40 protein-coding genes (1 of these 40 only partly in view) are annotated in these 57,671 nt (G+C 46.2%); 12 read left to right on the top strand and 28 right to left on the bottom strand.

Annotation, left to right across the window (positions count from 1 at the left end):
* Window positions 1–283: 283 nt before the first annotated feature.
* The 11 genes from AC59GT_RS00670 to AC59GT_RS00620 all read right to left on the bottom strand — a co-directional run bounded on the left by AC59GT_RS00670 (window position 284) and on the right by AC59GT_RS00620 (window position 18,863).
* Window positions 284–934 (bottom strand): response regulator, encoded by a 651-nt coding sequence (locus AC59GT_RS00670; protein ID WP_497235849.1) that lies wholly within the window; start codon window positions 932–934, stop codon window positions 284–286.
* A 70-nt stretch (window positions 935–1,004) separates the two neighbouring features.
* On the bottom strand, window positions 1,005–2,015 hold the full coding sequence (locus AC59GT_RS00665) for a chemotaxis protein CheB (protein ID WP_497235848.1): 1,011 nt from the start codon (window positions 2,013–2,015) through the stop codon (window positions 1,005–1,007).
* A 25-nt stretch (window positions 2,016–2,040) separates the two neighbouring features.
* The gene (locus AC59GT_RS00660) at window positions 2,041–3,645 is read right to left on the bottom strand and encodes a PAS domain-containing sensor histidine kinase (protein ID WP_497235847.1); all 1,605 of its coding nucleotides are present in this window, start codon (window positions 3,643–3,645) and stop codon (window positions 2,041–2,043) included.
* Entirely contained in the window at window positions 3,642–6,602 is a 2,961-nt protein-coding gene (locus AC59GT_RS00655; protein WP_497235846.1) for a CheR family methyltransferase, read from the bottom strand. The genes AC59GT_RS00660 and AC59GT_RS00655 overlap by 4 nt, the downstream gene beginning before the upstream one ends.
* Before the next feature lie 217 nt (window positions 6,603–6,819).
* Window positions 6,820–8,688, bottom strand: coding sequence for a RagB/SusD family nutrient uptake outer membrane protein (locus AC59GT_RS00650; protein ID WP_497235845.1), 1,869 nt, complete (start codon window positions 8,686–8,688; stop codon window positions 6,820–6,822).
* Window positions 8,689–8,706: 18 nt separating this feature from the next.
* Window positions 8,707–11,859, bottom strand: a complete 3,153-nt coding sequence (locus AC59GT_RS00645) for a SusC/RagA family TonB-linked outer membrane protein (RefSeq protein WP_497235844.1) — start codon at window positions 11,857–11,859, stop codon at window positions 8,707–8,709.
* A 938-nt stretch (window positions 11,860–12,797) separates the two neighbouring features.
* A complete protein-coding gene (locus AC59GT_RS00640) occupies window positions 12,798–15,446 on the bottom strand; it encodes a glycoside hydrolase family 2 TIM barrel-domain containing protein (protein WP_497235843.1) in 2,649 nt (882 codons plus the stop codon).
* A gap of 7 nt (window positions 15,447–15,453) precedes the next feature.
* Window positions 15,454–16,641: a mannonate dehydratase gene (gene uxuA / locus AC59GT_RS00635; RefSeq protein ID WP_497235842.1), complete on the bottom strand. Its 1,188-nt coding sequence runs from the start codon at window positions 16,639–16,641 to the stop codon at window positions 15,454–15,456.
* A gap of 11 nt (window positions 16,642–16,652) precedes the next feature.
* Window positions 16,653–17,015 carry a cupin domain-containing protein gene (locus tag AC59GT_RS00630; protein WP_497235841.1) on the bottom strand — a complete coding sequence of 121 codons (363 nt, stop codon included), beginning with the start codon at window positions 17,013–17,015 and terminating at the stop codon, window positions 16,653–16,655.
* A 1-nt stretch (window position 17,016) separates the two neighbouring features.
* Window positions 17,017–18,240, bottom strand: coding sequence for a glycoside hydrolase family 88 protein (locus AC59GT_RS00625; RefSeq protein WP_497235840.1), 1,224 nt, complete (start codon window positions 18,238–18,240; stop codon window positions 17,017–17,019).
* A complete protein-coding gene (locus AC59GT_RS00620; RefSeq protein ID WP_497235839.1) occupies window positions 18,240–18,863 on the bottom strand; it encodes a NanQ anomerase/TabA/YiaL family protein in 624 nt (207 codons plus the stop codon). Before AC59GT_RS00620 ends, AC59GT_RS00625 begins: the two co-directional genes overlap by 1 nt.
* Before the next feature lie 249 nt (window positions 18,864–19,112).
* Here AC59GT_RS00620 and kduI point away from each other — a divergent pair, with 249 nt between their 5' ends.
* The 6 genes from kduI to AC59GT_RS00590 all read left to right on the top strand — a co-directional run bounded on the left by kduI (window position 19,113) and on the right by AC59GT_RS00590 (window position 26,919).
* A complete protein-coding gene (gene kduI, locus AC59GT_RS00615) occupies window positions 19,113–19,943 on the top strand; it encodes a 5-dehydro-4-deoxy-D-glucuronate isomerase (RefSeq protein ID WP_497235838.1) in 831 nt (276 codons plus the stop codon).
* A 93-nt stretch (window positions 19,944–20,036) separates the two neighbouring features.
* A complete protein-coding gene (locus tag AC59GT_RS00610; RefSeq protein ID WP_497235837.1) occupies window positions 20,037–21,074 on the top strand; it encodes a LacI family DNA-binding transcriptional regulator in 1,038 nt (345 codons plus the stop codon).
* A gap of 143 nt (window positions 21,075–21,217) precedes the next feature.
* Window positions 21,218–21,997, top strand: coding sequence for a DUF4350 domain-containing protein (locus tag AC59GT_RS00605; RefSeq protein ID WP_497235836.1), 780 nt, complete (start codon window positions 21,218–21,220; stop codon window positions 21,995–21,997).
* A gap of 10 nt (window positions 21,998–22,007) precedes the next feature.
* Entirely contained in the window at window positions 22,008–23,273 is a 1,266-nt protein-coding gene (locus tag AC59GT_RS00600) for an alginate lyase family protein (RefSeq protein WP_497235835.1), read from the top strand.
* Window positions 23,274–23,284: 11 nt separating this feature from the next.
* Window positions 23,285–25,756 carry a glycoside hydrolase family 2 TIM barrel-domain containing protein gene (locus tag AC59GT_RS00595; RefSeq protein ID WP_497235834.1) on the top strand — a complete coding sequence of 824 codons (2,472 nt, stop codon included), beginning with the start codon at window positions 23,285–23,287 and terminating at the stop codon, window positions 25,754–25,756.
* 2 nt (window positions 25,757–25,758) lie between these two features.
* A complete protein-coding gene (locus AC59GT_RS00590; RefSeq protein WP_497235833.1) occupies window positions 25,759–26,919 on the top strand; it encodes an alginate lyase family protein in 1,161 nt (386 codons plus the stop codon).
* Here the strand turns inward: AC59GT_RS00590 and AC59GT_RS00585 are convergent, their stop codons facing one another.
* On the bottom strand, window positions 26,920–28,815 hold the full coding sequence (locus AC59GT_RS00585; RefSeq protein WP_497235832.1) for a 7TM diverse intracellular signaling domain-containing protein: 1,896 nt from the start codon (window positions 28,813–28,815) through the stop codon (window positions 26,920–26,922). It abuts the gene before it with no gap.
* Window positions 28,816–29,170: 355 nt separating this feature from the next.
* Between AC59GT_RS00585 and AC59GT_RS00580 the strand changes: the two genes are divergently transcribed.
* Window positions 29,171–30,181: an SDR family oxidoreductase gene (locus tag AC59GT_RS00580; RefSeq protein WP_497235831.1), complete on the top strand. Its 1,011-nt coding sequence runs from the start codon at window positions 29,171–29,173 to the stop codon at window positions 30,179–30,181.
* 54 nt (window positions 30,182–30,235) lie between these two features.
* Here the strand turns inward: AC59GT_RS00580 and AC59GT_RS00575 are convergent, their stop codons facing one another.
* The 6 genes from AC59GT_RS00575 to AC59GT_RS00550 all read right to left on the bottom strand — a co-directional run bounded on the left by AC59GT_RS00575 (window position 30,236) and on the right by AC59GT_RS00550 (window position 36,643).
* A complete protein-coding gene (locus tag AC59GT_RS00575) occupies window positions 30,236–30,919 on the bottom strand; it encodes a GNAT family N-acetyltransferase (RefSeq protein WP_497235830.1) in 684 nt (227 codons plus the stop codon).
* 66 nt (window positions 30,920–30,985) lie between these two features.
* Window positions 30,986–31,234 (bottom strand): hypothetical protein, encoded by a 249-nt coding sequence (locus AC59GT_RS00570; RefSeq protein WP_497235829.1) that lies wholly within the window; start codon window positions 31,232–31,234, stop codon window positions 30,986–30,988.
* A gap of 69 nt (window positions 31,235–31,303) precedes the next feature.
* Window positions 31,304–32,080 carry an exodeoxyribonuclease III gene (gene xth, locus AC59GT_RS00565; protein ID WP_497235828.1) on the bottom strand — a complete coding sequence of 259 codons (777 nt, stop codon included), beginning with the start codon at window positions 32,078–32,080 and terminating at the stop codon, window positions 31,304–31,306.
* Window positions 32,081–32,104: 24 nt separating this feature from the next.
* Window positions 32,105–32,827, bottom strand: a complete 723-nt coding sequence (locus tag AC59GT_RS00560; protein WP_497235827.1) for a GDSL-type esterase/lipase family protein — start codon at window positions 32,825–32,827, stop codon at window positions 32,105–32,107.
* Window positions 32,828–32,893: 66 nt separating this feature from the next.
* Window positions 32,894–34,498 carry a Na+/H+ antiporter gene (locus AC59GT_RS00555; RefSeq protein WP_497235826.1) on the bottom strand — a complete coding sequence of 535 codons (1,605 nt, stop codon included), beginning with the start codon at window positions 34,496–34,498 and terminating at the stop codon, window positions 32,894–32,896.
* Between the two features lie 75 nt (window positions 34,499–34,573).
* Window positions 34,574–36,643 carry a PAS domain-containing sensor histidine kinase gene (locus tag AC59GT_RS00550; protein ID WP_497235825.1) on the bottom strand — a complete coding sequence of 690 codons (2,070 nt, stop codon included), beginning with the start codon at window positions 36,641–36,643 and terminating at the stop codon, window positions 34,574–34,576.
* A gap of 171 nt (window positions 36,644–36,814) precedes the next feature.
* Between AC59GT_RS00550 and AC59GT_RS00545 the strand changes: the two genes are divergently transcribed.
* Window positions 36,815–39,673: a M16 family metallopeptidase gene (locus tag AC59GT_RS00545; RefSeq protein WP_497235824.1), complete on the top strand. Its 2,859-nt coding sequence runs from the start codon at window positions 36,815–36,817 to the stop codon at window positions 39,671–39,673.
* A gap of 62 nt (window positions 39,674–39,735) precedes the next feature.
* On the opposite strand, the gene AC59GT_RS00540 is transcribed toward AC59GT_RS00545, so the two are convergent.
* Window positions 39,736–40,326: a hypothetical protein gene (locus AC59GT_RS00540; RefSeq protein ID WP_497235823.1), complete on the bottom strand. Its 591-nt coding sequence runs from the start codon at window positions 40,324–40,326 to the stop codon at window positions 39,736–39,738.
* Window positions 40,327–40,390: 64 nt separating this feature from the next.
* On the opposite strand from AC59GT_RS00540, the gene AC59GT_RS00535 reads away from it, so the two are divergent.
* Both AC59GT_RS00535 and AC59GT_RS00530 read left to right on the top strand, forming a co-directional pair.
* Window positions 40,391–43,009 (top strand): ligase-associated DNA damage response DEXH box helicase, encoded by a 2,619-nt coding sequence (locus AC59GT_RS00535; RefSeq protein ID WP_497235822.1) that lies wholly within the window; start codon window positions 40,391–40,393, stop codon window positions 43,007–43,009.
* Between the two features lie 348 nt (window positions 43,010–43,357).
* On the top strand, window positions 43,358–44,287 hold the full coding sequence (locus tag AC59GT_RS00530; RefSeq protein WP_497235821.1) for a peptidoglycan DD-metalloendopeptidase family protein: 930 nt from the start codon (window positions 43,358–43,360) through the stop codon (window positions 44,285–44,287).
* A 101-nt stretch (window positions 44,288–44,388) separates the two neighbouring features.
* Here AC59GT_RS00530 and infB read toward each other — a convergent pair whose 3' ends face one another.
* From infB to AC59GT_RS00505, 5 genes are all read right to left on the bottom strand, one after another.
* Entirely contained in the window at window positions 44,389–47,385 is a 2,997-nt protein-coding gene (gene infB, locus AC59GT_RS00525; protein WP_497235820.1) for a translation initiation factor IF-2, read from the bottom strand.
* A gap of 59 nt (window positions 47,386–47,444) precedes the next feature.
* Window positions 47,445–48,680, bottom strand: a complete 1,236-nt coding sequence (gene nusA, locus AC59GT_RS00520) for a transcription termination factor NusA (protein WP_117384740.1) — start codon at window positions 48,678–48,680, stop codon at window positions 47,445–47,447.
* Between the two features lie 4 nt (window positions 48,681–48,684).
* On the bottom strand, window positions 48,685–49,149 hold the full coding sequence (gene rimP, locus AC59GT_RS00515) for a ribosome assembly cofactor RimP (protein WP_497235819.1): 465 nt from the start codon (window positions 49,147–49,149) through the stop codon (window positions 48,685–48,687).
* A 106-nt stretch (window positions 49,150–49,255) separates the two neighbouring features.
* A complete protein-coding gene (locus tag AC59GT_RS00510; RefSeq protein ID WP_497235818.1) occupies window positions 49,256–49,717 on the bottom strand; it encodes a hypothetical protein in 462 nt (153 codons plus the stop codon).
* Window positions 49,692–52,064 (bottom strand): S9 family peptidase, encoded by a 2,373-nt coding sequence (locus tag AC59GT_RS00505; RefSeq protein WP_497235817.1) that lies wholly within the window; start codon window positions 52,062–52,064, stop codon window positions 49,692–49,694. Before AC59GT_RS00505 ends, AC59GT_RS00510 begins: the two co-directional genes overlap by 26 nt.
* 74 nt (window positions 52,065–52,138) lie before the next feature.
* Here AC59GT_RS00505 and AC59GT_RS00500 point away from each other — a divergent pair, with 74 nt between their 5' ends.
* Window positions 52,139–52,660: a GNAT family N-acetyltransferase gene (locus AC59GT_RS00500; RefSeq protein ID WP_497235816.1), complete on the top strand. Its 522-nt coding sequence runs from the start codon at window positions 52,139–52,141 to the stop codon at window positions 52,658–52,660.
* On the opposite strand, the gene AC59GT_RS00495 is transcribed toward AC59GT_RS00500, so the two are convergent.
* Window positions 52,654–53,277, bottom strand: a complete 624-nt coding sequence (locus AC59GT_RS00495) for a thiamine phosphate synthase (protein WP_497235815.1) — start codon at window positions 53,275–53,277, stop codon at window positions 52,654–52,656. The two genes, AC59GT_RS00500 and AC59GT_RS00495, sit on opposite strands and share 7 nt — an antisense overlap.
* A 134-nt stretch (window positions 53,278–53,411) precedes the next feature.
* Between AC59GT_RS00495 and AC59GT_RS00490 the strand changes: the two genes are divergently transcribed.
* On the top strand, window positions 53,412–54,938 hold the full coding sequence (locus AC59GT_RS00490) for a serine hydrolase (protein ID WP_497235814.1): 1,527 nt from the start codon (window positions 53,412–53,414) through the stop codon (window positions 54,936–54,938).
* Window positions 54,939–55,029: 91 nt separating this feature from the next.
* Here the strand turns inward: AC59GT_RS00490 and AC59GT_RS00485 are convergent, their stop codons facing one another.
* The 3 genes from AC59GT_RS00485 to AC59GT_RS00475 all read right to left on the bottom strand — a co-directional run.
* Entirely contained in the window at window positions 55,030–56,220 is a 1,191-nt protein-coding gene (locus AC59GT_RS00485; protein WP_497235813.1) for a DUF4932 domain-containing protein, read from the bottom strand.
* A gap of 33 nt (window positions 56,221–56,253) precedes the next feature.
* Window positions 56,254–56,973: an AraC family transcriptional regulator gene (locus AC59GT_RS00480; protein WP_497235812.1), complete on the bottom strand. Its 720-nt coding sequence runs from the start codon at window positions 56,971–56,973 to the stop codon at window positions 56,254–56,256.
* An 83-nt stretch (window positions 56,974–57,056) separates the two neighbouring features.
* A protein-coding gene (locus AC59GT_RS00475) for an amidohydrolase (RefSeq protein WP_497235811.1) crosses the window boundary here: on the bottom strand, window positions 57,057–57,671 show its final stretch. 696 nt of this gene lie beyond the right edge of the window; 615 of the gene's 1,311 nt are visible here — the last part of the coding sequence; the start codon falls outside the window, past its right edge; it ends in the stop codon at window positions 57,057–57,059.

The raw sequence follows: 57,671 nt of genomic DNA, 5'->3' as shown, positions 1-57,671 counted from the left end.
ATTTCAGGCTGCACACTGTTTTAAGGTGATTATCACCTTACAGCATGTACCTTTATTTTTACAAAGGGATGGATATAACAACGCAGATTGCAGGTAAGCAGCTACCGGGCTGTTTAACCGTTGGAACATAGAAGGCATTGGGGCTATTAACTATAAATTTATAGTACAAATTTACAGCAGAGGATTTTTACTAAGAGCGTATTTATACGTAAACACCCTAAATTTTACCACAAAAATTAATTATTAATATAAAATTATACCTAAATATTAATGTTTTTGAGAGCTAATTTACTATTCCATTAATTATTGCGTACCTCACGAGTGCGGCGGTATTGCGGGAACCGGTCTTATCTATCAGGGCTTGTCGCTGGCTTTCTATTGTCCGTTTACTTGCAAAAATCTTGTCGGCTATTTCCTGGTTGGTGTATCCTTCGGTAATCAGCCCAAGTATCTCAATTTCTTTAGGAGAAAGGTCTATATCATGCATGGGCTGCAACGATGCAGGGTCGGGTATGGTAAGCAGTCGTTTTAAAAACTTTGTAGACAGTTCTGAGCAAATGTACTGGTTGCCATCACACACGTGTTTTATAGAAAATATAAGTTCCGCAGCGCTTACATTTTTAAGCATATAACCACTGGCGCTTGCCTGGAAAGCCTTAATTACATATTTCTCATGATCCAGCGCGGTTAACATAATTACTTTAACTGCCGGGTAGTTCTTTTTTATGTGTTCCGTTAACTCAAGCCCTCCCATTTCGGGCATATTCATATCTGCGAGTATAACGTCTGCTTTTGTGCCATTGTTAAGCAAATCTATAACCTGCCGGCCGTTAACCGCCTCACCGGCAATGATAAGGTCCTGTTCTTTCTCCAATAGAGACTTTATGCCGTTTCTTACAATATTATGGTCTTCTGCAAGTATAATGTTGATCATTTTAATACTCTGAAATTCGTTCTACAACAATTAAGAGGGCCGGCTACTAATATTATTTAATTGTCAGTGACTATAAATGCCCCTCGTCATCCGATTCGGTCCTGGTCATAGATATAAGCAGGCCTTTTAGGCGTTCTATATGTATGCTCAACTCTTCGGCCCTAACTTTGTAATCAGCATATTGCTTGCCGGTATTCTCGTTTTCTTCCCGCCAGACGATGCCCAGCAGCAGGTTACGCCGCTCCTCCAGCATCCGTATAGATACCCATATAGATTCCTCCATGTTTTCGGCCTGCCTTTGCATAAGCGCCGCCTCGGTATATACGTGGCCGGTGTGGCACCTGTACCTGGGGAAGTTATCGTTCTTTATCCGCCATAGGCCACCGCCGCAATCAGGGCAGGTGAAGTTGCTATGGGTGCCAATCTTTTCCATGTCGGTAATTTTGCTTGCCATACGCTCAGTTATATTGGCTTCAATTTTCACGTCCTCTGGTATTGGCAAATCTTTAACCGGCTTGGCCACCATATCGGCCACTATGTAGCCCATATCTTCTAACAACACCTGGTTGTCTACCTCCACATTGCTTATGGCACTTACCGGCATATCATCATACTCGGCCTCAGCTGGCTCCTGCACAATGCCTATACCGCCACTGCGCTTTATAGCCCCCAGGCCCGAGGTACCGTCATCCAGCAAGCCAGTTAATATAATGCCGATAGTGCGGCCGGCGTAGGCAACTGCCGCCGAGCGGAAAAGCACATCAATAGAGGGGCGCCAGCGGTTTTCATGCGGCCCCAGCACTAACCTCACTTCGCCCTGTTTTACCAGCATGTGCACATCTGCCGGGCTTATATATAAATGGCCGGCTTGTATCTGCTCGCCATCTGTAGGTACCCGGCAGGTATATGCAGTGCTTTTTTGCAACTGTTCTTTTATTACATGGGCCTGCGAATGTTTAGACATGTGTATCACCACAAATATCGCAACCGGCAAATCGGCCGGGAATTTCTCCATCAACTGGTTCACTGCCTTAATACCACCGGCAGATGTCCCTATAACAACTATTCTTTCTGGTTCCATTTATCTATGGTCTCTCCCGGGTAGCTTAAAAATTAAGGGTGATATTTACAGCGGTACCTTTGCCCGGGGCCGACTGTACCTCCAGCTTACCATTGTACAGGTTTACCCGGTTCTTGATACTGCTTAACCCCGACCCGGATACCGCTCTCTCATTCTCTTTATACCTAAAGCCTACTCCGTTGTCTTTTACGTCTATTTTTATTTGTTTATTTTTCTTTATTTCTATTTTAACCTGGCTGGCGCCCGAGTGTTTCATGCAGTTGTTTAGCAATTCCTGTATAATACGGAAGATGCTGGTCTCCAGTACAATGTCAGGCCGCTGATGAAAACCGGTAGCCCGGGTTTGAATATGCATTTTGGATGATGACAGGCGCTTGGCCAGCTCCTCTATAGTGGCCGGCAACCCAAAGTCTGTTAAAATAGATGGCGCAAGCTCAAATGAAATGTTTCTGGTTTCTGCAATTGCCTGGTCTATCAGCAAATTTATGTCCTGCTGCTCGTTACTAAGCGGCCGCCCTGCATTTAGCAAGCCAAGCTTTATCTTTATTCCGTACAACAGCTGGCTTACACTGTCGTGCAGCGAATCGCTGATGCGCCTGCGCTCGTTCTCCTCGGCGGCAAGGGTGGCCAGGCTTATGGCATTTTGCTGGTCATGCTTTAGTTTAACGGTCTCCTCTTCTATCCTGCGTTTTTCGGTTATATCTATAATGATACCGGCCAGCCGTTTAGCGTCTCCAAAATTATGTATGACATGGCCCCGTATACTGGCGTAAGATAACCTCCCCTCATTATTTATAATGCGGGTTACTACATCAATCTCCTTATCAAAATTAATTGAGTTGCGGAAGCAGTTGTCAACCATTTTCCTGTCGTCGGGGTGCAATATGTTGATGAATGTTTTGTATCCCCGATCAAAGCCGTTACCGTACATTCCGCTTAAAATGTTACGGTTAAACTCGTCCAGGTAAAACTCCATAGTTTCCAGGTCGAGCTCCCAGGTACCCGCCGCTGATGCCTCCAGCGAAAGCTGCAACCTATCCCTTGTTTCGGCAAGGTTCTGCCTGGCTTCTACACTTTCGTTTATATCAATAACAGCTACGTAGTACTGTGCCTGTTCGCCCAAGGCCGGCTTTATAGCGATACCCTCCAGCTGCGCATGAAATTCACGCCCAGTTTGCGAGCGCATGGTAAGCTGGCAGCTTTCACGCGTCTGGCTTACAAACATATTATGGTAAAAGCGATAAAAAATGTCTGTATGCGCTGGTACAACAAATTGTATCAGCCGCTTAGAGGTAAGCCACATTTTGCCGGTTTCCAGCAATGTTATACCCGCATTATTAACATCGGTAACTATGCCCGAGCTGTTAAGGATAAAGTACCCTATAGGCGCAAGGTTGTAAATGCTGGAGAACCTTAGCTGCTGCAATTCCAACTCTTCGTTGGCCAGCTTCAGCTCGTCGTTTTGCATTTCCAGCTCTATCTGGTGTACCTGCAGCTCCTGCAGTATAGCCTGCACATCATGTACCGCCTCTTCCGTGTTATTTGCGTCAAGGCTGTTCAGCGCCTGCTCAGCCATATCTCTCAGCCGACCGGGTAACATGTTATTTGATATGCCTGATTTGGGCTTCAATCCTGTTCTTTAGTTATTGTTAATAATGTAAGCGACGGTGCGTCCGTTTTCAAATCGCGCAGGGGAACGGCTGTGAACTTGTATTTCCCGTTAACGCTGCCCTGTAAGGTAACCTGAGCAGTTTCGGGTGTCTGTGTCTTTTGGCTTTTACTTAACATTTTCACCACCTTGTCTGTTTTAGTGTAGGCAGATAATATTGCAATAAAGTCGTGGCCTTTTACATCTTGCGCCGCCATAGAAAAGGTGTCCAGAAATGCTTTATTCACTACTTTTACGTTATAGTCGCCGTCTAACTGTATTACAGCATCAGTGACTACATTAACAACGTCATCAGCATAGCGGCTAAGGGTTTTCAGTTTATACTCCAGCTGTTTATAATTGGTAATGAGCGTGAAGGTTAGCACCGCGCCGGATATAAAGTTGTCCAGCGTACGGTAAGGCATTATACGTACCCGGTACCATTCATCAGTTTTGGTTTTTACCTCTATCTCTTTGTTGGTAAGCTTTTCTATCACTTCTTTAATATCATTCTCCAGCGTAACGTTATCAAAGTTTGATACAACGTGTACTATTGGCCGGCCAACATCTGTAGGGATAAGGTTAAACAGCTTGCGTACCTGCGGGGTGTACCTCAAAATATCCAGGTTGTTATCCAGGAAGATGGTACCGATCTCGGTAGAGTCCAGCAGGTTCTTCATGTCGTTGTTCATGCGGGTAAGCTCCTCTGCCTTGGCCTGGTACTGCATGTTTATGGTCATCAGCTCCTCGTTAAGGGACTGCATTTCCTCTTTTGTAGTGAGCGATTCTTCGTTAGTGCTCTGCAATTCTTCGTTGGTGCTTTGCAGCTCTTCGTTGGTAGACTTTAGCTCCTCCAGCGATGTTTCCATCTGTTCTATAGTGCTGTTAAGCTGCTGCTTGGTGTATACCAGTTCTTTTTCCAACTCCTCGACAATACCTGATGGCTGCTCGCTGGTCTTTTTAGACCGGGACGGTTTATTGACCAACCCTTTATCTTCGAAAATAACCAGTACAAGGCCCTGCAGCCTTGTTTCTTCCAGCAGCATGGCTTTAAGGTTGATGAGCCGTACCTGGTTACCCTCTTTTAGTTTTATATCGTTTATGCTCGCGTGCTCCTTTTGTGCACGGGCCTGGTGAATAAGGTTGCCTACTACATACCGCAGTTCTTCGCGGGCCATTTTATGTATGTTCATAGCAGCCTCGCCGTTCGGCAGCTCTAAAAACTTGCCGGTTTTGCCGTTGGTGTACAAAATATCGCCCTTATCGTTCACCAGTACAGATGATGGCGTAAATTTCTCGAGCAGTATGCGGTTAAAGGTGTCGGCTACTGAGCTTTTGCTGGCCAGCTTTTCGGGGTCATCCATTTTATTGGAGATAAGCGGATATTGTTTAGCTACATGGAACGGAAAATCTATCATTTTCCACATCAGCGGGTTGCCATCCTTGCGTTCGTACAGCTTCCACTTGGGGTCTGTTGATACAAACATATCTGTAAAGCCGCCGATGGTTTCGGCAGGGCCCATAAACATTATGGCGTTAGGATTAAGCGCGTAGTGGAATATAGGGATGATCTTTTTTTGCAGCTCGGTAGTAAGGTATATCATTACGTTGCGGCAGCAAAGCAGGTCCAGCCGGGTAAAGGGCGCGTCCTTTATTAAATTATGCTGTGCGAAAACGATCATGTCCCGCAGTTCCTTTTTTACCTGGTAAGTATTATCACGCTTGGTAAAGAACTTCTCGAGCCTTTGTTCAGACACATCTGCCACTATATTATCAAAGTAAACGCCGTTGCGCGCATGGTCAATAGCTTCGGCATCCAGGTCGGTAGCAAACAGTTGTATTTTGGGCCACTCTTTTTTCTTCATGTCCTCCAGGCATTCAATCAGCAGCATTGCTGCGGAGTAAGCCTCCTCGCCGGTGGAGCAGCCGGCTATCCAAACCCGTAAGGAATCTCCGTGCTTTTTATGTTTGATGAGCGCGCACATCTTGTTCTTAAGCGACTCAAATGCCGGCGCATCCCTGAAAAATTTGGTAACCCCTATCAGCAACTCGTTAAATAAAACATCTATTTCGGGCGGGTTCTCTCTCAGGAAACCAACGTAGCTAATATAATCCGGCAGCTGGTGGTAGGCTATCCTGCGGTCGATACGGCGGGTGATGGTGCTCTTTTTATAAAGAGAAAAATCGTGCCCGGTTTGCGATCGCAGCAGCATCAGTATTTTTTGTATAGAGTTGGAGTTTTGTATGGCGGTGCGTACCTGGTCGCTTGCCTCTTCGGTAAGTACCGGGTGGTTAAGGTACTGGATCAGCTTAAGCGGCATTTCCTCGGGCGACAGCACATAATCTACCAGATTGGTGCTTATAGCAGCCAGCGGCATGCTGTTGTACTGCGCGGTATTCGGGTCCTGCGCCATGGCCATCCCCAGTTTTTCCTTTATCATGCGGATGCCCGTCTCACCGTCAGACCCCATCCCCGAGAAGATGATACCAACGGCGCGGTTCCACTGATCATCGGCAAGGCTCTGCAAAAAGTAATCTATAGGCTGGCGGTAACCATTAGGCTTGCTTGGGGCCAATAGCAGCAGTTTGCGGTTGTGTATGCCCATATCTTTATTGGGCGGTATAATGTAAACCTTATCCTGTTCTACGGCAATACCATCATAGGCCTCCAGTACCGGCATGCTGGTAAATTTTTGTATCAGTTCGGCAACCTGCCCTTTATGGTCGGGGTCCAGGTGGATGATAATCACAAATGCCATTCCGCTATCGGCAGGCATATGCGTAAAGAACTTCTCAAACGAAGGGAACGCACCAGCCGAGCCGCCTATGGCTACAATAGGAAACGACCTGCTCTTTTTTGTTTTAGAGGACCCTTCTTCTGACTTGGGAGAGGTTTCGGGTTTTATTTTGGGTTGTTGCTTAACGCTTTTGCTGGCCATTGTGTATAGTTAAAGCTTGTTGCCGGTTTAAGTAAAAGTAGGAATTAAATTAACGGCAGAAGGTTTACTCCCGGCGCGTTTAATTAAACATCAAAGTTAATAATATACTAAGCACTCGTTATTGATGCAACCGTTACTTTTTGGCTGCACCCTGGCACATAAAAAAGCCGGGCAAGCTTACGCTTACCCGGCTGGTGAAAGGTTTGGGGGACTGTATTTATTGTACCTTATCTAACGGCGCAATGTTGCTTTCAGATCCGGCGTAGCCTTTGTTCTGATTGATGTGACCGTTTATGTTCAGGTCTATATCGTTTTGCGGTATTGGCCACAGCACGTGATACGGCGATATAGTGTAATGGTTACCTGAGTTGGTTATCACATTGGGGTTCTTGTAGAAATCGTTCTTTTCCATAATCCTGTCGTAAAAGAAGTTATTGGTAGAGAACGAGGCCACATTATACGACTTACCATTGTACGCAGCTTTACCTGTTTGCGCAAATATGAAGGCCATACGGGTAAGCTCGGTTTTACGCGGCTCTTCCCAGTACAGTTCGCGCTGGCGCTCATCCAGTATGGTGCCAATATTAACGGCACTTGCATCGGTAAGCGGCTGTGCCTTTGCACGGGCACGCACTTTGTTAATATCGTCCATAGCCTGGGCGTTCTGCCCTTTCCACCAGTAAGCTTCGGCGCGCAGCAGGTAGGTCTCTGCCAGGCGGAACACGTACCAATCGGTGTTGGTGCCGCGTGGCGGGCTCCACCATTTATCTACAGCTGTAGGACCAGAACCTATGAACACTTTGTAGTGCGGCCAGCCAAACCACGCCCGGATGGTATCCTTAGCACCGTTCAGGAAACGTTTGTTTACGTTATCTGCGGTGTATTGCTCCAGCTTTTTACCATACCAGGTAGGGTCAGACGTTTTAATCGCCGGGTTGTTGTAAACCAAGTCGGTCATGTCCATCCACATGCCTTTGGCGTGGCGCAGGTCGGTGTTATCGTTCCAGATGTATTTGGTAGCATAAGGCGTACCGCGCAAGCGGCCAATACCACGTCCATACCACAATGTAAGTGGGAATTCCTCAGTAATCTTGTCTGAAATACCCGGCTTTAAAGCACCCGGCGTCAGAATCGTACCGTTATGCCACATCGGCACACAGTTACGCATCACCTGCGATCCGTTAGTGGTAGCGCCTTCAAGCGACTCGCGGTCGACTACAATATAAAGCGCTTCAGTGTTGGCTGCAATAGCTTTATTCTCGGGGCGGTGAAGGTCCCAAACAACGTTTTTAGACGCGTCGCTGGCAACCACGCCAAAACGGTTGGTCATTAAAGCATACGGGCCGTTAATTGCTATATTACATGCCGCTATTGCCTCGTCAAATAAACCTAAAGCAAGATCTATTTTTGCAAGCAAGTGACCTGCAGCGCCTTTGGTGGGCTCGCCCTTGTTCCCGTTGTCTACCAGTTTGGTTACGGCAAAGTCAAGGTCTTCCTTCATTTTTTTAAGAATGACCATACGCTGAGTGCTGTAGTAGCTGGTATTAACCGTATTTTCTTCTTTCAACACCAGCGGTACATCTCCAAACTCGTGCACCAGGCGATAGTACCTGTAAGCGCGGTGGAAATAAGCTGCTGCTAAAACCTTGTCCTTTTCATCCGGTGATGACCAGGTTACATCATCAATTCGTGAAATAATCACGTTTGCATCGTGTACGCCCTGCCACCAGATTTCCCAATAACGACCTATCTTGTTGTAGTCATCGCTGTTCAGGTTAGCTGTAGGCGTTATTCTTGAATTAAGATCCTGTGCCGGTGTGGTTTTATCTGTTGTTCCTTCTACGGCAGCATCCGTAAAGATAGATTCGGTAAGCATTGGCGCAGCGTCACCGAAAAACTCTATCCTGGCATTATTATTCAGGTTAAGCAACGCAGCTCTGAAAGCTGCAGGACTGTTTAATGTATTACCCGGTGTAAACTTTGACGGCGCTTCCGGCACCAGTTCACTCCGTTTGGTACATCCACCGGCGGCAATCATCGAAGCCAATGCAAGCGCGGCAATTATATTTTTATTAATCTTTTTCATATTTAATCACTTAATCGGTTAGAAAGTCACGTTAAAACCCGCAGACAGGAAACGAGGCGTAGGACCTCCATTTTGCGGATCCCATATTGGCCAATTAGAAGCTACAGCCAGGTTGGTGGCATTCACGAACAACTTGGCGCTCGCCATTCCTGCACGCTTGATGAGTTGCGGACTAAATGTGTAACCCAACGAAACAGTTTGCAACCTTGCAAATGAAGCTTTGCGCCATACGTTTATAGTTGTACCTGATGAGCCTGAATTCAATCTTGCGTAATCATTAATAGGGTTCTCCGGAGTCCAGTAAGGCAACACGTAGGAGTTCATGCGGCCGTAGCCAACGCTACCTGCGTTGTTGGTAGCCTGGTTAAACTGCCTTAGCTGGCCAATGCTTGATACAACCATAAACGAGAAATCGAAATGTTTAAGGAAGTTGAAGTCGTTACGTAATGACCATGTAAACTTAGGCGTGGTAGAACCCAGAAATACCTTATCATCGTTGGTGAACTTAAAATCGCCGTTCATGTCCTGCAATTTAAAGTCTCCCGGCTTAGCTCCATATTTTGCAGCTTCGTTAGCTTCCGGTGTTTGCCAAACGCCTAGTATTTTGTAATCCCAAACTACGTTTACATCGCGGCCGATGAACCAGCCGTTACCAATGTCATCTTTCTCGGGCACGGTTACTGAGTTTCCGCTTGCATCCGTTACAGTTGCATCGCCGTAAAGGTGTTCCAACTTATTGCGGTTCATGTAGAAGGTAGCGGTAGCGTTCCAGTTAAAGTTGCGGCTCTTCATCACCTTTCCATCTAACAGTACTTCTATACCTCTATTTTTAAGTGAACCAATGTTTGTTAATACACTTGAATTGGTTAAGCCCGCTATCCTTGGTAAAGAACGGCTCACAATCAGGCCGGTGGTTTTGCGATCATATACATCTACTGATCCGCTGATGCGATTGTCAAGTATAGCAAAGTCTAAACCAAGGTTAGGGCCGGTTGTGCGCTCCCAGGTAAGATCATTATTTTGTAATGATGCTACCCAAATAACGTTGTTGTTGTTAAGCACACCTGATGAGCTAACTGTTGGATATTTAGCGCTGTTAATGATAGCCAAAGCAAGGCTTGGATCGGCAGTACCGCTTTGTAAACGGTTACCGTTAGAGCCATAGCCGAAACGAAGCTTACCAAAGTTCAGCCATTTAAATGCATCCGTCTTAAAGAAGCTTTCATCGCTAAACGTCCATGCTACTGCACCATCATAATAAGCCTGGCGCGGCTGTTTCAAACCAAATGGCGAAAAGCCGTCGCGGCGTGCTGTGAACGTGAAATTATAGCGGCTTAGCAAGGTATAATTAATGCGGCCCATTATCGCGTCGGCGTTGTAAACGCGGTCGTCACTGCTTTCTACAGGCAGGGTACCAGCACCTATGTTATGATAGCCCAAAACGTCAGTTGGGGCAAACTGCGAGTTGTTGGTACGGGTATACCAGGTTTGGTACTTTTCCTTGTTAAGCAGGAAGGTTGCGTCAAATGAATGGATACCGAACGTTTTGGTCCAGGTAAGGATGTTATCCAGGTTGTACCTGTAGCGCTGCTCCATTGAACGGTAAGCCGTACCGGTAAGGCCGTTCACTGGTATCTCATTCGGGTTAGCTCCCGGCCTGAAAAAGAAGTTCTTATAAGAATCGAACTGTGGCGAAAAGTTGAGGGTGTATTTGAAGCCGAAAGGCAGATCGACCCTGGTAAACAGTGTTGCGAACAGCACATTCTGTGTATTAACATTTTGGTTGTATACACTACCCAGGAAAGGGTTACGCTGGTTGAGGCCGCTGTCGTCGGTGTCTATCCTGGTTAAACTGCCATCTGGTTTGTATACGTCACCATAAGGCGAAGAGTTGATGATCTGTCCCCAGTCGGCCTCGTTAAGGTCGTAACCTGAAAGACCGAAAGGATTTGCAGAATGACTTTCATCACGAACTGCGTATTGCGCGTTCACCCCTATGGTAAGGAACTTTGCAGCTTTCCCTTCCAAATTCACACGGAAACGGGTATTGTTGTAATCGCCGCCTTTGATCAGGTTCTGGTTGTTGGTGAAGTTACCTGAGAAGTAGTAGCTAACGTTATCACCACGACCTGACAAGCTCGCTGTGTAATCCTGGCGCAGACCGTTTCTGAAGATCAGTTTAGACCAGTCGGTTACCTTGCCGTTCTGGTAGTTGGTTATCTCATTACCAAATAAGCCTAAACGCTGTAAATAGATGGTCACCGGATCACCTGTGGCACCGTTCAGGAACTGGTCTAATGTTACGCCGCTAGGTAATGCACGTGGGTCGCTGTAATAATAAGATGGGTTAGATGAGTTGGCGCTGCGCTGCACATCGGCCCTCCATTTGAGGAAGTCTTCGCCCTGGTAGTACGGTTGATTTTGCAGCAACTGCGCAATACCAACGTTACCATTCAGGGTAACTACTGAACCACCTTTTTTACCTTTTTTAGTAGTAATTGCAACCACACCGCCTGCTGCCTGGGCACCATAAACGGCAAGCGCACTAGGGTCGCGAAGTACGTCTACCCTGTCAATGTCATTTGGGTTTACGTCGGCAAGGTCACCGAAGTAAATAACCCCGTCCAGTACAATTAGCGGGCGCACGTTACCAGATAAACTAGCCTGGCCGCGTACCTGCAGATCGCCTACACCGCCGCCTTTGGCAGATGTGTTGAGCCCAACTGATATACCGGGAACAGACCCCCTTATAACATCTGTTACGCTGGTGGGGTTATCATTCTCAAACTTTTCGGCTTTAACACTGGTAATGGCACCGGTAACATCTTTTTGAGCACGGGTACCGTAACCAATTACCACCACTTCATCAAGTTGCTTGTTGTTATCTGCCAGGGTAACGTCCACGGTTGTGCGCCCGTTAACTTGTACCTCCTGGGTGGTGTAACCTATAAAGCTGAATACAAGCGTACCGTTGCCGGCTACGCTTATGGTATAAGCGCCGTTCACATCGCTCATTACCCCCGTGCCCGTTGTCTTATTTTTTACGGTAACACCGGGAATTGTAACGCCCTTACTATCCCTTATCACACCTTTTACGGTAAGTTCCTGCGCAAAGGACACCGTGAAAGTTGTAAGGAGCAGAGCAATAATTAAAGTAAGTTTTCTTTTCATAATCTATCATTATTGTTTCCTGATTTACTAAGCAGCATTTCAGCTGCGGATGGTCAAATCAACAAACCTGGTTTGTTGATTTTTGCGTGTGCAGATACCTGCGATCTGGAGTTCACTACATCATGCTTAGTTCCGGTTTTTAATTGGTTAAATACTGGTAATTGGAACTGTAAATGTAACGTAGGAAGGCTATAAAATGCAATAGATAAACAACTGATAATAAGACAGTTATTAATTTTGTGATACGCTTTAATCACAAGCCATAAACAGCGTAAATAGCTGTTTATGCAGGGTTTATGTACAAATGCTTTTAATTTGCCTGACACAGCAATACGCTTGCTTCACAAGAAAAAAAATGAAAAAAAATCAACTATTTTGATGACCTTTCATTACTGTATAAAAACCATATTAAAACCGCTTTTTTGATGAAAAAACGCTTATAAAACTGCTGTTTTAATGCCTGTTTTTTTTTGCTTAATACGCAAATGAAAATAATGGGAGTAGATTAACTGCATTAAACAGCTTAATCAAGCTTTTTGCAGGTTTGTTGTTGATAAATTCTGCCTGCGACTTTACATTTAAAGCTGATATTTTAACAAATTTTCATCTCATGATCCTATTTAAATGCCTGGCCACATTAGTGTAAGTTTTGCGTTGGGCTATTTACAGTAAAGGCTTAAGTTAAAGGCGGTAATTTCAACTATGCCAAAGCAGGAAACAAGATTATCGCTTAAAGTGCGATGCAAAAATGCGAGATGGTTAAGGTTGAACTATACAAATGTATATTACGTTATTTAAGAGCAAGTTTATGCATGAGGGGTGATTACAAAGGGAGCATATAGCTTGTTTACAGCATAATAGCGCCTATCACTGACTGGCTAAAGTAAGACGATAGCCAAGGAAAAAACATAAAAAGCTGTTATAGAGGTGAGTTTAAGTTACCTGGCGGTGAGTTGTAAGGCGTTTAAAACCGGTTCGCCCTTTACAGGTACAAATACAATGTTAATACCTTTGCCGCCTGAAGCAATGACTGTAAATTTTTCTGCTCCTGCAGTCAGCGGACCATACTTACCGGCAATTGAAAAATTTTGGAGTACTGCCCTGCCATTCACTTCAACAGTAAATACCCTGTCCTCAAGGCGGCTTCCTTTATCCGCATTATCCAAATTGTAAGCTAAAGCTTCCGTTTTTTTGTTGGTAGTTAGTTCGGCAACGTGGAGTGTAAGCTGATAATTACCGTCAGGCACATCCATTTTAAATGACTTTATACCAACTTGTTGCGTTTGATAAATAGGGTCATCTGAAGTTTTATTTATGTTGCGATCGGTACCGTAACCTACCCGGCCATTTCCGGGAAGTTTGAACGGAGCCCCTCCTGTGTAGCCAAAGCCTCCTTTGGTATACATGGGCGCTGGTATCCACTCCGTTTCCGTTGACGAGTTGAAAAATCTTTTTGACCCCAGCAATGCATTGATATTTACAGCTTTTAACTTTTGCTGTTTCAGATTGGCTGGTAAAAGGTTAAACTTTACAGCTGCATCGTCGCGGATTGCTTTACTACCAAAAGGAGAAGTTGCAGCTAGCTGATTGGCGCCATTTACAAAAGGCACGTTCCAGCTTGTTATACCATTCTCAGCGGTTTTTGTACCAAGCGGTTTGCCGTTTAGCTTAAGCAAAACAGTTTTTTGATTGGTAAAAACCTTTACTAATTGTGTGGAGATCCTGGGATTTAAGCTATCCGCAAGCCCCACCCTGGTATTCCAGTTAGATATCTTTATAAAAGGTGTTTTAAGAAGATTCGCCTGATATAAAAAGTAAACATCTTTCGGCGTACGGTTTTGAGTAAGCAAGCCTTTTGAGTTGATATGCGGCGTAGTTTCCGCCCGTTCTTCAGAACTGAAATCTGCGAGGTTCCATATTATTCCAGCGCTAACAAAAGGGCGGGTCATTATAGCATCCAGATAAACCTTGTGAAAATCTATGGCGTAATCAATGCTTTTGTCAAAACGTTCTGGTGTTAACGACCGTATCCTTGAATCCGCATCGGCACCATACTCGGTGATCAGCATAGGTAATTTCGGATAATCACCGTGAAATTTGTCAAGGAATTTTCCAAAATCTTCTGTTTTTCCGCCATACCATCCCTGGTATAAGTTCCAACCTATTAGCATTGGGACATCAACAATGCCGGCTTGTTTATAGCGCTTGTAATCTCCGTGGCATGCTATCATGGTGTACCGCGCCGGGTCTTCTTTACGCGCCACGCTATCCAATTGTGCCGCCAGCAGTCGTACGTTCTTAAAATATTCTTGCTGACGGGGCTTGTCGTTACTAAACTTTGGCCGGAGCAAAACCTCGTTCATGTAAGCCCAGATCACGATGCTCGGATGATTAAAGTTTTGTTTAATCATCTCCATCAGCATGTTTTTGCTGTTTTGCGTAAATTCCGGCGTTTCGGTAATGGCATTTACTACCGGTATCTCTACTGATGCTAATATGCCCAGGCTGTCGCATGCATCAAGTACTTTTTTATCCTGCGGATAATGGGCTACGCGCAAAAAGTTACCGCCCATTTTCTTAATCATAGCCACATCGCGCACGTGGTATTTAGCCGTAAGCGCGTTACCAAGGCCTTCATAGTCCTGGTGGCGGCTTACTCCCATCAATTTGTATGGCTTACCGTTGAGGAAAAAACCTTTTTCGCCATCAAACTTATACCAGCGCAGGCCCAAAGGTTCGGTTACTTTGTCCAGCACCTTCCCGGTTTTTGCATCGGTTATAGTAGATACCACCTTATATAGGTAGGGGTGTTCGGGTGTCCATAAATGCGGGGCCGCAATTTCCGGCAGTTCCGTTTCAAAGGAATTCTCTGATCCATTTCCCTCAATTTCCACACTTTTTTGAGCTACCTTTTTGCCTGTTTTGTCGAGCACTACTGTGCTTAACAAAAATTTACTTGTTTGTATCGAGGTGACCTTACCGGTTACCTTTACCGCTGCCTTTTCTGCGGAAACATTTGGCGTGGTGATGAAAACACCATCTGCAGCAAAGTCTGTATTGAAATGCGTGGTGTTTGTTTTTACGAGATAGACATCGCGGTATAACCCGCCAAAAAAAGTGAAGTCGGCAGTAAGCGGCGGGATGTTCTGGTTGTAAGCATTATCTACAGCAATAGCCAGTTCGTTCTGCTGGCCATACTTCAAGTATTTGCTAAGGTTTACATTAAAGCGCGTGTACCCTCCGGCGTGGGCAGCTATTTTTTCGCCATTCAGGTAAATGTCTGCCGCTTGGTTTGCGCCATTGATGTACAGGTAAACCTGACCGCCTTTATCCGCTGCCGGAATAAGCACCTGTTTTGTATAAACTGCCGGGCCGCGATAGTAACCGGGCTCGTCATCCATTACGTCTTTCGCGTTCCACGTGTGTGGCAAAGAAACCATTGAAGCTTTTTCAGACGGCGAACCATATGCTCCTTTAGCGAACTGCCAGCCTTTATCCAAATTAATTATAGTACGTTGCGCCTGAGCTGAGTTCAGCTGAGCAACAAATGCTATTAACAAAGAGAAAATGGCAACCAGTTTCTTCATACCGAAATTAGAAGTTAAATGCTTTTTTAATACCGAGTTCCAACCCGCGCAGTTCGGCAAGGCCGCGTAAACGACCTATAGCAGAGTAGCCAGGGTTCGTTTTTTTATGCAGATCATCCAGCATCTTATGACCATGATCCGGGCGGAAAGGCATTCGGGTGTCTTTTCTGCCACTCGCAGTGCGCTTTTGCTGTTCTTCCAGCAAAGCTTTCATTACTTCGTACATATCCACATCCCCAGCCAGATGGTCTGCCTCGTGGAAGTTACCCAACTCATCGCGTTTAGTGCTGCGCAGGTGTATAAAGTGGATACGGTCGCCGAGGCGCTTTACCATTGCCGGCAGGTCGTTGCTAGCTATCACACCAAAAGATCCGGTGCAAAAAGTTAAACCGTTATGCCTACTATGAAAAGCATTGTATAAGTCCAGAATGTCTTGCTGGTTACTTACCACGCGCGGTAAACCAAGTATATCATAAGGCGGATCGTCCGGATGGATGCACATCAGCACTCCGGCCTGTTCTGCGGCGGGGACCACCTGCTGTAAAAAGTAAGCCAGGTTGGCCTTTAAGGCTGCTGCATCTATGCCCTTGTAAGTGGCCAGCACATCGGCAAATTCCTGTATGGTGTAACCTTCTTCGGCACCGGGTAAACCTGCTATAATGTTTTTCACTAGCAGCTCAGCCTCTGCTGCTGAAAGTGCATCAAAATACTCGCCGGCTTTATCTCTGATGATCTCCGGATAGCTTTCTTCCGCTCCGGCGCGCTTCAGCAGATGAATATCAAATGCCGCGAATGCAACCATATCAAACCTTAACGCGGTTGAGCCATCAGGCATAGGATAATCCAGATCGGTACGTGTCCAGTCCAGCACGGGCATAAAATTGTAACAAACAATATCAATCCCGCATTGGCCCAGGTTAAGCAACGAGGCTTTATAGTTGTCAATGTAATGCTCGTAATTGCCTTTGCGCTTTTTTATATCCTCGTGTACAGGTACGCTTTCCACAACCGACCAGTACAGGTCCGCTTCTTCAATAATTTGTTTACGCTTTTGTATTTCTTCAACCGGCCATACTTCGCCGTTAGGTATGTGGTGCAATGCAGTAACAATGCCGGTAGCGCCAGCTTGTTTAATGTCTTCCAACGATACCGGATCATTAGGGCCGTACCAACGCCATGTTTGTTCTAAACTCATTTGGGTTTTACTTATAGCGTGTAATTATTGGCATTTGTATTTAAAAAATCCCACCTAACGGGGCTAAATGCATCTACCAGCATACCATCTTCCAAACACAGGCAACCATGTACCGTATATGGTGGGGCGTAGTAACTGTCGCCTTTGCGGATGATCTTCACCGTATCTCCCATGGTCATCTCGAACGCGCCGCTTTCCACATAAGTAACCTGGGCATGCGGATGGATGTGTAATTCGCCACGGCCACCTTCGTCAAACTTAACTTTCACCATCATCAGCTTATCGTCGTAACCTAGTACTTTGCGCATAACGCCCGGTGCCACGTTATGCCAGTCCGTGTCTTCCTCAAATTGAAATAGCGTGCTCTGTATCATATCAGTTCTTTAAAGTACCGGCTGCATTAATCACCGGCTTCTTTTCAATTAAACGCTTTTGTCTTAATAATGCTTCCAGGTAGTAGTAATCAGCATAAATTATTGGCACATCTATCTCGCTCTTGGCGGGTAAATGGCCGGTACTGTGCAGCAGCAGGAACCCTCTGGCACTGTCTGGCTGCGCCTGGTAAGCGGTGTGCAGGCTCTTTATTATCTTGTCAGCAGTAGCTTTATACTTTTTACCGTTTTTGCTGTAGGTGCTTAATTCATAAAGTGCCGATGCGGCAACCGCCGCTGCTGATGCATCCCTTGGCTGAGTTTTAATATCAGTAGCATCGTAGTCCCAGTAAGGTACCAGATCAGCAGGCATGTTAGGGTTGCTAAAGATAAACCTGGCTATTTGCTCTGCCTGCTGCAGGTAAGCCTTATTATGGGTTTCGCGGTAGCACATGGTAAAACCATAAAGCCCCCATGCTTGTCCCCTTGCCCACGATGAACTGTCTGCAAATCCCTGGTGCGTTTGTTTGTGTAAAACCGCTCCGGTTTCAGGGTCATAGTCTACTACATGATAAGAGCTGTAGTTCTCCCTGAAGTGGTTCTTCATGGTAGTATTGGCATGTGTTACAGCTACGTTGTAAAAGCGTTTATCGCCGCTGAGTTTGGCTGCCTCGAACAACAATTCCAGGTTCATCATATTATCTATGATCACCGGGAACTTCCATTCCTTACGGTTGTCCCACGACTTAAGAGAGCCCACTTTAGGATTAAACCTTGTCACAAGCGTTTTCGCCGCTTCTAATACAACATCTTTGTAGTGGGCATCATGTGTAAGCCTGTAAGCATTCCCCTCGCTGTTATAAAGCTTAAAGCCCATATCGTGCGTTCCCGCATTAGCCTTCTCCGCCTCCATTAACGTGGTAAACGGAATAGCCTTTTGTTTCCAGCTTTCGGCACCAGTGTACTCGTACAAAAACCACAAATTGCCCGGAAAAAAACCGCTGCACCAATCGCGGGTAGGCACCAGTACTAGTTCTCCGTTTTTGCCCAGTGTACGTGGCGATACCAGGTTGGGCTTATCGGGATTCTTTGCTTTCTCAGTTTCTTTCAGCATTACATCTGCCTGATGCTGCGCGAAAACAAAAGCGGTCTTATAGTCCTGTTGTGCAAAGGTCTTGGAACCTGCTGCAAATAGCAATAACGCTATGGTGATTTTTTTTATCATCATCAGTTTGCAACCTTAATTTTGATCACCAGCTTCTTCACTCTGTCAAAGCCATCCACCTTTATGTTAGGCCGGTGTGCATCCTGAGGGAAAAACAGGAAGAACGTACCGGGCTCTGCTGTATAGTACTTACCCTCTGCCGTGTAGTTTGCCACATCTTTAGCTGTATCATAAGCGTTGGCGACTGTTGCTTTAGCAACCTGCTCAACTCCAATCTTCTCTTTACCAGTTATCACATATTGGAGGTCGATATAGTTTTTATGCGATTCCCAGTTTGCTTTGTCCAGCTCTTTTGACGGCGCTTCTGTTATACTGGCATAGGCGTTATCTCCGTCGATAGGGTATTTGCCTGGCGCCAGGTTAGCAAGATCATGCTCTTTTATGAACTGAAAAGCTTTATCCCAGGTAGTTTGAGCGGCATGATACTGGCGGTAAAACTCCGCGGCGTAAACAGAAGCATGCGGCTTAAGCGTTGTCCCGTTGGCCCAGCTTCTTCCTTTAAGCCACTTGTTGGCCTGTCCCCGCGTTACTACAGTTTTTGATGTATCCTGCGCTTTAACAGACAGCATAGCCGAAAGCAACAAAACACAAACAATTAATAACTTAGTGGTGTACTTAGTTATCATAATTTATAGGTTTTTACAATTGGTTTAACGGTATTTTGATGTGCTCTTACACCGTATTTAACTCCAATTATACGATGTAATGCAATAGAAAGCCCCGAAACCGACCTATATTTCTACTACAACGTTTTAGTAAACCTGCAACAGCGCGGCTACAACGTTTTCGTAGAAATAACATCCGGGTTTCTTTTTATTAAAACCTCATTGCGTTAGAATTGCCTGCTATTATTTTGCGACTTAAATACCATTGCTTTGAAAGTATTACACAGTGTACACCCCGAAGATTTTAAAACTTACCAAACCGACAAAATCAGGGATCGTTTCCTGATAGAAGACCTGGTACAAGACAATCAGCTAAACTGTGTTTACACGCACTATGACCGCATGATAATAGGTGGAGCAAAACCCGTGAACGAGACCCTGCAACTACCTAACTATCCAAACCTGCGGGCAGCCTACTTTTTGGAGCGACGCGAGATAGGCATCATTAATGTTGGTGGAGATGGTACGGTAACAGCCGACGGACAAGGCTATGAAATGAAGAAGCTGGACTGCCTGTATATAGGCAAAGGCGCAAAAGAAGTCAGCTTTAGCAGTGCTGATGCAAGCAAGCCGGCAGTTTACTACATCTTATCATGCCCTGCACATCAAACATACCCTACAGAGTTAATGACGCTTGAAAAAGCGGCAAAGGTAAAGGCAGGCAGCGCGGAGACCGCTAACGACCGTACTATAAACAAATACATACATGCCGATGGCATCCAAAGCTGCCAGCTGGTGATGGGCCTTACTATTTTACACAACGGAAGTGTTTGGAACACCATGCCGGCACACGTACATGACAGGCGTATGGAAGCTTACTTTTACTTTGATGTTCCGGAAGGGCAGCGGGTATTTCACTACATGGGCGAAGGGCACGAATCCAGGCATATACTGGTGAACAATTATGGCGCGGTGGCATCACCTCCATGGAGCATACACTCCGGATCTGGCACGGCGAGCTACAGTTTTATATGGGGTATGGCGGGTGAGAATACCGACTATACCGACATGGATGCTGTGAAGATAGAGGACATCCGCTGATCACTTTGGTTTATGATAGCCCGACATTGCTAAATTTTTATTACATTGGTAACTGCAAATAAAGACTCGGAGGAGCAGGGACAGTTACCAAATATGAATTTTAATGCGATTACAATAAGGGACATTGCCAGGGCTTTACAGCTTTCAGTATCAACGGTATCCAAAGCCTTAAGGGATAGTTACGAAATAAGCGAAAAGACCAAAAAACTGGTTGTTGAATATGCCGAAAAGAACAACTACCGGCCTAATCCAATAGCGCAAAGTCTTAAAAAAGGGAACAGTAAATCCATTGGAATTGTTGTTTCTACTATCGAAAATCAATTTTTTTCACAGGTGATCAACGGTATCGAGTCGGTTGCTTACCAGGCAGGGTTCAACGTCATCTTCACTCAAACGCACGAGTCGTATGAGATGGAAGTTAAGAACGTAGATCAGCTGGCTCACCATTCCCTTGACGGTTTGCTCATATCGCTTTCTACAGAAACAAAGGATATTGAGCATCTCAAACTTTTGCACAAACGAGGGTTGCCTATCGTCTTTTTTGACAGGATAAGCAACGAGATAGACACGCATAAAGTTATTGCTGATAACTTTAAAGGCGGGTATGATGCAACAAAACACCTGATAGATTCCGGGTATAGTAAAATAGCGCATATAACCAGTCCGCCCAACATCTCTATTACCAAAGAGCGGCTTGCAGGATATAACCAGGCGCTTAAAGATGCGGGCCTTACTGTACCACCGGAGTATATTAAACATTGCTCGCACGGTGGCCGCGACATCGGTGAGATAGAGAACTCCTTAAACGAGCTCCTGGCGCTTAAAGAACGCCCGGATGCCATTTTCACCACGTCTGACAGGATTACTACTACCACACTGCTTTTGCTAAATAAACTGGGCATAAAAATACCAGAGCAAATAGCGCTTGTAGGTTACACCAACACTACCCTTGCAGACGCTCTGAACCCGCCGCTGACATCCGTGTATCAGCCAGCCTTTGAGATGGGCCAGAAAGCTGCGGAAATGCTTTTAAACCTGATACTAAGCAAACGGCCGGTTACCGAGTTTGAAACCGTTACCCTGCCAACACAATTATTCGTAAGAAAATCAACCGCTCCACGGGAGGTGTAAGCGTCCCTTTTACTGCCACATACCGAAAACGATTTCGTAAATAAATAAAGCGTTAACCTGCAATTAACGCCTCTGCGCCAATACTTTTGGGTGTGCATCTACTATTTCCAGTTATAAACTTGCACGCACATAACTTTACTATCGTGATTAAAAAATTGCTGTTAAGCACTGTGATAAGCTTAGGTTTCGCCTGTAACATCCGGGCGCAAACGGTGGCTTTAGATTACTATTTTAACCGTGAGGTTAAGAAAACTTCCAACGGTGCAATGCAGCGTTTCCACTACACCTGGGAAGACCAAAGCAATTCGGGTTTCTCCTTGTGGGGTAAGGAGTTTAGTAAACTTGGCGCAAAGCTCGATTCGATACCTGTTGCACCAACAGCAGAAAACCTGAAGAACGTAAGCATATACATTATTGTTGACCCCGACACCAGGAAAGAAAGCGCTAGTCCTAATTACATTACCCCTGCCCATGCAGATGTTATTGCTGCATGGGTAAAAAAAGGAGGCGTGCTTTTGTTAATGGCTAATGACAGCGCTAATACCGAGCTGCAGCACTTCAACATCCTGGCTGCAAAATTTGGCATGCACTTTAATAACGATATGCAAAACCATGTTATAGACGATGCACATTTTAACGATGGCGCCATCGGCATTAAAAACAATAAGGTATTTAAAACAGCAACTAAGGTTTTCCTCAAAGACGTGTGCAGCATTGGCTTATCCGGCAATGCAAAGCCATTATTAACCGCAAACACCGGCGCCGCCATTGCAGCAATTAGCAGGCATGGTAAAGGATATGTTATTGCGGTGGGTGATCCATGGCTCTATAACGAATATGTGAACGGGCGATTGCCTGCAGGCTACGAGAATGATAAGGCAATGGCAGACCTGGCCCGATATGTAATATCACTGACAAAATAGAACCTCTTGAATGAGTTCAGTAAAAATACTTCAAATGCGTGCGGTGGGTTTTAGATTGGTTAACTACAGCCCATCCCGCAGTGTGGGGAGATTGATTAATGCGTTGATTTTAATTTTGGTTTCCGGTTGCATCGGCCGTGCGCAAAGCATGGCCGGTACCAACCGGGTTCACCTGTTCAGCATGGCCGATCTGGAAAACGCCGATCAACTTTATCAATCCCATGATCATCATGCCGTATTACAGGTAAACAGCCTGCTGAAACAAGCCGACTCGCTGTTAACGCAAGGGCCGTGGTCGGTAACTTTTGATAAGAAAAAGACAGCCCCAGGCAACAATCCGCATGATTACCTTAGCCAGGCACCTTACTGGTGGCCTGATTCCAGCAAAGCCGATGGAAAGCCTTACATACGCAAAGACGGCCGGCGCAACCCCGAAATTTACGAATTGCACGATGCCGCGCAGATGGAGAAAATGGCATCTGCAGTTAAAAAGCTGGCATTGGCTTATCACTTCAGCAAAAAAGCGGCATATGCAAATAAAGCGGGCCAATTGTTAAAGACCTGGTTTATTAATTCCGCAACAGCCATGAACCCTAATCTTAATTACGCGCAATATGTGCCGGGGGTAAATGAAGGCAGGGGCATCGGCATTATAGAAACAAACCGCCTGCTGCCAATTCCAGACGCGGTAACGCTCCTGCAGAACGGATTGGACGCTAATTTAATCAGTGGCTTGAAGGATTGGTTTAAAGCGTACACGCATTGGCTGCTTACCAGCAACAATGGCAAAACCGAGCAAAAAGAACTAAACAATCACGGCACCTGGTATGATGTACAGGTAGTGGTGTATGCACTGTTCTCCGGTGACGAGGCGATAGCCAGAAAAGAAATCACCGACTATACAGTACCCCGGATAGCTAAACAATTTACCGCAGATGGCCGCCAACCACTTGAACTGGCCCGCACCCGCGCGTGGGACTACTCCAACATGAACTTAATGGCATGGTACCGGCTCGCCTTTATTGCCCAGCAACTGAATATTGATCTTTATAATAAAACTGCCGAGGGCAGCAAGGGCATTAAAACAGCATTGGAGTTTTTACTGCCTTATGCCGCAGGCGAACAAGCATGGCCCTACCAGGAAATAGGCGGCTACGAATACGGGAACATAAGGCGAATGGTACATACCGCACGCGTTGTTTACCCCGACCTGAAGCTTAAAGCCTTCGACAGAAAATTTCTGGAAGGCAACGACCTGCTGATGTTTCTTTTTTGACATTCCTGATTATGAAAACCCACCTACGTCTTACCTTCTTACTTGTATTATGCACAACAATATCTACCGGGTGGGCTCAGCAAAAAACCCGACTTAAAAAAAACTGGGAGTTTGTTAAAGGCGACCTTGGCGGCGTGTGGGAAGCCGTTCGCCCGCAAACGGCCGGCGGACCAGAAACGTTGCCGCTTTGGGAAACGGTGACCCTTCCGCATTGCTTTAACATGCGGGATGCTGTTGATCCGGATGTTAATTACTACCAGGGGCCGGGTTGGTACCGCACTCAGCTTAGCATAAATAACCCATACCCGGGCGGAAGAACAGTTTTACACTTTGAGGGTGCGGGACAGAAGTCGGATGTTTACCTCTACACTAAAAAGGTGGGCAGCCATCTGGGCGGGTATGATGAATGGACGGTAGACATTACAGATGCGGTCGCAGAGTTTAAGAATGACCCGGCTTTTCAAAAACGTTTCAAAGGAAAAATACCGCTGGAGATACGATGTGATAACTCACGCGACCTGGAAACCATCCCTTCCCAACTCTCCGATTTTAATGTTTATGGTGGCATTTACCGTCACCTTAACCTGCTTTACCTGCCTACAGTAAGCGTTGGTGAGCTGCAAGCTAAAACAAGTGTGTTGGCAGATATAAAATCAGGCTATATCAATCCTGTATTCTCCTTTTATCATCCTGGTGCTAGGGGGAATATCTCCGGAGAAATACTGGTGAAAAATACACTAGGGAAGATAGTTGCCAAACAGCCTATCGACATCAATTTAGTAAAAACTGATTCAGCAACTTACGAGTTAAGCAAGCTTACCGTTAAGAACCCGCATTTATGGACCGTAACAGACCCTTACCTATACACGGTTGAGATAACGGCAAAATATAGGGGACAAACATTTACTCACGCCGAAAAGGTAGGTTTCAGGAGCTTCCTTTTTGCAGATAAAGGGCCATTTTACCTCAATGGTAAACGTTTGCTGTTACGTGGCACCCACCGCCATGAAGACCATGCAGGCGTAGCCGCAGCCATGACAGATAGTATGATGCTTGCCGAAATGCAGCTGATAAAAGACATGGGCGCAAACTTTATAAGGCTGGGGCACTACCAGCAATCCCGCAGAATATTACAGCTTTGCGATAGCCTGGGCATTTTGGTGTGGGAAGAAATACCCTGGTGCCGGGGCGGCATGGGTGGCGACAAGTACAAGGCCCAGGCACGTGCCATGCTCAGCAATATGATTGCGCAGCACTATAACCATCCATCAATCATTCTTTGGGGGCTTGGTAATGAAAACGACTGGGAAGGAGATTTCCAGGAGTTTGACAAGCAAAAGATTCGCACGTTCATGAGCGAGCTGAACAACATTGCACATAAGCTTGACCCATCCCGCAAAACGACTATCCGCCGCTGCGATTTCTGTAAAGACATACCGGACGTATACTCGCCATCGATATGGGCAGGCTGGTACAGGGGCGTTTATACCGAATACAAGAAAACATCTGAGGAGGAATTTAACAAAGTACCACACTTCTTCCACGCAGAGTGGGGCGGCGATAGCCACGCGGGCAGGCATTCGGAAAACCCGGACAAAGCACTTGCTACAATTAAAGCGGGCAGCGGTAATGACGAACGTACAGGAGATGCATCTTTAATAGGCGGTGCTGCCAGGGTTTCTAAAGATGGAGACTGGAGTGAAAGCTACATCTGCAATCTCTTCGACTGGCATCTTAAAGAACAGGAAACTATGCCTTGGCTAACAGGCTCAGCATTTTGGGTATTCAAAGATTTCTCCACACCCATACGGCCGGACAACCCTGTGCCTTACATGAACCAAAAAGGTGTTGTAGACCGCGGTCTTGCTAAAAAAGAATCTTACTATGTTTTTCAGTCGTACTGGGCCACAAAGCCGATGGTGCATATTTATGGCCATAGCTGGCCGGTTAGGTGGGGAGATGCCAATGAGCTTAAAATGGTGAAGGTTTACTCCAATGCCGATCGGGCTGAACTATTTGTAAACGGGAACAGTTATGGCATAAAACAACGCAATTCGCAGGATTTCCCCGCAGCGGGGCTTCGCTGGATGGTGCCTTATCAAGAGGGTGATAATCAATTGAGGGTTGTAGCTTATAAGGGGAAGATAATCATTTCTGACACTATTTCTCAACGTTATCAAACGGCCAAATGGAGTAAACCGGCAAAACTTGTACTCAGCAAAGTAAACGTAGTTGGAGATGTTGCAACTATACAGGTCACCCTGTACGACGCCAACGGTGCACAGTGCCTGGATGCAACAAATTGGGTGAGTTTCTCCCTTGCAGGTGACGGTAAGTTGATGGATGACCTGGGCACACCAACAGGTTCACGCAAAGTACAGGTATATAACGGACGCGCAATAATCTCCGTAAAGTTAAACAAAGGGAAGTCTGCAATATCAGTGAGCAGCGCCGGGATACCAACACAAACTTTAAGTTTATAACTATGAAGAGCAAGCTCTTGCTGATCATTCCAATGATAGTAGCACTTTGCGGCTTTAGTCAGTCCGACAATATAGAGGATCGGATCACGGCTACCCTTCGTCCATACATCCTTAAGGAAGCGGCCTGGGCAATGCAACAACAGCCGGTTACCATAACGGCACAAGCCAGCGGCAGGAGTACCGGTGGAGTACATGACTTTTATTCGGAAGGTGATTATTGGTGGCCAAATCCTGCTGATCCAAACGGCGCTTACATACAAAAAGATGGTGTAACTAACCCCGATAACTTTGCTGCGCACAGACTGGCCATGATCCGCTTCAGCAGGGTAATTGGCGCACTTGCATCGGCTTATAAAATCACTCATGATAAAAAGTACGTTCTGCAGGCTGTTAAACATCTGCAAGCCTGGTTTATAGATTCCGCAACGCTGATGAACCCGAACCTGCAATATGCGCAAGCCATAAAAGGCGTTGCAACCGGCAGGGGAATAGGCATAATAGACACCATCCACCTGATGGAAGTGGTACAAGGAATGATAGCTATGCAACCATCAGGTTTAATTGATAATCGTACAACATCGGCCATAAAAAGCTGGTTCGAAAATTATCTTTACTGGCTGGTTAACAGCAAATACGGGAAAGACGAGATGAATGCCCGCAACAATCATGGCACTTGCTGGGTAATGCAGGTTGCCTGCTTTGCACGTTTCACCGGCAATGAAGCATTAACAACGTTCTGCAGAGAGCGCTTTAAAAATGATCTTTTGCCCAACCAAATGGCTGCAAATGGCAGCTTTCCGCTGGAACTTAGGCGTACAAAACCTTATGGCTATTCAATTTTCAACCTCGATGCAATGGCCACCATTTGCCAAATTCTAAGCACCGAACAGGATAATCTTTGGCAGTACTCTACAGCCGATGGCAAATCCATAAAGAAGGGCATAGAGTTCTTGTACCCGTACCTAAAAGACAAAAGCAGTTGGTCATTTAGTAAAGATGTTATGTACTGGGACAATTGGCCGGTTGCACAACCCTCACTTGTTTTCGGCGCGCAGGCTTACCGCAATGTTGCCTGGCTAAACACCTGGATGAAACTGGACCACGATCCTGAGGTGACGGAAATTATTCGCAATTTACCGGTACGACACCCTTTAATCTGGTGATCATACCACCAGCGTGCTCCAGCCCTGTTGATCGCCCTTTAACTTTGACCGCTTTTTCACCTGCATTACTTTCTTTATGCGCATAGCATACGCCCAGCAGGTACTTTGCCTTATTTGCAACTTCTCCGACAGCTGGTGTGATGATATACTACCATTAGTAATGTACATGAGGTAGGTGATGTAAAATGCTTTATTTATAGGAATTCGGTTGTTCTCGAAAATGGTATTGTGAATAGCTGACTCTTCGTAACTGCACTTGGTACAGCGTCGGCTGTGCGGCAGCCGGCCACCGCAATACGTGGTGTTCTCGCAGCGTATGCAGGTATAGCCATCCTTCCACTTAAGTGAGGATAAAAAACCAAAACAAGTTTCCTGGTCAGGGTACTTAGCGCTAAATTCATCAAAACTTAACTCGGCAGAAAGCGCCCGGGATTCAGTAACGCGTTCAATGCTGGTTTTAAGTTCAACATTGTCTTTCTCCAGCAGTACATTCATTCTTGATATCTCCTCAGCCTGCAATTCCAACTGCCTGTTTACAGTCAATAGTTGCCCGTTTTGGCGCTCAATTACCTCTTTCTGCAATTGCAATTTTTCAGATTTTTCCACCACCTCCTTCGTCCGGATTACTACCTGTGTTTCAAGTTCCCTGTTAATAGAATCCTTTAGCTCGGCGTTTAGTTTCATTTGGAGCATTGCTTCGTTATCAGCTGCTTCTTTCTCCTTTTTGAATAACCGTACCTGGTCGCCAATGGCAAACGATAAAAGCACCATTTCCATCACAAAACAGCCGCTTAAGCTGTAATAACTTACCGCAGCCGGTAAAAAGGTGAGCAGTTTTAGGGCGGTAAGTGCTTTAATTATGAAGCCTACAAATAATATGGAATAGGCTAAAACAAAAAACCGCGCCGGCTGAAACCCTTTTTTATAAATGTAAATACCTGCCGCAAAACATACGGATAGTGGTATTACTTCCACAAACTTGTAAACAAACAGCCCTTTAGCAAACATAAGGCAGTACAGGAAATACACCGACCTGAGCACAATTACCCAGTTAATGAGCTTATTAAACAAGGGAGCACGGTGTTTTACCTGCAGAAGTTCTTTGCTGAATACCAGTGCGAAAAAGCTGATCAGGTACAGCGCTATCCCGTATCCATAATGGTTTATTACCGGCATATCCGGCCACAGGTACTGGAAAGCAATGCCATCAGCACTCATTTCATAGAGGCCAACACTTATAACGTAGAATACGTAAAACAAGTAATGCTTCCTGCGTACAGCTATGAACATCAGCAAGTTGTGAAAGCAAAAGATGAGAATCATGCCATAAAACAGACCATAACCGAGGTATTCATTAAGCGCGTACCGCACAAAATAGCCAACCGTACGATACACCATTATAATGTTCACCAGGTTATGAGACCTTACCCTGAAATAGTATACATGTTCCCCCTTTGTGGTATTTTTAAGTAAAAACTCGAAGTTTTTATGGTAGAAAAGACGATTGCTAAAGCCAACATCTGCGCCTGACTTCACCTCTATGTATGTGCCATTACCTTCTGGTAAATAAGCAGTTACCTCATCTGTAGTCTGATCAAAAAACTCTATTAAACGGGTATTACTTTCCAGTGTCTCACTAAATATGACGCGTATACGCATCCAATAGGTGGACGCATTAACATTATTGCTGGGATATAATGATTGGTTATTCTTGAATACCAATCCTTTACTTGTCACGTCAGCAAAGGTGAGCTTGCCGGTTTTGTCTTCCAGCACAGACACTTCGTTGAAGGTAAATTTGTGCTGATCTAGCTGATTATTAACATTAAGCACCTTTTGAGCCTTTGCACAAACAGCCGCCACACACATCAACAGGCATAGTATAATTCTTTTCAAATTATATAAAGGTTTAATATACAATAACTTCTATATGCAAGCTCATACCGGCTAACGCAAGTGGCTGACAGTACACTCAAACTTTTCTTATAGAAACAGGTGGTTTATAATATCAAATATAATGAAATCAGATCTAAACACCCGACCATCAAAGGCAATTTTCATGAGCAAAAACCTTCAAAAACCACACTTTTTTCAGTAGGGATTTAAACATTGACTATCAATACATTGAGCACTCCGCAGTTGTTCGCAGAAATCAGATCTAGACACTTTACATCATTCCCAATTTTTCTAAAGAAATAAAAACTTATCTACATACGGCGGGTTATTTAATCAATAATTAAAAACATCGACCATGATTGAACAGGATAAATTAACCCGCCGCCAGGTGATTGGCGGCATAGGTGCCGCGGTTGCAACGGCAGCCGTAACGCCGGTTTTTGGAGCCGGTGGACCATCAGCCTCCGAAAGTGGCAACACAGCAGCACCGCTGGAAGACCCAACTCAAAAATACCCTAAGCCACCCTTCCAAGAGCAGTCGCAGCCATGGCCGGGGCTAGCAAGCCAGATGAACCCACGGCCAGACCATGGTGAGAAAAGCTACAAAGGCACCGGCAGGCTTAAAGGCCGCAAAGCACTCATAACCGGTGGCGACTCTGGTATGGGCCGTGCTGCTGCCATTGCTTATGCACGCGAAGGTGCTGATGTAGCTATTAACTACCACCCTTCTGAAGAGCCGGATGCAAAAGAAGTAATTGCTTTAATTAAAGCGGAAGGCCGCAAGGCGGTAGCTATACCCGGCGACCTGCGCGACGAGGCATTTTGCAAGAAGCTTGTGGACACTGCTGTTAGAGAACTGGGCGGTTTAGACATTTTGGTGAGCAATGCAGCCCGCCAGCAAACCAAACCGTCTATACTGGATATCAGCACCGAGGATTTTGATGCTACTATGAAGACCAACATATACGCGCCTTTCTGGATCATTAAAGCAGCTTTGCCGCATTTGCCTCCCGGATCCGCCATTATTGGTACAACATCAGAGCAGGCTTACGACCCGTCGGCAGACCTGTATGATTATGCCCAGACCAAGGCAGCTACCATGAACTTTGTTAAATCGCTGGCAAAGCAGTTTGCCCCAAAAGGCATAAGGGTGAACGGTGTAGCACCGGGACCAATCTGGACACCATTACAGGTGAGCGGTGGCGCGACTATGGAAAAGCTAAAACAGTTTGGCGGTCAAACTCCTTTCAAGAGACCGGGCCAGCCGGCAGAACTTGCCTCAATTTATGTGCAGCTTGCCGCTGCAGATGCGAGCTACGCTACCGGGCAGGTTTACGGTTCATCAGGCGGCGCAGGCCAACCGTAAAAACCACGTACATAAAGATACAAAAAAGCCACGACATTTATCGTGGCTTTTTTACTACACGCGCTTACGCATGAAGTAGAAAGTAACCGGGATACGGGTAACAAAACCCATGTCCTCGTATACTTTTATAGCACGTGCATTATCGCTGCGCACGTGCAGGTAGGGTGTACCGCCTTCGGCTTTTATGCGGATGATGTGATGCAGCAACAATTGCCGCGCGTATCCTTTTCCCAGGTGATCCGGATGTGTACAAACGGCGCTTACTTCCATGTAATTCCCTGCGTGCATACGCTGGCCTGTCATTGCCACCAGCTTTTCTCCGCTGAATACACCTTTGTAGTGACCAAATTCTATCGTCCGTTGCGCAAACGGACCAGGATTGGTAAGTTTTGTAAGGGCAAGCATCTGCGGGATGTGCTCTGCTGTAAGATCGCTAACAGCCACCAGGTTTTTTGGCTCTGGTGTGCCGCCGGTATGGACCATTTGGTAGCCTGGAATGGTTGCTATTGCTTTCCAGAAATCCGGGATATCCGTGCTCCCGGCAGTCATAAACAATACCGACCTTTCTGCAGGGATCAGGTTGTAAAGTTCACGAAAGTTCTCTTCGGTATTTTCCCCCAAAGCCACAAAGGGCGAAACGTCCTCGTCGAAAAATCTAACGTAGTCGTTCCCGCTACCTAAATGCCGGTTGTTTGATGTAAGCGCATTCCATGTGGGGTTATCCAATACGTGTGCCATGCAGCAAATGTACAAGATTACCGGTGTGCCGCTAAACCAACCTAACTTTCCTGCCTTATGGCAAGTTTACTTTCGGGTGGTGTCTGCTGCGTTACCTGTGCCTTTTGTCGCCGCGGTAGCAGACGTATCAGTAGAATGCATACCCAAAGTATCTGCAGTGGTGCCGGTGGCTCCGCTACCTGTAGCGTCTCCGCCGCCTGATGGGTCCACACTCATCGAACTGGTGTCTGCACCGCTGTTCTTTTCGCTTTTACCGCCGCATGCTGTTACAGCCATGCTTAAACACAATCCGCCTATCACAAAATACCTTTTCATAATGCTGTTATTTAAAGTATTAACCGTTGTTTGTGGCGGTTGTTTCAGCAGATTCAAACTAGCACTCTGCTACTTATCTTCCACCTCTATCCAAACGGGGCAATGGTCGCTTGTTTTTTCCCAGCCCCGTACATGGCGGTCTACCTGCGCGGCTTTTAGCCTTGGAGCTATTGCGGGGCTTAGCAAAAAGTGATCTATGCGTAAACCGGCGTTACGGCCGTAAGCATTGCGGAAATAATCAAAGAAGGTATAGATCACCTCATCCGGGTACAGCTTGCGTATAGCATCCGTCCAGCCCTGGTCCGTAAGCGCTTTAAATGCCGCGCGGGTTTCCGGGCGAAACAAGGCGTCCTCACCCCAGCGTTCCGGCTTGTACACATCAAGCTCTGTTGGCATTACATTATAATCTCCGGTTAGGATAACCGGCAATTCAAGCTTCAGCAGTTCGGCAGCGTGTCTTATCAATCGGTCGAACCATTGCAGCTTATAGTCAAACTTCGGTCCCGGCGCAGGGTTGCCATTAGGCAGGTACAAGCCACCTATAATAATGTCGTTTACGTTAGCTTCAATATACCGGCTGTGCAGGTCTTCAGGATCACCGGGCAGCACCCTGCTACGTTCCTCTATATCCAGGCCCTTAGCCAGTATCGCTACGCCGTTCCAGCTTTTTTGCCCATGCCAAATAGCATTGTACCCGGCATCACGTATCTCCTGCTCCGGAAACTTCTCCTGCGGAGCTTTCAGTTCCTGTAAACAAACGATATCCGGGGCGCTCTCATTAAGCCAGCGCAGCAGCACGGGTAAACGGCCATTAACCCCGTTTACATTATAAGTGGCTATTTTCATGGTATTGGTGCTATAATGTCGGTTTTACTTTAATGCCTTGGCAATAGCCTCCTCGGTCACTTTCGCCATTATCTGGTAACCGGCTACATTGGGGTGCACGCCATCAAGTGTCAGTTCGGCCTTTTGCCCGTTGCGGCTGTCCACCAAAGGTGTAAAATAGTCAAGCAAGATCAAATCATTAGCAGCCGCATAAGCTTTAATTGCTTTGTTCAAGGCGATGATCTTCTCTGCAGGCTGCAGGCCTTTGCGCCATGGGTAATCAAACACCGGCAGGTAAGCGCACAGGATAACTTTTATGTGATGCAGTTTGGCTAATTCTACCATGCTGGCCACATCGTCCATTATTCTTTCGGTAGTGACATGCCCCTGCGAACCGGCAATGTCGTTACTGCCCGCCAATATGATTACAGCCTTTGGTTTAAGGTTGATAACATCCTGCCTGAAACGCAGCAGCAACTGCGGCGCTATTTGCCCGCTTATTCCGCGGTCAATATAATCGGGGTTGTTAAAGTACGATGGGACCAATGCTTTCCAGCGCTCGAATATAGAGCTGCCCAGGAACACCACACGCTTAGTGGTTGGCGCAGGCAGCGTTTTGTTTTCTGCCGCGTAGTGGCGTAGGTCTGCCCAGTCGTCACTAAAGTCTTCTTTAGCGGCAGGAGCTTTTGCAGCGGTATCCGGTTTGGCCTGCTGCGCGTAAACACCGGCAGACAGTAGCAGCGCGGGTAATATCAGTTTCAATTTCATATGCAGGATGGCGGCTTACCCGCCAAAATTAGTATTCTCTTTTAACCGATTAATGATCTAACGGTTTTAATCGCCTTCTCCCTGCAGGCCTTCTTCCTCAAGGTCCAGCCGGTTCTCTATCCTGGTTATAACATCATCATCGTACCCATCTGCGGTCCTGAACGCGTGGAGCGCGCTGCGCTCACTTTCTATTACGTCTACCATTACGGCTTTAAATCGCTTAAACATTTTGTTGGCTTCGGCCAGCTTCTTGTCATCACCCGTTGCGCCTTCGTACAGTTCTTTCTTATAGCGTATAATATCCAGCCTGCAGCTCAGCAGATCGTTTGCACCTACATCGTCCTTGTACTTGCCGCCAAGCACCTTTTCTGACTCTGCCAGCATCTTTTGCTCTATTTTAACCACCTGGTGTTCTTCGGTCATTTCATCCGGCAGGTTCTCCGGTTTTACTATCTTTATTATAGCAGGCAAGGTGAATCCCTGCCCAACAAGCGTAACAATAATGACCACGAAGGTGATAAATAATATAAGCTGACGGCGCGGGAAAGCGTGGCCATTGATCATGAGCGGGATAGCAAGGGCAGATGCTAACGATACCACACCGCGCATGCCTATCCAGCTTAGCGTAAGTGGGTTTCGCCATCCTGGTTTTCTTTGCGCCACGGTAATGTATTTACCAATAAAACTGGTGAACCAGCCTGCAAATAGTGCCGATATCAACCTGGAGACGATAACAACTCCGGTGATGATAAGCGAAATCTTGAGCGCGTCAAAAAACGACATCGAACCTATACCACCGATGATGGCCGGTAATTGCAGGCCTATTAAAAAGAATATAACCGCGTTTAGAATGAATACAATTGAGGGCCATACGGCATTGGCTTTGAGCCTGCTGCTGTGGGTAAGCACGTAATGGTTTTTATAGGAAACGAACAAGCCTCCGCTCACCACTGCCAAAACGCCCGAGGAGTGCACCGTTTCTGCAGCGAGATAAATAATATACGGTAGCACCAGCGCGAAGGCGATATCCAGGTTGCTGTTGGTGGGTAGCCAGCGGTAAATGGCATAAAATACAAAACCCAGCAGCAGCCCTATAGCAATACCCGATATTACCACCACCACAAAACCACCCGCGGCATTGTACCACACAAAATTACTGCTGATGATAGCTGCCAGCGCAAACCTGAACACGGTTAAGCTAGTGGCATCATTAAGCAGGCTCTCGCCTTCTAATATGGATACCATGCCTTTAGGTAATTTCACAAACTGCAGTACCGCTGTAGCAGCAGCGGCATCAGGCGGCGAGATGATAGCGCCCAGCAAAAACCCTTGTGCCAGTGTAAAGCCGGGGATAATGAGCCAGCTTACCCAAGCCACCGTACCTGCGGTAAATAGCACAAACCCCAAAGCCATAGCGATGATAATACGGCGCCATTTCCAAAGCGCTTTCCAGGAGGTATTCTGGGCGGCATCGTACAATATGGGCGGCAATATGCCAAGAAATACCATATCAGGATCAATCTTAATTACCGGGATACCAGGTATAAAGCTGATAGCCAAACCCGCTATCACCAAAAATATAGGATAAGCTATGCGCAGCTTTTTTGCCAGTACGATAAGGAAACATACACTGAGGATAAGCCCCAGGCAAAGCAATAAGATTTCGTGCATACGATCGGCCGTGAATTTCTAGGTAACGGAAAGGCAAGATAAATGTTTACACGCGCTAATGCAATGTGTTGGCAGTTAAGCTGCAGGTAATAAAATCCAAAAAGTGCTGCCATGCCCCAGCTGGCTGTCTACCCCAATTTGGCCGCCATGTCTTTTGATGATTTCCGAACTGATGTATAAACCCAATCCAAGCCCGGAAAATTGGGAGCCGGTGTACTCCGCGCGGTAATATTTGCTGAACAGGTGCGGTATTTTGTCTGGTGCTATGCCGGGCCCGTTATCCTTAACAGCAATTTTTATCTGGTCGCCATGCTTTTCGGCAATAAGATATATCTCTTTTGAGTCAGGTGCATACTTAACGGCGTTGTTAATGAAATTGCTAAGCACCTGGTCTATCCGGTGTTCATCGCCATATACCTCCAGATCTTTATCCCCCTGAAAAATCAGCTCGTACTTACCACTGGTGCGGATATACATGCAGCAGTTATCCATCAACTCGGCTATTCTGAAACGTTTTTTGTTGATGGTTAGCTGGCTTTCGTTTAGCCGGCCGGCATCCAGCAGGTCATCAATCAGTTCAACAATCTTCTCAACACTGCGGTTAGCCTGGTCTATAAGCTTCGGAAAAATATTAGGAACAGGGTTATCCTTCATCCTATTGAGCAACTGCAGCGAGGCACGCAGGCTGGTTACCGGCGTTTTAAGCTCGTGGCTGGCAATGCTTATAAAATCATCCTTTTGCGCCTGCAGCATTTTCAGGTCCTGAATATCGGTAGCGGTCCCCATCCACTTTATTACTTCACCATGCTCATTTTTCAGGGGCAGCATGCGCACCAGGTGCCAGCGATAAACGCCATCTACCCGCTTTTCCCTTATCTCAAACTCGCCACCTGTATTCCCGCTTAGTATCTTACCATACATGTCCAGGTTGTATTGCAGGTCATCCGGGTGAATAACCTCTCGCCATCCCCATGCTTTAGTTTGTTCAAAATCGAGGCCGGTGTAATTGTACCATTGCTGATTGTAAAAATCAACTTCTCCGTCGGGCTTGTTGGTCCACGCGATCTGCGGCATCACATCCAGTTGCATTTGAAACTGCTCGGCACTGCGCTGTATTGCCCGTTTGGTTAATACGGTATCCGTTACTTCTATAACAAAAACCAGTATGCCGTTCACATTATCGCGCAGATCTCGCTGTGGCTGGTATATGAAATTAAAATACCGTTCCTCAACAGGGCCATCATCGGTGCGGGCCATTGGTATCAGCAGTTCGTTGCCCTCAAAGGTTGTCCCGGTATGATAAACCCCTTGCAAAATGTCCCATATGGGCTGGTCCTTTATTTCGGGCACGGCCTCTAGTACCGGTTTACCCAGTAGCTCCCTGCCCGGGAAAAGTTGCTGGTAAAACGTGTTCACCAGCTCAAAAACCAGGTCTGGTCCTGTCATGATGCAGATACCCGCCGGTGCCTGTAAAAAGAAGCGCTTTAAACGGTCTCGCTGGTTAAGCGCTTCCAACTGGGCCGCTATCAGCTCTGCTGTGCGTGCCACTACTTTTCCTTCCAGGCTCGCGTTAATAACCCTAAGTTCTTCCCTGGATAGTTGTAACTGTTCATTGGCGGCATTCAAGTCTTCGTTCATTGATGCCAGTTCCTCGTTACTTGCCGCCAGCTCCTCGTTTGAGATTGCGAGCTTATCACCTAATGTTGCTACGGACGATGAACTTTCGGCTAGATTGATATTGTCTGTAGATGACTGCGAACCGGCTACTTCGTCAATGTCGGTACAAGAGCCTATATACCCTGCAAACGCACCATCAGCAGTGTACCTTGGCGAGCCTTTGTCCAGCATCCAACGGTATTGGCCATCATGCCTGCGTAACCGGTATTTAATCTTGAATTCCTTACGGGTATCAAACGACGCTGTATAACTTTCCAGCCATTGCGGTAGATCGTTGGGGTGTATGCCTGCAGTCCATCCGCTGCCATATTCCTGTTGCATTGTACGGCCGGTAAACGTAAGCCAACCTTTGTTAAAAAAGTAGCAAAGCTTATCTGTTCCGGCCAACCACATCAGCATAGGCGCGGCGTCAGCCATCAGCCTGAACTGCTCTTCAACAGAAATTAGATTATTTTCGCTTGCAGACATTTATAACGGTTGTACCAGGGGAATCCCTCTTTGCAAATAAAAGGAAAACATAGCAAAAGTTAACGAAAATTAATATGGCCCTATTTTGATAGTACCGGCTTTAATGAGGTAAAACAATTTGTAAAGCCATTTTTCGTTTTGCATCTTAGCACTCTCATTCTTAATTAATTTATGAACTTTAACAGAAAACTTTCTTTAACCGCAATGGCGCTGCTAATTGCCGGCGGCAGCTTTGCACAAGTTAAAAGAAAGCCTACACCATCCCCTAAACAAAAACCCGTACCCGTGGCAGACCAGGTACGCGGCAACATACTACCGGTGGACCCATCCGTGCTTATTGGCAAACTGCCTAACGGCTTAACCTATTACATCCGCCACAACGAGCAGCCTAAGAACCGCGCCGAACTTTACCTCGTGGTAAAAGCAGGATCGGTACTGGAGACTGACGCTCAAAAGGGCCTTGCACACTTTGTAGAGCACATGGCCTTTAACGGCACGCGCGACTATCCAAAGAACAATCTGGTAAACTATCTGCAAAAATCGGGCGTACGCTTTGGCGCCGACCTTAACGCGTATACATCTTTTGACGAAACAGTTTACCAGCTGCCGCTCCCTACAGACAGCGCAGAGGTTTTCCAACAAGGGTTTAACATTTTGGCCAACTGGGCAGGGCAGATCAGCTTTGACCCATCTGAAATTGATAAAGAACGCGGTGTTGTGCTTGAAGAAGCACGCCTTCGCGGCAAGAACGCGCAAGAACGGCTAAGCCAGCAAACGTTGCCTGTAATTGCGAACAACTCGCGCTACGCTACCCGCCTGCCTATCGGTAAAGAAGACATTATTAAAACGTTCAATAGCGAAACCATCAAAAGCTTTTACAAGGATTGGTACCGGCCAGACCTGCAAGCGGTAATTGCCGTTGGCGACTTCGATGTAAAAACTGTTGAGCAATACATCAAAAACAAATTTTCGTCGCTGGCAAATCCGGCAGGTGAAAAGCCAAGGGTGGTGTACACCGTACCGCCAACACCCGGCACGGTAGTGAAAATTGCTACCGATAAAGAGTTCCCATACACGCTGGCCCAGATAATTGTTAAACACCCCAAAACAACCATTCGTACCCAGGCAAACTACATGCAAAGCCTGCGCGTGAACCTGTTTAACTACATGATTAATGAGCGCCTAAACGAGTTGCAACAAAAGCCCGAGCCGCCGTTTCTGTACGCGCGTGCAAATTACGCGGCTACTATAGGCAACCAGGATGCGTTTTCGTCTACCGTGGTATCAAAGCCGGGTGGCCTGGAGCATGCTGTCAAAGTATTAGTTGGCGAAACAGAGCGCGCCCGTAAGTTTGGCTTTACGCTTACCGAACTTGAACGTGCCAAGCAAGCCATGCTGGTACAAATACAAAACGCATACAACGAGCGCGACAAAACAAATTCTACCAGCTTTATACGCGAGTACAGCCAAAATTTCCTGAACGGCGAAGCTATCCCGGGTATAGCGTTTGAATATACTTTCATCGCAGAGAACATCAACCGCATCAGCACTGCCGAAATGAACGGCCTAGCAGGTAAATTCATCAGTGACCAAAATCGGGTGATTATAGTTGAAGGTCCGGAAGCTGATAAAGATAAACTACCGTCTGATAAAACAATTTTAGGCTGGATTGGCTCCGCAGGTGCAAACGTTACGGCTTACGTAGATAATGTTACCACCCGTCCGTTAATGGATAAAAAGCCGGAAGGATCTAAAGTAGTAAGCGAAGTTAAAGACGAAGCTATAGGTACCACTACTTACGTGCTGCAAAATGGCGTGAAGGTAATACTTAAACCAACTGACTTTAAGAACAACCAGGTACTGATAAACGGCTACAGCTTTGGCGGAACCTCCCTGGCAAGCGATCAGGACTTTACATCAGCTAACCTGGCAGCGCCAATAATAGGCAGCAGCGGCATAGCCGATTTTAACCAGGGCATGCTGGATAAAATGCTTGCTGGTAAAAACGTTAGCGTAAACCCGTACATCAGCGATATTACGCAGGGTATAAATGCCAACACATCTCCTGCAGATTTCGAGACAGCAATGCAGCTTATTTACCTGTATTTCACTCAGCCGCGCAAAGATGCCGACATCTGGAAGGGTAACATCAACCAAACACGTTCTATACTGGCTACCCGTGGGGTAGATCCCGGTAGCGTATTTCAGGATACAGTTGCGGCTGCACTCAGCAATAACAACTTCCGCTCCATGGTGACCACTACTGCCAACCTGAACGCAGCAACGCTGGACAAGGCGTACAACTTCTATAAGGATCGCTTTAGCGATGCTAGCGGCTTTACTTTTACCTTCGTGGGTAACTTTGACCCGGAAGTGCTAAAACCTTACATAGAGGCTTATTTAGGCGCGCTTCCATCATCTAACAAAAAAGAAACATTCCGCGATTTGAATATTCACCCAACAGAAGGACAGATCACCAAAACGGTTTATAAAGGTATAGACGATAAAGCTACCGTTCAGCTGGTGTTTAGCGGCAAATACGACTATAGCGAACCAAACAACCTGCAGATGGATGCCCTTGAAGAGGTGCTCAATATTAAGCTAACCGAGCGCTTGCGGGAACAGGAAAGCAGCGTTTACGCGCCAGGCGTGCGTTTTGCTTACAACAAGCTACCATCCGCAAGGTACACCGTTACTATATACTTTACCTGCGGCAGCGCCAATGTTGATAAACTTATTGCTGCAACAATGGACGAGATAAGCAAACTGAAGCTTAACGGAGCACAGCCTGCCGATATCCAAAAGTTTGTAGCTGAAGAAGCGCGCTCTACCCAGGTGCAGCTTAAGGACAACATTTTTTGGGCAGGGTACCTGGGCGCAGCAGCGCAAAATGGACAAAACCCCGACGATATCCTGAGCCATGTAAGCCACCTGGACCAGGTAACACCGGCAAGCACTAAGGCAACTGCTTTAAAATACCTCAACAGCAGTAACCTTATCAAACTGATATTAATGCCTGAAAAAAAGTAACTTAAACAAGAACGCCCGGCACAACCGGGCGTTCTTGTTTAATATTGTATCGAAGTAGTTTGCTAGTGCATATTTATAGACGCGTCGGCAGACGAGTTTGGCTGATACACCAGTATGCCCACGCACTTACCGGAGGGATTGATCTCGAAAGAAATTCCTTTATCTATATCGGTGTAAGTTTGTATAGTTTGCCCCTGCGCTTTATGGTTGTTTCCCTGTTTAAGGGTATAGTACTTTTTAATGTCGGCCAGCGTATTTCCTGTGCTGATGTACTCTGAAGTTTTAAACCATGGCGAGGTCACCAGTATCTTTTTAATCCGCTGTACGGCTTCATCCTTACCCCCCATGTTGCGGTGGGCAAATATGCTAGTTTTGTATTTGGTAGTATCATGGTCTGCATACCAGGTATAAAGGGCACTACCCATAGCAGCATCGCTACTATCCGGCCGGCCAAGTGTACTGGCTGCCGAATCAAGGCTGTTATTAAGCTTGATATGCCCAATGCTGATGCCGGGTGCTATTAACTGTTCAGCCGGTATTGCCCTGACCTCGGTGGTGTCGGGCACATCGGCCATCTGCTTTCCGCTTTTTTGCTTGCAGGCAGTTGTGAAAAAAAGAGCTGTAAACACCAGTATATATCCGCAGATTTTCATATTATAACATTTTGAGTATTTTACGGTTGATATATAACTTCAGAAAAGGGGTTTTGTTAGCACGATGAATTCAAAAGGGCAGCAGGTCATTCAGCAATGGTATAAACAGAAGCAATGGAAACAGTTTCCGTTCCAGCGCGAGATGGAGGAAGCCTACCTCTCCGGCTACTCCGGTCTGCTAAATGCCCCTACAGGCAGTGGTAAAACATTTGCGCTGTTTTTGCCATTTCTTGCCGATTTCATCAACAAGCACCCCAACACTTATCAAACCAAGAACAACAATGGTTTGCTGATGCTATGGATTACACCTCTGCGTGCGCTCACTAACGACATCCGCAAAGCGATGCAGGAAGTATGCGACGAATTGGGTATGCCCTGGCGGATACTTACCCGTACCGGCGACACATCTGCCGCGGATAAGGCTGCGTTGAAAAGAAAACTACCAGAAGTGCTGCTAACCACTCCCGAAAGCCTGCACCTGATGCTTGCCCAAAAAGAATATGCAAAAGTTTTCCAGGGTTTGCAGGTGCTGGTTTGCGACGAGTGGCACGAACTGCTTGGCACCAAACGCGGCGTACAGGTAGAACTTGGATTGAGTCGACTGAAGAAGTTGGCAGCAGGCGACCAGCAATTTGCAATAAGCAGTGTGCAATCAACCGAATTGAGTTCAGCGCAAACTGCAAACCGCAAACTGGGATCTTTAAGCCGCCGACTCAAAATCTGGGGTATATCTGCAACCATTGGCAACCTGGAGCAGGCAGCTGAGGTACTGCTCGGGAACGATTTCCCACCGGACCAGATTAGGATGGTAAGGGCAAACATTGAAAAGCGGCTGGTGATAGAATCCGTTATCCCGGAGAACATAGAGAACTATTCCTGGGCCGGGCATATAGGTGTTAAGCTGCTGCCGCAGGTGATGGAGATAGTTGCTAAAAGCAAAACCACGCTGATATTTACTAATACCCGCTCACAGAGTGAGATATGGTACCACGCCATAATTGATAACTACCCTGAATACGCAGGCATTATGGCTATGCACCATGGTTCCCTGGATAACGAACTGCGCAACTGGGTAGAGCAGGCACTGCATGCCGAAGCCTTAAAGGTGGTAGTATGTACCTCCAGTCTCGATCTCGGGGTGGATTTCCGGCCAGTGGATACCGTGGTACAGGTAGGCAGCCCTAAAGGTGTAGCACGTTTTATGCAGCGCGCCGGCCGTAGCGGCCACCACCCGGGGGCAATATCAAAGGCGTACTTTATACCTACCCACTCACTTGAGTTGCTGGAGGGAGCCGCGTTAAAAGATGCCATAAAGAAAGGCGTGTTCGAGAGCCGGGATCCAATGCTGCTTACCTTTGACGTGCTGATACAGTATATGGTAACGCTGGCAGTTTCTGATGGCTTTAGGGCTGATGAACTGTTTGCCGAACTGAAAAGCACCTTTGCGTTTGCAGACATGCGCCGTGATGAATACAACAAACTTTTGGACTTTATTGTGAGCGGTGGCAAGACCCTTGCCCAGTACGACGAGTTCCTGAAGGTGGAAGTGGAAAACGGCCTGTTTAAAGTGAACAGCCGTCGGGTGGCCATGCGTCATCGCCTGAGCATTGGTACCATTACCAGCGAGCTAAGCATAAGGGTAAAATGGCTCAGCGGCGGGAGCCTGGGCACCTTGGAGGAAGGCTTCATTTCTAAACTAAAACCCGGAAACACTTTCTGGTTCGCGGGGCGCAGCCTAGAGTTTATTAAGGTGAAGGACATGACCGCCTATGTTAAAAAGTCTAAGGCGACCAAGGGGCTTATTCCTAGCTGGGCAGGCGGGCGTATGCCGCTGTCATCTCAGCTTTCGGCGGTGTTCCGCGATAAACTGGACGAGGTGGCACACGGCATAGAACAGGATATAGAAGTTAAGGCGCTTAAACCCTTGTTCGATCTGCAAAGCCAATTATCGCACCTGCCGCAAAGCCACGAGTTTTTAATAGAATCGTTTAAATCCAAAGAGGGCCACCACCTGCTATTTTACCCTTTCGAGGGCCGTTTGGTACACGAGGGCATGGCCAGCTTGCTGGCTTACCGCATATCGCGCATAAGGCCTGCCAGCTTTTCTATCGCCATGAATGATTATGGCTTTGAACTGCTTACCGACGAAGATATCCCCATTGAAGAAGCATTGGAAGATGCTGACTTTTTCTCCATTAATAACCTGATAGAAGACATCCAGAACAGCTTGAATGCTAATGAAATGGCCCGCCGGCGCTTTAGGGATATTGCGCATATTGGTGGGCTGGTATTTACCGGCTACCCCGGTCAGCAGATCAAGAACAAGCATTTACAGGCCTCCACCTCGTTATTATTTGAGGTATTTAATGAGTACGAACCGGACAATCTGCTGGTGCGGCAGGCTTACAACGAAGCGCTGGCGTTTCAGCTTGAAGAGTTTCGTCTAAGGGCCGCCTTGCAGCGTATACAAAAACAAAGCATTGTTTTAAAGGTGATTGAACGCCCCACACCCTTTGCCTTCCCTATAATGGTAGACAGCCTTGGACGCGAAAAGCTTACTACCGAGACCATGGAAGAACGCATTGCTAAAATGGCGCGGCGGTACCATGTGGACGAAGAAGACGCCGGCAAAATCGCGCCAAAGCCCCGTCGTGTTGGTGTTATCCGGAAGAAGGGTTTTTAGGGACGAGTGTTCAAAAGTGTTCAGCTTTTTTTGTGCCGATACAATTTGAACACCTTTTTCACTTGCTTCAGAAACTTTGAAAAAAGCGCGAAATAACACCAATCAGATAGTTTTTCAAACAAAACGCCCGCAGCTACCTTTAAAAACTACACTAATTTTACAAGCTACTTTCACTTTAATTTGCAGGTAATACAAATTATTACAGGTAAATTTCAGCCATATGAAACGTTGGAGAGCCATCCTAAAAAGAGATGTACCTGTTGACCTCGTTTAAGTACTCGATTATCTTACCACAACCTTTGGGAATGTATGAGAATATTAATTTGTCTTTTTTTACTAATATGTACAGTGAAAACTGTTAACGCACAAACCGAGACTACTGCCAGCAAAGCAGCGGCCGAAAATTTTGAAAAGAGTTATAACAACGACGACTTTACCGGTGTTTACAATCTTTTTGCGGTTGGTATGCAAAATGCGTTACCTATTGATAAAACAAATGAGTTTTTAGGGCAGCTTAAAGCTTCGTCTGGTAAGATTACCAAACGCGAATTTATCGCTTACGGCAATGGCAGTTATGCAGGTTACAAAACTAACTTTGAAAGAGCATTGTTAACGGTAAACATTTCTGTTGACAGCGAAGGAAAAATAAACGGGTTGTTTGTAAAAGCCTACACAGACGAAAGTTTGCCCAAGCCGGAACGGAATACCACCAAACTGATGCTGCCTTTTAAAGATGAATGGACGGTAATTTGGGGTGGCGACACTGAAGCATTGAACTATCACGTGGAAAGTGTGGCACAAAAGAACGCCTTCGATATGGTGATAACGGATGATAAAGGTAAATCTTACCGCACCAATGGAAAGACTAACGAGGACTATTACGGATTTGGAAAACCCTTATATGCACCCTGCAACGGTGAGGTAGTATTAGTGGTTGATGGCATTAAGGATAATAAACCAGGCGTTTCAAACCCTATATATGTGCCTGGTAACACTGTAATTATTAAGACTGCGAATAGCGAACACCTGTTCTTTGCGCATTTTAAGCAGCATAGCATCGTAGTTAAACAAGGGCAGCAGATTAAGCAGGGTGATCAGTTAGGGCTGTGTGGCAACACCGGTAACTCGTCTGAACCGCACTTACATTTTCACATTCAGAACACCGAGGACATGAATATCGCTACCGGCATTAAATGTTACTTTGAAAAACTGATGGTAAATGGCTTGCTTAAAACAGATTATTCACCGGTCCAAAACGATAAGATTAAAAATAAATAGCCCTTATGGTTAGTAAAGGCTTCATGTGAAAACGTAGTGCATATTAAAACCAAAAAGGGACAGTAAAAACCGTCCCTTTAATCTTATTTAAATAAAACTGCTTAAGCAAGTTTCCTTTTTACTTCTACATTTTCGTAGGCTTCCACAATGTCACCTACCTCTATGTTGTTGTAGTTAGCTATGTTCAAACCGCACTCGTAACCCTGGTTAACCTCTTTAACATCGTCTTTATAACGTTTAAGTGAAGCCAGTTCACCGGTATGTACTACAACACCATCACGAACAATGCGGATCTTACTGTTACGGGTGATCTTACCATCCAGTACCATACAGCCGGCAATTGTACCAACCTTGCTGATCTTGAAGGTTTCGCGGATCTCCACGTTTGCAACAATCTTCTCTTCAAAGGTTGGTGCAAGCATACCTTCCATCGCTGCCTTGATCTCGTTGATCGCGTCGTAAATGATAGAGTATAGCCTGATGTCGATCTGCTCAGCCTCGGCTAGCTTACGGGCACTGCCTGAAGGGCGTACCTGGAAACCAATGATGATAGCGTCTGAAGCAGAAGCCAGCAATACGTCTGATTCGGAGATCTGACCAACTGCTTTAGAGATAATATTAACCTGTATCTGCTCGGTAGAAAGTTTCAGTAACGAGTCTGATAACGCTTCGATAGAACCATCCACGTCACCCTTAACAATAATGTTAAGCTCCTTAAAGTTACCAACTGCCAGTCGGCGGCCAATCTCATCAAGCGTAATGTGTTTCTGTGTACGCAAACCTTGCTCGCGTTGCAACTGCAGGCGCTTGTTGGCAATCTCACGTGCTTCAACCTCGCTTTCCAGCGCGTTAAACTTATCACCCGCGGTTGGTGCACCCTGCATACCCAACACCTGTACCGGTGTAGACGGTCCTGCAGATTCTACACGCTGGCCACGTTCGTTGGTCAACGCCTTAACACGCCCGCTGTAACAGCCTGCAAGTATCGGGTCGCCCACTCTTAAACGGCCTGCCTGTACCAATATGGTGGTAACAATACCACGGCCTTTGTCAAGCGCCGCTTCAATCACGGTACCTACCGCACGTTTGTTAGGGTTAGCTTTAAGCTCAAGTAACTCGGCTTCCAGCAATACTTTTTCTAACAGCAGATCAACATTTAAGCCGGTCTTGGCAGATATTTCCTGGGTCTGGTATTTACCGCCCCATTCTTCTACCAATATGTTCATGGCAGATAACTGCTCACGTACCTTATCGGCGTTAGCGCCCGGTTTATCAATTTTGTTGAAAGCGAAGATGATTGGCGCACCGGCAGCCTGCGCGTGGTTTATGGCCTCGCGGGTTTGCGGCATCACGCTATCGTCTGCAGCTATTACTATAATAACAATATCCGTTACCTGTGCACCCCTTGCACGCATAGCGGTAAACGCCTCGTGACCAGGTGTATCCAGGAAGGTGATTTTTCCTTTGTCGCCAGGCAGGGTAACCTCATAAGCACCAATGTGCTGGGTTATACCACCCGCTTCGCCGCCAATTACGTTGGTTTTGCGTATAAAGTCCAACAGGGATGTTTTACCGTGATCGACGTGACCCATAATGGTTACGATAGGTGCACGCGGTATCAGCTGGTCCGGATCATCCGGCATGTCAAGGTTGGCCTCTTCGTCCTGTGGTTTTACAAACTCTACCTGGTAGCCAAACTCATCCGCAACAATGCTCAGGGTTTCGGCGTCAAGGCGCTGGTTGATGGATACGAACATACCCAGGCTCATACAGGTAGAGATGATCTGCGTTACAGATACATCCATCATTATAGCCAGTTCATTTGCCGTAACAAACTCCGTAACCTTCAATACCCTTGACTGAGCATCCTGCTCCATTGCCAGTTCTTCGGCACTTGCAGCAACATCATCACGTTTTTGACGACGGAACTTTGCACGCTGCGCAAACTTGCCAGACTTACCTGCACCGCTTAAGCGTGCAAGTGTAGCCTTGATCTGGTCTTGTATATCTTTTTCTGTTGGTTCTTCTTTAGGACCTGTGCTTTGCGGAGCATTACGGTTGTTCCTGAAATCGGGACGGTTTCCACCACCCGGGCCACCTTGCTGTGGCGGACGGTTCCTGAAATCCGGACGATTAGGATTGATCGTTCCGCTTGGCGGTGGTTGAGGAGCGTTTCCACCCTCTTTACGCTTGCGCTTACGTTTATTTTCGGCACTGTTAGGATTGTTAGCAGACGACGAGGCAACAGGGCCACCGCGTTTAGGCGTTTCAACCGGCAGTTGTATCTTGCCTATGATCTTAGGTCCCGACAAGCGCTCAGCATTCGCGCGAATAACTTCGTTCTCCTCTTCTACAGGTGCTTCTGCGTTTGGCGCTTCTGCAACAGGCGTTTCAGCCACTGGTGCAGGTGCTTCCGCTTTTGGCGCTTCAGCAACAGGCTCGGCCGCTTTTGGCGGTTCCGGTGCTTTTGGCGCTTCTACAGCAGCAGGTGCTGCAACAGGCGTTTCAGCCACAGGTGCAGGCACTTCAGCTTTCGGTGCTTCCGCAACAGGTTCGGCCGCCTTTGGCGGTTCCGGTGCTTTAGGCGCTTCTACAGCGGCAGGTTTAGCAGGCTCGGCAGGCTTTTCAGCAGCAACCGCCGGTTTAGCATTTAGGTTGTTGAGGTCTATTTTACCTACCACCTTTACGCCAGGCAAACCGTCTGTGCGTTCCTCTGCCGCCTTAGGGGCAGCAACAGGCTCAGCAGCAGGCTTTGGCTTTTCGGCAGCAGGTGCCGAATAGTGCCCGGTGTTTTTAATAAGTATCTCCTCGTTCTCGAAATCACGGGAACGGCGTGGTGCTTCGGCAGGTTTATCAGTCGCTGTTAGCGGCTCTTCCTTCCGTATCTTACCAATACTTATTTGCTTTGCTTCTTCTTTAATTACTTTATCCGCAGCAAACTCCTTCAGCAATGTAGTGTACATGTCGCTGTCCAGCTTGGCCATAGGATGTTTGTCCACCTTGAAGCCTTTTGTAGCCAGGAAGTCGACAAGAGTACCCATCCCAATGTTGAGTTCTTTTACCGCTTTTATTAACTTTATTGATTTGTCTTCTGACATTTATTAAATTTTCTCTGCTAATTATCGCAAAAATACGATTTTAATTTTGCTTATTCTGTTTATTCGAACTCAGCCTGCAGAATTGATAAAACTTCTTTAACGGTTTCTTCTTCAAGGTCGGTACGCTTAACAAGCTCGCCAACAGAAAGGGAAAGAACCGATTTAGCGGTATCCAGCCCTATGCGTTTGAACTCGTCAATTATCCAACCATCAATCTCGTCTGAGAATTCTTCAATATCCACATCCTCATCATGCTCGTCTGCCTCGCGGTAAACGTCAATTTCATAACCTGTCAATTTACCTGCCAATTTTATGTTATGACCACCACGACCGATAGCTAATGATACCTGGTCGGGCTTTAAGTAAACTGCCGCGGTCTTTTTCTCGTCGTCAAGCTTAATTGATGTTATCTTGGCCGGAGACAGTGCACGCTGTATATATAACTGTATGTTGTTTGTAAAGTTGATAACGTCAATGTTCTCGTTCTTCAACTCACGAACGATGCCATGTATACGTGATCCTTTCATACCTACGCAAGCACCCACCGGATCGATACGGTCATCATAAGATTCTACCGCAACTTTCGCACGTTCGCCCGGTTCGCGTACGATCTTTTTAATCGTGATCAAACCGTCAAATATCTCCGGAACCTCCATCTCGAACAAACGCTGTAAAAACTCAGGCGCTGTACGCGAGATAATGATCTTAGGATTAGCGTTCAGCATGTCTACCTTGCTAACCACAGCACGTACACTGTCTCCTTTTTTGAAGTAGTCGGCAGGTATTTGCTCTGTTTTTGGCAATAAAAGCTCGTTGCCTTCATCGTCAAGCACCAGGGTTTCTTTTTTCCAAACCTGGTAAACCTCGCCGGTAACAATCTCGCCAACGCGGTCTTTATACTTTTTAAATATTTCGTCTTTTTCCAGTTCCAGAATTTTAGAAACCAGCGTTTGGCGTGCAGCTAAAATTGCACGGCGGCCAAAGCTTTCTAAAGTGATCTGCTCCACGTAGTCGTCGCCAACTTCCAGGTCAGGGTCTATTTTATGTGCTTCAGCAAGTTCAATTTCCAGATCGTCGTCCTCGCTAAAACCGTCTTCCATAACGGTGCGTGTACGCCAAATTTCAAGGTCACCATTATCGGTATTTACGATAACGTCGCAATTTTCATCAGTACCGTATTTTTTCCTGATCATGCTCCTGAAAACGTCTTCAAGCACACTCATCATGGTCGGGCGATCGATATTCTTAAAATCTTTAAACTCCTGGAAGGAATCGATCAAATTAATATTGCTCATTTTCTTACTTAAATGATATTAAAACTTTTGTTTCTGATATATTTTCTGTGGGAATTACGCTTTCAACAACTTCTGCTTTCTTCCCTTTTTGCTTTATAGTTTCGTCAATCGTTATCGTTCCGCTGCCGGCAGCTTTAAGTATGCCTTCACGCTTGGTTCCGTCTGCCATTTTAATACCGAGGTTACGGCCAATGTTCTTTGTGTATTGGCGCTCCAGCGTAAGCGGAGTATCAATGCCCGGTGATGATACCTCCAGGTTGTAGGCGGTCTCTATCACGTTCTCTTCCTCCAGATGAAACCCTACGTGCCTGCTTATGGCTACACAATCATCTATACCAATGCCGTTGTCGCCATCAACCAGAATCATCAGCTTGCCGTTGGAATGCATTTTAACATCCACCAAAAACAGGTTGGGTTTGTCGGCTATCTTTTCCTCTACCAGCTCGGTTACCCTTTTCTCGATATTCATAAACTCCCGGTCGGTTTATTTTGAACGATAAAATAAAAGAGGGGACAAATCGCCCCCTCTTTTTAAATTCGGATACAAATATACAAATTATTTTTTATTGCAAATGTTATTGCTTAAAAATCAAATCGGTAAACTGCTGTTTGCCCACCTGTTTAGCACCGCTAATGTAATCCGAAGAGCGCTTGCCGGCATTATACCTGTACCATCGTACAAAATACGCCTGTCCTTTTACAAAAGGGGTATCTGGCGTAAAAACTACAACACTGTCTGCAACAACATATTTGCCGGGCTGCGCGTTCTGGTAAGCCTTCAGATCTGTATCGGCAGGCATTTTATAAACCGGTACAAGGCTTTGCCAAACCTGCGCGGACGAGTCATGCGCCAGTTCACTTACTACCTCGCTGCTTAGACCGGTAAATTGCACAGACTGTTTATTATTAGTTAAGGCGATGTGCACGATGTTAGACTCAGCGCGTTGCTTTGTGCACGCCGACAAAGCAAGGCCTATTACTATCAGTAAACCTGCCGTTCTTACCATAGCCTTACTTGCCCTTAAGTGTTTCTTCAAACAGTTTGTATATGCGCTTGTACTCGTCTGTCCAGCTGCTGGGCTGCACAAAGCCGTGGTCCTCTACCGGGTACGATGCGAGTTCCCAATTCTCTTTATGCAGTTCAATCAACTTTTGTGTCAGTCTTATAATATCCTGGTAGTTTACGTTCTGGTCTACCATGCCATGCAGCATCAGCAGGCGGCCCTTTAAGCCGTTTGCAAAATAGATAGGCGAGCTTTGCCTGTAAGCAATCTCATCTTCAAACGGTTCGTTAAGGATGTTTGACGTATAACCATGGTTGTAGTGCGCCCAATCAGTTACAGAGCGTATTGCACCCCCGGATGCAAATACATCCGGCTGGGTAAACAGCGCCATCAGCGTGATAAAACCGCCGTAAGAGCCACCGTACAGTCCCACGTGTTTAGGGTTAACGCCGTATTTATCCACCAGGTACTTTACGCCGTCCACCTGGTCGGTAAGGTCCCTGCCCCCCATGTGCCGGTAAATACCGGTACGAATGTCGCGCCCGTAGCCAGAGCTGGCGGTATAATCAATATCCATAACCGTATAGCCGTTATCCACCAGCATGTTATTAAACATATACTCGCGGAAGTAGCTGCTCCACCAGTAGTGCGCGTTTTGCAGGTAGCCTGCCCCGTGCACAAAAACCACGGCGGGCTTTGCAGGGTCGGGGTTTTTAGGGGCATATACCCGGGCATAAATATCGCTTCCGTAACGGTTCTTAAAGCTGATCACCTCCGGTTCGCGCCAAGGGTAGCTTTTGAACTCCGCACTTACCGAATTGGTTACCTGTACCGCCTTTGCACCGGGCTTGTTTGGCTGCAGGTAAAGCTCCCAGGGTTTGTTAGAGTAGGAGTAGCGTATAGCCAGCCACTTTTCGTCAGGCGAAAGATCAATCTCGTTGCCGCCCTTCATAGTGGTTAGTTTTGCGGGTGCACCGCCGCCAGCCGGGATCTTATAAAAAGCTGTAGCGCCAGGGTGCTCTATATTGGCGGTGAAGTAGAATGTTTTCTTGTCGTTTGATAAACGCAGTGTTTGCACTTCCCACTTGCCGGAGGTAAGCTGTTTTTTGTTGCCGCTTACCACATCTGCAACATACAGGTGCGAGTAGCCGCTGGCTTCGCTCTGGTAATAAAAGTGGGTATTGTCTAACCAGCCTAATGTACCGTCTGCAAAAAACCCGCCCGTACCAGGGCCACCTATCCATGCTTCGTCCCGCTGGCGGTCCAGCAGGCTTAGCTTACCGGTTGCAGCATCCAGCTTCATGATCCAGCGGTCTTTATTATCCTGCGATTCCACTATAACAACGGCATACTTGCTGTTATCGCTCCAGATCACAGCGCTGATATCCACTTTGCGGTCGGCATTTGCTTTTTTACGTTCTTCCAGTTGTTTAGGGTAATCTTTCAGGTAGTCAGGCAAGTCCTTTATGCCTGGGATCTCTTTTGTGCTGATGGCGTAAACGGTATCACGCTCCCGGTCGAAAATGTAGCTTACCGATGTGGACTGTGGCGCTCCTACCTTTGTACGGTTGGGTATATCTTCGGTAAAGCCTGATGCAGTCACATAGTTGGGCACAATGGCATTCTTGGCACCTTCGGCAGGTTGTACAAGCCGGTAAGTGACATACCGCTCATCCGGACTTATCTGTACCGAACCAACGCGCTTGTCGCCAAAGGCGAGTTCTTTTAACTTGCTCCCGGCCAATTCTTTCCGTTCAGCAGAATCAAGCTTGCGGTCCTTTTCTTCTACCTTTATAATATCAAACAGTTCCAGCTGCTGCTTTTTAAGCCACTTTTCCTGAGCGTTATCTCCACCCTTTTTACCATTTGACGAAGCTGCCTTTACAAAATTGGTCAGCTGCACCAGTTCGCCTTTGGCAAAACTTAGCTTATAAAGGTTGTTGTCTTTTGAGTAGATCACCGCGCTTTCGTCACCGGTAAAAACAGGATTGCTCTCCCTGTCAGATGTGTAAGTTAGCTGGATTGTTTTGCCTGATGGGACGCTGATCAGGAAGATATCTCCGTTTTGCTCGTATATCTTTTTAGTGTGATTTTTATTCCAGCGGCCATTTTCGGGCGGCAGGCTTTTGTGTTCGTTTACACTAACCAGCTGTGGCTTTAAGTTACCTGTGGTTATCGCATACAGGTCGTCGCGTTCGGCATTGGTGGGGTTCCATGAAAAGTATACCTTGCGGCTGTCGTCGCTCCAGCGGATGTTTGATGGTGAGGTGCCTATCCATTTAGGGTCGCGCATTATCTTCTCTATAGTAAGCGGACCAAGGTTTTGCGCTACGGAAATAGCACAGGAGAATAAAAGCGGCAGGAATAAAAGTTTCTTCATTTAATCAAGCATAAATACGCCGCAATTTAGCAGTTTAGCAGATAATCTTACCGGGATAAGCTTATTGTTACAATATGGAGCTCAAAGATGGCAAAGTGGCATTAAGACGCCTGCGGTTAGATGATGCAGCAACACTTCAGAAGCATGCTGACGACGAGGGTGTGTCTGCCTTTTTATATGACAGATTCCCTTATCCTTACACCATCGCCGATGCCGAGTTTTTCATTAACCTAAAGATGAATGAGGACCCTCAAACTGTTTACGCCATAGACATTGAGGGTGAATTTGCCGGGATGATAGGGCTGGACCTAAGGCAAGATGTACATTGCAGAACACCACTGATCGGCTATTGGCTTGGCCGCACTTACTGGGGTAAAGGCATTGCTACCACTGCCGTAAAATTGCTCACCAGCTATGCTTTCAACCAGTTAAATATGATATGCATACAAGCATTTGTGTTTAGTGAAAACCCTGCTTCGATGCGGGTACTCGAAAAAGCAGGATATCAAAAACAAGGCATCCTAAAGGGCTCCGTAATCAAACGCTGCAAGATTATGGACGAGCATGTATACGCGGCTTATCCCAAAAATCAATAGATCTTTTTGTAAAACTCCTTTACAGCACCGGCCGGATCTAACGACAGATTCACCGCCGCGGATACTGCTATACCGTAAATACCCGTTTGCAGTAGCGGCTCTACATCTTTTAGCTGTACACCACCGACTGCTATCACCGGCACGTCAATGTTCAGCTTTTCCAGCTCGCGGTAGCCGTTGTAGCCCAGCAGTGGTTTGTTGTTAGGCTTGGTATCGGTATGCGCAAAAGGGCCATAACCACAATAATCTACTACGCTGCTATCCTGTACACGCTGCAATAAAGCTGGATTGGTAGCCGAAGCGCCAAGGGTTTTGTCGTCCCCAATCGCTTGGCGTATTGCTCCAAAATCAGCATCAAAGTTTTCTATATGTACACCTTGGGCATCAACTTTATCCAGTAAGTGGTAGTGATTTGTAAGTATAAGTGTAGCACCCCAGTCGTCGCAAATAGCTGCTATCTCGTTTATTTCAGGAATGAGCTCTTCGTCAGTTTTAGACATGCAACGGTATTGCACCCAGTTAGCTCCTGCTTCGCAGGCTATACGGGCTTGCTCAACGTGGTTGCGATTTGGAAGATCCTGTGTGAGATAGTGGAATTTAGAGATATATTTTTTCATGGGTAAATAATTAGCCATCTGCGGCTTGGCAAAGTTAATCGCGCCGGGCAATTAATCCTTCTTTCGCGATAAAACTAGTTGGTAAATTTTGCGTTAAATTAGCACCTATATACCCGTTAACACCGTCGCCAAAAATGAGAAAAGTATACCTGCTGATATTGAGCTTCTTCACACTTGCCGCATCTGCACAAAATATAGACCGCAGTAAATTCATCAAAGACAGCCTTGATAATTATGTTAACCGCGCGCTCACCAACTGGCGCATTCCGGGTGCTGCGGTGTGCATTGTAAAAGATGGCAAAATTGTATTCATGAAAGGCTACGGCACAAAAGAGCTGGGAATAATGAACAAGGTGGACGAGAACACGCTGTTCATGATAGGCAGCAATACCAAAGCCTTCACTGCCACTGCCCTGGCCATGCTGCAGGCAGATAAAAAGCTTTCTTTAGATGATAAAGTAACCAAATACATACCTGAATTTAAGCTGGATAACAAGCCTGCGGCGGAGCTGGCTATTATAAAGGACCTGCTTTCTCACCGGCTTGGATTTAGAACCTTCCAGGGCGACTTTACTTTTTACAATTCTAACCTTACCCGGCACGAGGTAATAGATAAGTTGGGGCAAATGAAAGCTACCTACCCCTTCCGAACTACCTGGGGGTACACCAACTCAGCATTTTTAACTGCCGGAGAGATCATCCCCAGGGTAACGGGTAAACAGTGGGAGGCCTACTTAAAAGAGAACATCTTTGCTCCTCTGGGTATGACCAACACCCTTGCTTTAAGCGCAGACATGCCAAAGGCGCTGAACAAAACCGTTCCTCATACTTTGGTTGACGGCCGGCTAATGGCTATTCCTTATGCCAACCTCGATGGACTGGCGCCTGCTGGATCTATCAGCTCGTCTGCCGCTGATATGGGCAAGTGGGTAATGGCACTGCTTAATGATGGCAAAGTGGGCAACAGGCAAGTAATACCTGCAGCAGCCATACAGGCCACCCGCCAACCGCAGGATATAGTGGGAAGTACCAGGCACTTAAACGGCGAGACCAACTATGTGCTTTATGGATTGGGCTGGATGATACAAGACTACAGCAATCACCGGCTTGTGATGCATGATGGTGGCGTAAACGGCTACGTTACATCCGTTACCGTTGTGCCGCAGGATAAGCTTGGTATAGTTATCCTAACCAATACCGACAAGAATGCTTTTTTTGATGCGCTGCGCTGGGAAATAATGGATGCGTACTTTAAACAGCGCTTCCGCAATTATAGTGAAGTTTACCTGGCACAAAGTAAGGCAGAAACAGCGGCGGGATTTGAAGCTAACCGTAAACTGCGTGATACCGTTGCTATGATGCGGAAACCACAGCTTTCCATGGAAAAATACACCGGCAAATACAGCAACGAGCTATACGGCAATATGGAAGTGATACAAGGTGAAAACAACACACTTGAAATGCGCTTTGAACATCATCAAAAAATGTTTGCCAAATTACAGCCACTCGGCGGCAACCGCTTCTATGTAACTTTTAGTGATCCAACTTTCGGTAAAGCGATATTTCCGTTCTTTGTTCAGGATAACAAAGTTACAGGTGTTAGGGTAAAGGTGGCCGACTTTGTGGAGTACAACCCTTATGATTTTAGAAAAGTGAATTAGAGCGCTCTGTTTAACCTGATAGCTTTAGATTGTTATACCAGAATGCCCTGGATCAACCAGTCGATCCTATGAATCGTTTAAATAAGCTTTGCTATCCCTTTGGCTTACCATATTTTTTTACCTGTTGATCAATAATCACCGGCGTTAACGAGTGAAGGTAAGCTAGCATCTTTGGCAGGTACTGTTTAAAGTTATGATAGCGTTGCCGATTGGCTTCATACTTCTTCGCCTGAGTTTCAAGTAGTGGCAAAAGCACGCATTTATATTCACCAATATGAACTCTCCTCAGGCGTTTTACTTCCTTGCTATTGCCCATTGCAACGGCAGTCCTTATTTCTCCAAGCCGCACTAAATGCTCCACTACACATATGTACCAGTTATTGATGTAGTGCGGTGCTAATGATTTTTGGAGTGCGACCGTAAACAAGGCAGAGTCCTTTTTGATCTGATCAGCAAACTTCTCAGCCTCCGGGTTTACGAATGTATGTCCAATCTCATGTTTGGTTAGCAGGTGAGTGACCTCCGGATTATCAAATCCGAATTTTTTATAGGAATGCAAACTGTTTTGCAGCAGAAGCACCCGGTGCGAACTCATCACTATTGACGGTATAAAACCCTGCGGCGAAACAATACGCGGACTGATACCGCGATAATTATCTACGCCGGCTGTAATTGGCATAGAAGGAACCACAAAAATCTTATAAGCAGGAAACTTCTTACCATACCACTTTTCCAATGCCGGAAATGATGCCACATCGACATCTTTCGTCACCTCAGCTATTGTTCCTTGATAGAATGCCTTGTTTTGTTCAAGAAACAAAGCAACATTGGCTTGGTAGTAAAACTTTCTTAGGCTTTCGGTAAGTTCAGCAAGCACCTGGATCATCTCCGGATGGTTACCATTACCATCAACCAGTGATGAGTTATAAAGCGGGCCTGTAGCGGGAAACTCTTTCTGATTAACAAGGTAGTCCATTATAGGCGCGTTGTCCTGGTAAGTATCCTTAACTTGTTTGATCAATTGAGCTATCCGCAAAACGGTCGAATTATTCGCATGGTTCTTGAATTGTAAATACCCATAGTAAACTATTGGCTGGTGTGCATAGTTCCAATCTTTATGGTCAAACACAAAATCATTAATGTGTTCTACTGCAAGCTTTTCCGCGAAAAAATAAGTTTCGAGGTTAACGTTATAAGTAACGGTTACTTTAGAGCGGAGGTGATTATTGGTTTGTGCCCAGCAACATTTTACCAACAACATAAGCATCAACAGACCTTTCATTTACTTTTTGTTATAAATTTAGGTCCAACCAATTCAGGTACAATGTATAATATTGCTATTTTTTATCGCACAGGCGTTTACTCCGAAAAACTTTTTTAAAGCAGTATTCAGATGGGTACTGTCGTAGAACCCGGTGGCAAATGCAGCATCTTTTACAGGCGCTCCATTTAGCAGCAAACTCTTGGCTGCCTTTAACCTGCTTATTGTTACATAGGCCTGAGGTGTAATGCCTTTTGCAGCTTTAAACCTCCTGATAAAATGATACTTACTCATGCAAAAACTGCGGGCTAGCCAATCTAAGGTTACTTTTTCAAAACCTGCTTCAGATATCATTTCATCAATACGTGTAAATACATCTATACTTTGTTCGCCAGGACCAGTTGAATATTTCGCCAGATTTTTGATTATCCCATCAAGGTGTGCATTGCAGATAACACTACCATCGAATAAAGCATTAATAGCGTCAGCAATAAATTGGTCTTCTATAACTCTTTCAAGTTTATTTACAGCCTTTCCTTTATTAAAATATTTTAGTACTTCCGGATTTACGTAAAGCGTTTTGTAGCTGTAACCACTCTCATCTAATGAGAAGTTTTTATGCGCCTCATTAGCCTGAGTAATAGAAATGGAGCCACTGGTGGCATAATAGCTTGATTGCCGGGTTTGCAGCACCTCCGTTCCATCGGTGATAACAGAAACGCAGTAGTAATCGTGCATATGAAAGGGGAAATAATCGACTTCATTTGCCGACATAAACATCTCTGTATTATCAAGAGAGCTACTTCTAAGGTACTTGAAAAACGCCATCGTGCTTTATCTTTAACGCCCGCCAGGTATTATTTTCCTTTACTTATCGCCATATAATCCAGCGTCAAATTACACAGCGCTTTAATACCGAGGGTAAATCCGCTTTCATCTATGTAAAAGTCCGGCGTGTGGTGAGACGGGGCGGTTAGCCTATTACCATTTTTAGGCATTCCCCCTAGAAAGAAAAATATGCCCGGAACCTTTTGCTGAAAAAAGCTAAAATCTTCCGCTCCGGTTACCGGTGGTACCAGCAGCACGTTGTTTGCACCTGCTGTGGCCTGTAGTGTAGGTAGCATTTTTTGGGTAAGAGCAACATCATTAAAAGTAACCGGGTATTGGTTGCTATAGGGTATTTGTACCTCGGCAGTTGCACCATAAGCCTCTGCGGTTTTGATGGCAATACGCCGCACATTCTCAGTAAGCAGCTTGTGGTCGCCCTCTGTAAAATAACGTAGCGTGCCGTCCATCTGCACACTTTCGGGGATGATATTAAAGCGAGTACCACCCTTTATCGCCCCTACAGTTACTACCGCCGGGTTCTCCGTAACATTAACATTGCGGCTTACAATGCTTTGCAAACTGTTTATGATCTGTGCTGAAACAACTACCGGGTCAACACTGCTCCATGGGTAGGCGCCATGTGC

The sequence above is a fragment of the Mucilaginibacter sp. 320_HR genome, from assembly GCF_059691875.1.
Note: the sequence above shows the minus strand (reverse complement) of the source record. Positions and strands in the feature narration are given on the sequence as shown.

Bases quoted from the DNA above. Each gene is read 5' to 3' on its own strand.
- AC59GT_RS00670 (WP_497235849.1), bottom strand. From the start codon at position 934: ATGATCAACATTATACTTGCAGAAGACCATAATATTGTAAGAAACGGC.
- AC59GT_RS00665 (WP_497235848.1), bottom strand. From the start codon at position 2,015: ATGGAACCAGAAAGAATAGTTGTTATAGGGACATCTGCCGGTGGTATT.
- AC59GT_RS00655 (WP_497235846.1), bottom strand. From the start codon at position 6,602: ATGGCCAGCAAAAGCGTTAAGCAACAACCCAAAATAAAACCCGAAACC.
- AC59GT_RS00650 (WP_497235845.1), bottom strand. From the start codon at position 8,688: ATGAAAAAGATTAATAAAAATATAATTGCCGCGCTTGCATTGGCTTCG.
- AC59GT_RS00645 (WP_497235844.1), bottom strand. From the start codon at position 11,859: ATGAAAAGAAAACTTACTTTAATTATTGCTCTGCTCCTTACAACTTTC.
- AC59GT_RS00640 (WP_497235843.1), bottom strand. From the start codon at position 15,446: ATGAAGAAACTGGTTGCCATTTTCTCTTTGTTAATAGCATTTGTTGCT.
- uxuA (WP_497235842.1), bottom strand. From the start codon at position 16,641: ATGAGTTTAGAACAAACATGGCGTTGGTACGGCCCTAATGATCCGGTA.
- AC59GT_RS00630 (WP_497235841.1), bottom strand. From the start codon at position 17,015: ATGATACAGAGCACGCTATTTCAATTTGAGGAAGACACGGACTGGCAT.
- AC59GT_RS00625 (WP_497235840.1), bottom strand. From the start codon at position 18,240: ATGATGATAAAAAAAATCACCATAGCGTTATTGCTATTTGCAGCAGGT.
- AC59GT_RS00620 (WP_497235839.1), bottom strand. From the start codon at position 18,863: ATGATAACTAAGTACACCACTAAGTTATTAATTGTTTGTGTTTTGTTG.
- AC59GT_RS00610 (WP_497235837.1), top strand. From the start codon at position 20,037: ATGAATTTTAATGCGATTACAATAAGGGACATTGCCAGGGCTTTACAG.
- AC59GT_RS00600 (WP_497235835.1), top strand. From the start codon at position 22,008: ATGAGTTCAGTAAAAATACTTCAAATGCGTGCGGTGGGTTTTAGATTG.
- AC59GT_RS00595 (WP_497235834.1), top strand. From the start codon at position 23,285: ATGAAAACCCACCTACGTCTTACCTTCTTACTTGTATTATGCACAACA.
- AC59GT_RS00590 (WP_497235833.1), top strand. From the start codon at position 25,759: ATGAAGAGCAAGCTCTTGCTGATCATTCCAATGATAGTAGCACTTTGC.
- AC59GT_RS00580 (WP_497235831.1), top strand. From the start codon at position 29,171: ATGATTGAACAGGATAAATTAACCCGCCGCCAGGTGATTGGCGGCATA.
- AC59GT_RS00575 (WP_497235830.1), bottom strand. From the start codon at position 30,919: ATGGCACACGTATTGGATAACCCCACATGGAATGCGCTTACATCAAAC.
- AC59GT_RS00570 (WP_497235829.1), bottom strand. From the start codon at position 31,234: ATGAAAAGGTATTTTGTGATAGGCGGATTGTGTTTAAGCATGGCTGTA.
- xth (WP_497235828.1), bottom strand. From the start codon at position 32,080: ATGAAAATAGCCACTTATAATGTAAACGGGGTTAATGGCCGTTTACCC.
- AC59GT_RS00560 (WP_497235827.1), bottom strand. From the start codon at position 32,827: ATGAAATTGAAACTGATATTACCCGCGCTGCTACTGTCTGCCGGTGTT.
- AC59GT_RS00555 (WP_497235826.1), bottom strand. From the start codon at position 34,498: ATGCACGAAATCTTATTGCTTTGCCTGGGGCTTATCCTCAGTGTATGT.
- AC59GT_RS00550 (WP_497235825.1), bottom strand. From the start codon at position 36,643: ATGTCTGCAAGCGAAAATAATCTAATTTCTGTTGAAGAGCAGTTCAGG.
- AC59GT_RS00545 (WP_497235824.1), top strand. From the start codon at position 36,815: ATGAACTTTAACAGAAAACTTTCTTTAACCGCAATGGCGCTGCTAATT.
- AC59GT_RS00540 (WP_497235823.1), bottom strand. From the start codon at position 40,326: ATGAAAATCTGCGGATATATACTGGTGTTTACAGCTCTTTTTTTCACA.
- AC59GT_RS00535 (WP_497235822.1), top strand. From the start codon at position 40,391: ATGAATTCAAAAGGGCAGCAGGTCATTCAGCAATGGTATAAACAGAAG.
- infB (WP_497235820.1), bottom strand. From the start codon at position 47,385: ATGTCAGAAGACAAATCAATAAAGTTAATAAAAGCGGTAAAAGAACTC.
- nusA (WP_117384740.1), bottom strand. From the start codon at position 48,680: ATGAGCAATATTAATTTGATCGATTCCTTCCAGGAGTTTAAAGATTTT.
- rimP (WP_497235819.1), bottom strand. From the start codon at position 49,149: ATGAATATCGAGAAAAGGGTAACCGAGCTGGTAGAGGAAAAGATAGCC.
- AC59GT_RS00505 (WP_497235817.1), bottom strand. From the start codon at position 52,064: ATGAAGAAACTTTTATTCCTGCCGCTTTTATTCTCCTGTGCTATTTCC.
- AC59GT_RS00500 (WP_497235816.1), top strand. From the start codon at position 52,139: ATGGAGCTCAAAGATGGCAAAGTGGCATTAAGACGCCTGCGGTTAGAT.
- AC59GT_RS00495 (WP_497235815.1), bottom strand. From the start codon at position 53,277: ATGAAAAAATATATCTCTAAATTCCACTATCTCACACAGGATCTTCCA.
- AC59GT_RS00490 (WP_497235814.1), top strand. From the start codon at position 53,412: ATGAGAAAAGTATACCTGCTGATATTGAGCTTCTTCACACTTGCCGCA.
- AC59GT_RS00485 (WP_497235813.1), bottom strand. From the start codon at position 56,220: ATGAAAGGTCTGTTGATGCTTATGTTGTTGGTAAAATGTTGCTGGGCA.
- AC59GT_RS00480 (WP_497235812.1), bottom strand. From the start codon at position 56,973: ATGTCGGCAAATGAAGTCGATTATTTCCCCTTTCATATGCACGATTAC.